Here is a 57,671-nt window from a genome sequence, read left to right on the forward strand (position 1 = left end):
GCAATGACCGCCTGACCCTACCGGCCATTTTTCGCGCGATTTCTGTCATAAACATAGTCAGTAACTCGGATCGATAAGTGGGCAGACCGCCCCCTTGCACCGCCCGCACCGCCCGCGCAGCCCGCAAGCCGCTGGGAAAATGCACATCCGAGCACACGGAGCCGAGCAGACAGCAGAACCGCCTAAACACGCACAACCAAAGCGCGTGTTTAGGCGGTTCGAGCAGGAATCAACGGCCGGTAGCCACAGTCGTTAACACAGCCACTAACCGGCAGCTAGCTACGCGGTAACCTCGACGTTCTTCTCCGAAGCAACAGTGGCGGCAGCCGCATCGCCTTCAAGCGAGCCAGTGACTTCTGCGCTCCCACCGACAGTGCGGTAACCGTGCTGGAAAAGTACTGCAGTCAAAGCGGTGCAGATACCAGATCCGGCAACGTGAACCGGCACCAATGCCTCCGGTACACCGGACCAATACTGAATCATTCCAACTACGCCCTGAGCCAAAATGAACACAACGAGTGCGATGGCAACCTTACGCACAGGTGCAAAGGCTTCCGAGGCCAGCAGACCGAAAATGAGGCCGATAACCAGGCCAAGGTAGAGGTACATAAAACCAGCGTGGATATGTGCCAGGTCAACAATCGGTAGCTGGAGGCGATCCTCCGGGAGCACCGAAGCATCTCCAGCGTGTGGTCCCGCACCGGTGACCATAGTTCCGGTAATCAGCGTCATCGTCAGGGCCAAGCCGGAGGCGGCAGCCAGATAGCGTAGATAGCGCGGGTACATGCGGGTAGCAGTGCCGTCGTCGGGCTCAGAGATCTTGACGAAAAGCATGCCAGCGAGCCAGACCAGAATCATCGAAGGCAGGAAGTGCAGCGCTACGGCGTACCACTTCAGGTCAACCCAAACGGAGATACCGCCGATAACAGCCTGGACGATAACGCCGAGACCGTTGAGGAAGGCCAGCAACTTGATTTCCTGACGGCGACCGACACGCATAACCGAAAGGAAGAGCAGAAGTGTCAGCGCAACCAGCACAAAGGTGAGCAGCCGGTTGCCAAACTCAATAATCTGATGGAGCATTTCTGCTTCCCCCGCGACAGGAACGAAGCTGCCTGGGTGACATTCAGGCCACGAAGCACAACCGAGACCTGAACCAGTAACACGGACGATAGAACCGGTTACCGCAATTGCCGCCTGTGCAATCAAAACCAGCAGGGCATAGAGCTTCTGGCGCCCGATTGGTGTCAGCGGCAAAAACGATAGGGGCAAACTTCGATCTGCAGTATTCACATTAAGAAATTCTACCCATGCTGGCGGAAAATGGTAATAAGCGAAACCCCTGCGTTGGGCTGCGCTTTTCTATGCAGATTCCCCGACAGATTCCTAGTCATTCGGCATATCAAAACGGAACCAGCGGGCCGCGAATGCAGCGCCAAGGACGCCCCACACGAGTAGCACCCCGACAGCTGACCAATGGACGGACATGGCCAATGCCGCGGAGATCACGTCGGTAAGCGCGACGGACGGCAAGAGGTGTAGCAGTACAGAGCTGATGTCATCTAACGATGGCGCAACGGCCACATACGTAGTAGCACCAATGAGGATGAACCAGATCAGGTTGGCCAGACCTAGGATTAGCTCGGCTCCCAACGTACCTCCCATGAGCAAGCCCAATGAGGTAAAGACGAACGTTCCCAGAAGCATCCCCACATAAGCCAGCAGCCAGCCGCCAATCGACAGCTCTGCGCCAAGGGCGAGCCCCACGAGACTAAACAGTACGTACTGCAACGTGACGGTGGTGCAGACCGACACAATCTTGCCTGCGATAATGCCCCAGGGTGGCACGCCTGAGGCGCCGATGCGCTTCAGGGCTCCGTAACGGCGGTCAAAGCCCACGGCAATTGCCTGCCCGGTAAACCCTGCAGACATGACGGAAATCGCCAGCACCATGGGGAAGATACGCTCGAGCGGATCATCGAGCTCCAACACCGGCACCATCACCAGGCCGATGAGCATCGCCAACGGGATAATGATGGTGAGGAGCATTTGCTCACCATGTCGCCAGAAGAGCTTCGTCTCCAACCACGCCTGCGACATGACCAACTTCGCCATGTCCGAACGCTGTGGCGCTGGGGCGAAAGTGCCCTTCGCAAAGCGGGAGGCATCAGACCTCGGTGCGGTAGTCATTAGCTCCTCATCTCCGTTCCAGTGATCTGCAAGAAGACATCTTCAAGCGATTGCGTCGCCCTATTCAACGAGGTGATCAACACCTCTTGCTGCTCGCAACTCTGCGCCAAGACAGTCAAGGCGCGCGGTGAAGCCTCACCAATCAGGGAAAACTCTCCACCGCCAGAACGCTGCAGACGCTGTGGAAGACCGGACTCGCTGAAGTTGCGGTTGACCTCTTCGAAGTCAAGGCTGCCTCGAACGCTGATCTTCATAGCAGTGCTTGACGACGTTCCCTGGAGAGCCGATGCGCCTGCGCTAGTGATCTCCTCGGTGCTACCGGCCACAACTAAATGGCCCCGGTCGATAATCGCAACGTCGTCGGCAAGCGATTCGGCCTCGTCCATGAGGTGCGTTGTCAGGACCACAGTGACCCCATCACGGCGCAGCGACGAGATGAGATCCCAGACGGCTAGACGGGACTGAGCATCGAGGCCTGCTGTCGGCTCGTCGAGGAACACAAGCTCCGGACGTCCGACCAGGGCACATGCGAGCGACAGTCGCTGCTGCTGACCGCCAGAGAGCCTGCGGTAGTTCGTCTTACGATGGCGTTCTAGGCCAACGATTTCAAGGAGCCAATCAGTGTCCAGCGGGTTTGCGGAGTAACTGGCAACGAGGTTCAGCATTTCGCCAACGCGAACACCGGGGTAGGCACCTCCGCCCTGGAGCATGATGCCAATGCGGCTGCGCAGTGCTGTGGTTTGAGTGACCGGGTCGAGATCGAGAATGCGAATTCGCCCTTCATCCGGCTTGATGAAGCCCTCACACATTTCAACGGTTGTGGTCTTACCAGCGCCGTTGGGGCCGAGGAGCGCAAGAACCCTACCTCGATCCAGGGAAAGCGAAAGGTCTGATACAGCCTCAACGTCATCGAATTTCTTCGTTACGTTCTCAAGGCGCAGAGCAGGAGAATTGGCAGCGTTATTCACGGTTAGTCAGTCTAATCTCACAGTTTTAATGAAGGCGAAATACCTTAGATCGCGTCGAGTACGCCAAGATGACGAACATGACTGCGACGAAGAATACCAACGCCAGTAGGTAAATCTGAGCGACGGTGCCCGGAGGCAACCCCAGGCCGCGTGGTAGTACTACAAAACTGAAAATTGCCGAGTACAGAACCACGGCAATGCGAAATTGTACCCGGTTGGCCCAAGCGGACAGGGGCACGATGGCCCATAGCAGGTACCAGGGGTGCACGACGGGGAAGAGGATTACTAGAGCGAACATCGCGAGGCCGTAGCCGCCGAGCGGGTGAATGCGCCCACGGAACGTCGCTAACAGCATGCGCAGGAGCCAGGCAGCCACCAGCACTACGCCAATGCCGCGGGTAAACAGCAAAGCACTGTCGCTGATATCGCCGAGCCCCAGAAGCCTGCCGAAGAAACCAGCGATGATCCCGAGCAGGGTAGTCAACGACATCCAACTGCGCACCGTTGCGGCGCCACCCTGCGCGGTGATCCAACCAAAGCCCAGACCAGTTCCTAAGGAAACAACGACTGCCGTGACGACGGTTATTGCGCCCGTCACTACCGCGGAAAGAGCAACGGCCTTCCAAGTGCTGCCAAACTTTCGGGCCAGCCACATGCCGGCAAAGCCGAGCGCCACGAAACCGGTGACTTTGACCATTCCGGCGAGGCTGATGAGCACGATACCGCCTGCATACAGCGCCCACGATCTACCTCGGCTTTGGTTCTCGTGTCCGAGCGGTCCGGGTTCTGGCAGCTCATCGGGCACCATCGATTGCGCAGGGCCGTGGATAGCGCGCAGACACAGTTCGAGACCAACGAGCAGGAGGGCCAGCAGCAGGGCCTCATTGTGGATACCGCCCACCAGGTGCAGCAATACCAGCGGATTGAGCGTGCCCAGCCAGAGGGTGAACTGAGAGCTAACGCCGCAGCGGCGACCAAGCTGCACCAGCGCCCAGGACACCACGAGAAGCGAAACAATGGCGACAAGTCGATGCAGAAAGACGGAAGCGATCACCCCGTCGCTGGTTATCTTGGCGATACCCCATGCCACTGCGAGGGCCGTGGGACCGTATGGGCTCGGAGAGTGCGACCAAATCAATGGCACCGATCGGGCAAGTGGGTCGTTGGCTCCCAATAGGTCAACAGGCCCTGCGAGGTAGGGATCCATACCCCGCTCCACAATTGCAGCCTGCGCCAAATAGGAATAGATATCCTGCGTAAACAGGGGAGCGGTAAACATCAAGGGCAATACCCATGCCGCGTAGGTGCGTATGAGCATCGGAGTAGTCACTGCGGTGACGCGAGTCCGCGCACCGGCCAGAACGAAAGCGCCGACACCCAACCAGGCTGTGACTAACATGCCAATGCCCACGAAGGTGACGATTGTCGTTGCCACCAACATTCGACCGAGGATTAGCCCAAGTGGTGTACCCCAAAACTCATTTCCAACCACCGGTGTCGCGCCTGCGCCAATCCCGGCGACCATAATAAAGACCGCCCCGAGAGCACCCAGCCAACGCAGCCAGGTGAAGCGTCGGAGTTCGCGGTAATTGATGCGGTGTTGGAGCGGCTGTTCTGAGCCCTGGTGGAGGGTTGCCGACCTAGAACCGGCCAGACCAATTTTCGGAATGGCGTCACGCACCCCGAGAGCGTCGTCGAAGGTGGACGAGCGGCGCGAGGTAGGTCGGTTAGTTTTCACAAGGTCACATAGTAGACGATTCGACACGCCGAAAGGGCGTTCTAATCAGCGACGTTGCATTGATATTTAAATGCGTTGGACATTGTGGACCAATTACGACACAATTATGTTGTCTAATACACCAGCGGCGCAAGTGGGATACTTGCCTCGCTGAGCCACCTAGACACCCATTATTATCCAGCAGTCCAATCGCAGGAGGTGACTCACCAGTCATGGCAGATCGGAAGCCGACAGTCAATGATGGTGATACGCGCAAGCGCATTCTCCAATTGCTTCTGGAACACAACCCGGCGTCCGCGACTTTTATCGCAGACACCCTGGGACTATCCGCTGCAGGCGTCCGCCGGCATATTGACATTCTGGTGGACGAAGGTCTTGCCGAAACCGCTCCGGCACCCAGCACCGGCCCCCGGGGCCGAGGCAGGCCAGCAAAGTCCTATCGCCTGACCGATCGGGGCCGCGCTAGATTCGGGCACGCTTACGACGATCTTGCCAGTGCAGCTCTGACCGCACTGCGCAAGGCCGGTGGTGAGCAGGCAGTTGCCCAGTTTGCCCGTCAGCGCATTGATGACATTCTGCTCGGCGTCACCCCAGTGGGGCAGGACGCAGAGAAGGAAGAGGTCGTAGAGGCCGTCGTCGATGCTTTCCGACGGGCCGGGTACGCGGCAACTATCAACCAGAACACTGGCGGCGTGCAAATTTGCCAGCACCATTGCCCAATTAGCCACGTAGCCTCCGAGTTTCCGGAGCTCTGCGCGGCGGAGCATGAAGCCGTTAGTAAATTATTAGGTCAGCACACCCAACCGTTGGCGACTATCGCTGATGGAAACGGTATCTGCACTACGAATATCCCACTCACTCCCGTAACAAAGACACTTACTGAATCGCCACAAGAAAGGAGCGGAGAATGACCCTCGCCCATGAGAACTCCACCGACGTGGCTGAATCCACGAAGGCTGCCACTCCGCAGACTGACGAAGAGATTATCGAGTCCATTGGTGCCTACCAGTTCGGTTGGCACGACCCGGATACCGCTGGCGCTTCCGCGAAGCGTGGCCTGTCTGAAGCGGTCGTTCGCGATATTTCGGCTAAGAAGAACGAGCCGGAGTGGATGCTTGAACGTCGCTTGAAGGCTTTGGAAATCTTCGACCGCAAGCCGCTGCCCACCTGGGGCGCGGATTTGTCGGGCATCGACTTCGACAACATTAAGTACTTCGTTCGCTCCACCGAGAAGCAGGCCCAGACCTGGGAAGACCTGCCGGAGGATATTAAGAACACCTACGACAAGCTCGGCATTCCGGAGGCTGAGAAGCAGCGCCTGGTCGCAGGTGTCGCCGCTCAGTACGAGTCTGAGGTTGTCTACCACCAGATTCGCGAGGATCTGGAGGCCCAGGGCGTTATCTTCCTGGACACCGACACCGCTCTCAAGGAGCACCCGGAGCTGTTTAAGGAGTACTTCGGCACCGTCATTCCGTCCGGTGACAACAAGTTCTCCGCTCTTAACACCGCAGTCTGGTCCGGCGGCTCCTTCATTTACGTGCCGAAGGGCGTCCACGTGGACATCCCGCTGCAGGCATACTTCCGTATCAACACGGAAAACATGGGACAGTTCGAGCGCACGCTCATTATTGTCGACGAAGATGCCTACGTGCACTACGTCGAGGGCTGTACCGCTCCGATTTACAAGTCCGACTCGCTGCACTCGGCTGTTGTGGAGATCATCGTGAAGAAGGGTGGCCGCTGCCGCTACACCACGATCCAGAACTGGTCGAACAACGTCTACAACCTGGTTACCAAGCGCACCAAGTGCGAAGAGGGCGCAACCATGGAGTGGATTGACGGCAACATCGGTTCCAAGGTCACCATGAAGTACCCGGCAGTGTGGATGACCGGTCCGCATGCCAAGGGCGAGGTGCTGTCCGTGGCTATGGCTGGCGAGGGCCAGTTCCAGGACACCGGCGCCAAGATGGTGCACATGGCTCCGCACACGAGCTCCAACATCGTGTCCAAGTCCGTGGCCCGCAACGGTGGACGCGCTGCCTACCGCGGTCTGGTGCAGGTCAACAAGGGTGCCAAGCACTCGCACTCCAACGTCGAGTGTGACGCACTCCTGGTGGACACGATTTCACGTTCGGACACGTACCCATACGTGGATGTCCGCGAGGACGACGTCACCCTCGGCCACGAGGCAACGGTTTCCAAGGTCTCTGACGATCAGCTTTTCTACCTGATGAGCCGCGGCATCGAGGAAGAAGATGCAATGGCCATGGTCGTGCGCGGCTTTGTCGAGCCCATCGCCAAGGAGCTCCCGATGGAATACGCCCTCGAGCTCAACCGCCTCATTGAACTGCAGATGGAAGGTTCGGTCGGTTAATACCAATGACTACGACGATTAACAACGAAAACCAGGCTGCTCATAGCCGCCGCGTGCTGGCGAACAAGGGCGACGTTTTCACATCCTTCAACGTGGAGGACTTCGCCGTGCCGCATGGCAAGGATGAAGAGTGGAAGTTCACGCCGCTGCGTAAGCTCCGCGGTCTCCACAACGGCACCGCAGCAGAGCCGGTTGCAGCCTCAATTTCGGTCGAGACTGCTGGTCAGGATGGCGTCGCTGTGGACGTCGTCAAGCGTGACGACGAGCGCCTTGGTCGCGCCGGCGCCCCAACGGACCGCGTGGCAGCACAGGCGTACTCCAACTTCGACGATGCGCACATCGTGACCTTCGCGAAGAACTCGGTGTCCAAGGAGCCTGTCGTCATCGACATCGATGGTCCGGGCGAGGACAAGGTGTCCTACGGCCACATTGTCATTGACGTGCAGTCCCATGCCGAGGCCGTCTGCGTCATTAACTACCGAGGCAGTGGCACGTTCGCGGACAACATCGAGTTCGTAATCGGCGACGGCGCCAAGCTGGGCGTCGTGACCATGGTGAACTGGAACGAAGATGCCGTTCATGGTTCGGCGCACCACGTTCATGTCGGCCGGGATGCTACGCTGCGCCACACTGTCGCAACGTTTGGCGGCGAGGTTGTCCGTATCGTTCCGCGCGTTGCTTTCACGGCACCCGGCGGCGACGTCGATCTGCTGGGCGTGTACTTCGCCGATGCCGGTCAGTACTTTGAAAACCGCATGCTGGTCGACCACGCTGTGCCGAACTGCCGCTCCAACGTGATGTACAAGGGCGCGCTGCAGGGCGAGCCGAATGTCGCTCATCGTGAGGCCCGCACCGCGTGGGTGGGAGACGTGCTCATTCGTGCAGAAGCTACGGGCACCGACACCTACGAGCTCAACCGCAACCTGCTGCTCACCGAAGGCGCGCGTGCCGACGCAGTTCCGAACCTGGAAATTGAAACCGGTGAGATTGCCGGTGCTGGGCACGCTGCCACCGTTGGCCGCTTCGACGAGGAACAGCTCTTCTACCTGCTCTCGCGTGGTATTCCGGAGCTGGCAGCTCGCCGTCTGGTGGTTCGCGGCTTCTTCAGCGAGGTCATCAACCTGATTCCGGTCGAGTCCGTTCGCGAAAAGCTTGAAAAGCTCGTTGACGAAGAGCTCAACACCGCTGGCTTCTAACCGCTTATCTTCTTTCTCACCCTTTCCGTCCTGTCACCCCGGAAGTGCCGGGGGACAGGCCACTTACACCGATTAAAGGAAAAGATTTCACTATGAGCACTTTGGAAATCCGTAACCTCCACGCGCAGGTGCTGCCGACCGACGAGTCCGCCGAGCCCAAGGAGATTTTGAAGGGCGTCAACCTGACGATTAATTCCGGCGAAACCCACGCTGTGATGGGGCCGAACGGCTCTGGTAAGTCCACCCTGAGCTACACCATCGCAGGTCACCCGCGTTACGAAGTCACCGAGGGCGAGATTCTCCTCGACGGCGAAAACGTGCTGGAGATGAGCGTCGACGAGCGTGCTCGCGCTGGCCTCTTCCTGGCAATGCAGTACCCGGTCGAGGTCACCGGCGTGTCCATGTCCAACTTCCTGCGCTCTGCAGCGACCGCTGTCCGTGGCGAGGCACCGAAGCTGCGTCACTGGGTCAAGGAGGTCCGTGAGGCAATGGCTGACCTGGAGATCGATTCGTCGTTCTCCGAGCGCTCCGTCAACGAGGGCTTCTCCGGTGGCGAGAAGAAGCGTCACGAGATTCTGCAGCTCGACCTGCTGAAGCCGAAGTTCGCCATCCTGGACGAGACCGACTCCGGCCTGGACGTCGACGCTCTGCGCGTTGTCTCTGACGGCATTAACCGCTACCAGGACGAAAACGACGGCGGCATTCTGATCATTACTCACTACCAGCGCATCCTGAACTACGTGAAGCCGGACTTCGTCCACGTCTTCCACGATGGTCGCTTCATCACCTCCGGTGGCCCGGAGCTTGCCGACGAGCTGGAAGAGCACGGCTACGAGAAGTACATCAATGCCTAACGCCGAACTACTCACCCCATCACTCCGCGAGGACTTTCCGATTCTGTCGCGCACTGTCCGTGACGGAAAGCGGCTGGTCTACCTGGACTCCGGAGCGACCTCGCAGCGCCCCAAGCAAGTCATCGATGCTGAGGTGGAGTTCCTAACCCACCACAATGCACCGGTGCACCGCGGCGCTTACGAGATCGCTGAGGAGGCCACGGACGCCTACGAAGATGCCCGCGAAGCCATCGCTGGCTTCATCGGCGCCGACTATGACGAGCTGGTCTTCACCAAGAACGCCACCGAAGCGTTGAACACAGTGGCATTCGTGCTTGGCGACGACCGCGCAGGTCAGTACCAGGTCGGCGAAGGTGACGAGATTGTCGTCACCGAGCTGGAGCATCACGCGAACTTGGTGCCGTGGCAGGAGCTGGCTCGCCGCACCGGTGCGACACTTCGTTGGTATGGCGTGACTGAGGACGGCCGCATTGACGTGGACTCGCTGGAGCTCAGCGAGAAGACCAAGGTAGTGGCCTTTACCCACCAGTCAAACGTCACCGGTGCAGTCACCGATGTGAAGGAGATGGTGCGCCGTGCACGCGAGGTCGGTGCGCTGGTAGTCCTCGATGCCTGCCAGTCGGTGCCGCATATGCCTGTCGACGTCAAGGATCTCGATGTGGACTTCCTGGCGTTCTCCGGCCACAAGATGCTCGGCCCCAACGGGGTCGGCGCGCTCTACGGTCGCCGGGAACTGCTCGAGGCACTGCCGCCGTTCCTCACTGGTGGTTCGATGATTGAGGTCGTCACCATGGAGAAGACCACCTTCGCGGCGCCTCCGCAGCGCTTCGAGGCGGGTACCATGATGACTTCCCAGGTCGTCGGTCTGGGGGCTGCGGTGAAGTACCTGGATTCCATTGGTATGGATAAGGTGGCTGCTCATGAGCACCACCTGACCGCGCTCGCACTGGAGAAGCTGCAGGAAATTGACGGCGTGACCATCATCGGTCCGACTACTCCAGAACAGCGTGGCTCTGCAGTCTCCTTCAAGGTTGAGGGCATTCACCCGCACGATCTTGGCCAGGTTTTAGACGACCAGGGCGTGTGCATCCGCGTCGGTCACCATTGCGCGTGGCCAATTCACCAAATCCTCAACGCCCAGTCGACCGCCCGGGCATCCTTCTACATCTACAACACGGAAGAGGACGTTCAGGCGCTTGCCGACGCAGTGCGCCATGCACAGAAGTTCTTCGGTGTCACCCCGTAACTTTAAGAAAGGAGAAGGACATGAAGCTCGAGCAGATGTACCAGGAAGTTATCCTGGATCACTACAAGCATCCGCAGCATGCGGGTTTGCGGGAGCCTTTCAATACGGAAGTGCATCACGTCAACCCGTCGTGTGGCGATGAACTCACGCTTCGCGTCACTCTGAACGACGACCTCACCGTCGTCAATGACGTCTCCTATGACGCCGTGGGCTGTTCTATCTCGCAAGCCTCCACCTCAGTTATGGCTGAGGAGATTGTCGGCAAGACTGTCGACGAGGCCATGGCCAAGCTTGCCGAGTTCGAGAAGATGGTCACGTCCCGAGGCAAGATTGAGGGCGATGAGGACCTTATCGGCGATGGGATTGCCTTCGCTGGTGTTTCTAAGTACCCCGCCCGCGTGAAGTGCGCTCTTCTCGGTTGGAAGGCTTTCCAGGCCGCGACCGCTGAGGCTCTGGCCAACGCCGCTGAAGGCAACGGCGTTGGTACCGCGACTGTAACCGTTACCAATGACGAGGAAGGCCATCGCCATGACTGAACCAATCGCTAATGACGCCACCTCGCCCGCACAGCCTGATGCTGTCGACGAGGACACCATGACCACTGGTGCTCCGATTGATGAGGGGGATGCGTACGAGTCCATCACCGTCCCGCCGGCACCGGAGCAGACCGAAGCCGATAACAAGCTGGCCATCCAGGTTGAAGAGGCAATGTACGAGGTTGTTGACCCGGAACTCGGAGTCAACGTCGTGGACCTGGGCCTGGTATATGACATCTGGATTGAAGAAGGCGACATTGCCGCTATCTTCATGACACTCACGTCCCCGGCCTGCCCGCTGACCGATATGCTCACCGACCAGACTGCCTCCGAGGTTATGAAGGTCGAGGGTATCCGCGACTTCCGCCTCAACTGGGTCTGGTCCCCGGCATGGGGCCCACACATGATTACTGAGGACGGCCGCGAGCAGATGCGCGCTCTCGGCTTCTCGGTCTAGATGATCAGTGACAGCGGTGATTAGAGAACCGCTACGTTAAAAGTGCTTGGCGACGAGCTCCTGGCTCGTTCAGCTAGGCACTTTTTCGTTTGTTTTTTTGAGTTGCTGACTGCGTTTATGGCCGGGATCGGTAGGGCGATGCGAGTTACTGACTGCATTTATGTCAAAAATGGCTCAAAAAATGGCCTGAAAGCGTCATAAACTTGCACAGTTTCACATCTGCAGCCCGTATTCACACGAGCATCCCCGCAATTTTTTCAAGCTGTCCGACTCGGAGTTAAAAACGACCCCACCTGGCACTGAAAAGTGCCAAGCGGGGTCGCTATTGTCTTCGACTGCTAATCCAAGTTGTGAGAGTTAGATGCGAGATGCATAGCTACTCGCATCTATTCACAGCTCTTCGCAGCTATTCGCGAGTCATGTCTGCGGTGGCCGGGTCAACGAGCTTGGAGCCCGTGACCTTCTTATGGATAAACCACAGCAGGACGAAGACCGGGATACCCAGGTACGGAGTGAGGATAGCGAAGATATTCTCGCCAGTGCGAATCGGATCAAGTGCCTGTCCGGCCACCACAAAGAAGCACATAATCAGTGCCAGCACAGCACCGGCGGGGAAAAAGTTCGCCTTGTAGGGAAGCGAATCCAACGGGATATTCTGGGCCTTCAGACACTTGCGGAAGCGGTAGTGGCTGAAAGAGATACCAAACCAGGTGATAAAGCCCGCGAGCGCAGACAGCGTCAGCAAGAAGGTGTACGCCACACCATCGCCTACCAATGAGGTAATGAAGCCAGCCATACCGATGACAGCGGTGGCAATCAGAGCGCGCAGCGGAACGCCATGCCCAGAAAGCTTGCCAAAGTAACGCGGAGCGTGTCCCTGACGGGCCAGGGAAAACAGCATACGAGTGGACACATACATACCGGAGTTACCCGCGGACAAGACCGAAGTCAGAATAACGGCGTTCATCAGGCCAGCGGCAATCGCGATACCTGCGCGTTCAAAGACCAGGGTGAACGGTGAAATGGAAATATTGTCCTCGGCGGCATTCAGAAGATTCGGGTCCGTGTACGCAATAAGGAAACCAATAACAGCGATGGCACCGATGTAGAACAGCAGGATACGCCAGAAGATAGTGCGAATCGCGCGGGGAATCGTACGCTCAGGATCTTCAGCCTCACCTGCTGCTACGCCAACCATCTCGGTGCCCTGGAAGGAGTATCCGGCTACAACGAAGACAGCCAACAGTCCCATTCCGCCATTGACGAATGGGGCGTCGCCCGTGGTCCAGTTTTCGAAGCCGGGGGAGGAGCCGCCCAAGATGCCGAAAATCATGCCGACACCAAGAACGAGGAAGACGATGACGGTAATGACCTTGATGGTCGCAAACCAGAACTCACCCTCGCCGAATGCACGTGCGGACAGGGCGTTCAGCCCGAATAGAATCGCGAGGAAGAGCGCGGACCAGATGATTGAAGGCACATCCGGGAACCAATAGCGCATCACCAGCGCAGCAGCGACGAGCTCTGCGGCCACAGTAATCGCCCAGTTAAACCAGTAGTTCCAGCCCATGGCAAAGCCGAAGGATTCTGAGACGTATCGGCGACCGTACTCCTGGAAGGAACCGGGCACCGGCAGGTAAGCGGCCATCTCGCCGAGAGACTGCATAACCAGCCACACCATGATGCCGATAAGAGCGTAAGCGATAAGCGCACCGCCTGGACCGGCCTGCGAAATGGTCGCACCGGAGGCAACAAACAGGCCCGTACCAATGGCACCACCAATGGCAATCATGTTCAGGTGGCGAGCTCTCAGCCTGCGCTGAAGCTTATGGTTTTGTGAGGAAGTCTCCTCAGATTGCGTCGAAGTCATTCATTTATCATAAGCGTTTGTACTCCGGTGAATGCAAAAACCACACCGCTTTAATTGTTGGTATCACCCCACAAATCGGCTGATGTATATGCTCCCGGTCAACGAGTTCTCCATCTCCCAGGTCCCCGCACAAACCCAGCGATGAGCTTTCCGCACGTACGCGGACTCATTTTCAGCAAAGGCACGGCCACTTTCGCCATAGCGCGAAGCGTCGTCAGTGGGGAAGTCCCTATCAAATAGGCAAACACGTCCCTCTCCGGCAACGAAAAGAACGCCCGAAAAAACGCACTCGTCTGTCGTGCATCGAACCCCAACAACGCCGCGAGTCCACGTTCGCGTAACCATCGCTGCAATCGCATGCTTAACGACGTCCCCAGCGTCCGGCTTCCCTTCTTTTCCATATCGGCCAAGAAGCGGTCGACATCTTCGATAACCGAACCCACCGAGTAACCAGTGGCAGGATGCATCCAACCACCAGCAAAGCCGAAGAGAGTGCCCATGGATGGTCCACTGTGCGTCACGTCACCGCGGCGAGAGGGAAGGTTTGCCAGTAGGGGAAAGGACACCACTTCTTCGTCGATGGCCAGATCTTCCGAAAGCCCCAGGGACTTCAACCGTGCACTTTGGCGTCTACGCAACAGCGCTAGAAGTACGGAGTCATCGGCCTCACCGCCGCTGCCGACTGGCGCACCGGCTTCGCCACGATACCCGTCAACCATAGGAGTCGGAGTAGCGAGGATAGTCTCTTCAATGAGGAAGGTCCTGTCATCCAAGAAAATGCGATAGGAGAAACTAGCCGGCTCTGCCTTTGGGGCATTCAGGTCTGCTGGGGTGAAGTCCATGAGGACTGCGCGGCGGTGGGCGCTGGGGACGTCGTCAAGCGAAAAGATGTGCCCGATGGCGAGCTGCCGTACCTGCCCACCTCGCCCGACTGCGGCGTGTGTGCGCCCGGTGGTGACAATTGTGATGTCCGTATCCGTGGTTTCAGAATCTATGAGTGCGCGGCGTTTGATGTGGAAACCGCCAAGTTCTTGCAGGCAGTCCTTGTTAATAACGCCGTAGGTGCGGGTGAGCTGACGTTCGGTGCCGTCGGCAAGAATGACGCTGGGTTGAAATGTGGCGGCGAGGAAGTCGGTGGGCAACCAGTCGGGGAGTTGTTCGCACCAGAGACCAATCGTCGAGGGCAGTGTGCCACCGGCGGGGTCGTAAGCGGTGACATCCCAGCCGCGAGCGGATGCGCGGTGGGCGGCGATTCTTCCGGCGGGCCCGAGGCCGATGACGGAGGCGGTCACGGGAAATGAAGTCATAACTGGTAGGCTACTCGTTCGTGATTGTGACCCATGACCTTGAAGTCCGAGTCGGCGCCCGTACCCTGCTCACTGCACCGGGTGAGCAGCTGCGTGTCCAGCCGGGAGACCGGATTGGACTCGTCGGGCGAAATGGTGCTGGCAAAACGACGACTATGCGTATTCTCTCCGGTGAAACTGAGCCCTATGGCGGTTCAGTAGTGCGCTCTGGCTCGATCGGGTACCTGCCGCAGGACTCGCGCGAGGGCAACATCGACATCTCCGCCCGCGACCGTGTGCTGTCGGCGCGAGGCCTTGACCAAATCCGCCGCAGCATGGATCGCCAGCAGGAGATCATGGAGACCGCGACCACTGACACAAAGCGCGATGCGGCGATTAGGAAGTTTTCGCGGCTCGAGGAGCGCTACCACGACCTCGGCGGCTACGAGGCGAACGCCGAGGCAGCCCGCATTTGCGACGCGCTGGGGTTGCCGGAGCGCGTACTCGACCAGCCACTGAAGACGCTTTCGGGTGGTCAGCGCCGCCGCGTCGAGCTTGCGCAGATCCTCTTCGCCGCGACCGAAGGCTCGGGCAAGTCCGCCACGACGCTGCTTCTCGACGAGCCGACGAACCACCTCGATGCGGATTCGATTACCTGGCTGCGCGAATTCCTCAGTAAGCATGAGGGCGGCTTGATTATGATTTCGCACGATGTCGAGCTGCTCGAGGCCGTGTGTAACAAAGTCTGGTTCCTCGATGCAGTGCGCGCCGAAGCTGATGTGTACAACATGGGCTGGAAGAACTACCTGACGGCACGCGCGACCGATGAGGCTCGACGTCGCCGTGAGTTCGCCAACGCGGAGAAGAAGGCCAGCGCACTGCGCAAGCAGGCCGAGAAGCTAGGCGCGAAGGCGACGAAGGCCCGTGCGGCCAAGCAGATGGTGGCTCGTGCTGAGCGCATGATGGACAGTCTCGACGAGGTCCGTGTCGAGGATAAGGTCGCTCATATTTCCTTCCCAGAACCGGCGCCCTGTGGCAAGACTCCGCTCAACGCCACGGGACTGACCAAGATGTATGGTTCGTTGGAAGTCTTCGCCGGTGTGGATCTTGCGATTGACAAGGGGTCCCGCGTGGTTGTCCTCGGCTTCAATGGCGCTGGTAAGACGACGCTGCTGAAGCTACTCGCCGGTGTGGAGCGCACCGATGGCGAAGGCGGCATTGTCTCCGGCCACGGCCTGCGCATCGGCTATTTCGCCCAGGAGCATGACACGATTGACCCGGACAAGACTGTCTGGGAAAACACGGTCTACGCCTGCCCTGACGTCAACGAGCCGGAACTGCGGAGCCTGCTCGGTGCCTTTATGTTCTCCGGCGACAAGCTGCAGCAGCCAGCGGGAACCCTCTCCGGTGGTGAGAAGACACGTCTGGCGCTGGCGACGCTGGTTAGCTCCCGCGCAAACGTCCTGCTTCTCGACGAGCCCACTAACAACCTCGACCCTCAGTCCCGCGAACAGGTGCTCGACGCACTGCGCACTTACACCGGGGCCGTCGTACTGGTTACCCACGATCCAGGTGCGGTCAAGGCGCTAGAGCCCGAGCGCGTCATCGTGCTTCCCGACGGCACCGAAGACCTCTGGAGCGACGACTACATGGAAATCGTCGAGCTGGCTTAAGACGGATCCATTGGCCCTGGCAGGTAACCGTCCTGCTGAGCGAGCCTATACATCTCCGACTTGTTAAGGCTGTTCTCGGCCCGGCCAGCTGCCGCATACTTGGCTCGAATACGACCCAAGTAGTCCAACACGGTGTTCGGTGTCAGCCCTGTCATCGACGCGACTCGCTTCGTCGACTCACCGGAGGCGTAAAGCTCCAGTACCTCACGCTGGCGTTCTGACAGATCGACAGAGTCGAGCAGGGGATCAGAGTCAACTACCGATGCCCATTCTGTAGTCAGAGCGCCCTTGCCAAGTGCCGCCAGCCGTACTGCAGACACGATTGTCTCCGGGGTTTCCGATTTTTGCACAACCCCCATCACTCCGGTACGCACTGCCTTTCGGACAAGGTATGGGCTTTCAGCTGACGAGAGGATGAGCACGTGATCGGTAACCAATTCCAGCGACAGAACGTTCTGCGCTGGATCTGAATTATCCGCCAGCCGTAGATCCAGCACGACCACATCCAGGCGGTCATCGGTGCCCACATCGGCCAGTAGCTCCGGCACAGTTTGATAACAGCCGACGAGCTCAAAGTCTGGCTCTGCAGAAAGTAGGGTTTCGAGCCCCTGCAGAGTCAAGGCATGATCATCAATCGCAGCAACGCGAAGCAAACGATCCGACTGCACGCTGTAATCTCCGATGTTGTCGGAGTCAATTGCAGCCGAGACGTCGATGGAAGCATTGCTCATTCCCGCAATATTCTCCCTAGTCACGTGACATCACTATCCTCTCACCGGCTTCATCAAACCTTTGCACTCCATTGTCATCAGAAATAGATGCAAATGCACGTCTGCCCGGGGGCAATAGGCGAATTGTTACCGATCCTTCTTCGGCGTTATCGATTGCTTCGAGGAAGTTCGGCATCAACTTGGCCACCGCGGAATCGTCGTCGACAAGCGGAATACGGCGCACATCGGTGCTATCGGAAACGGCCTGCGTGTGATTGCGGTCATCGAGGAGCCGGACATGAACACCTCTTGCGCGGGCGTCCCAAACAGCTTGGTGAAGGGACCCAACATTTAGATGCGGCGAACGTAGGACGTCTCGGAGAAGCTGCTCTGTAAGCCGCGCACGCAACTGCAGTCGCGGGGTCGGTTCTTCCAAAACTGCAGCGGCGCTAAAAATGGGGCCGACCCGGCGCTGCAGCCACTCGTAGTTACTCTGGCTGCTAATTTCGTACTCTTTGGCGGCCCCGGCAGCGTACAGCGCACGATTATAATCCTGAATAGACTGCGGAACGGTGCGCATAAAAAAGCGGACCATGATGGACGTCAAAATTCCCGCGACCAACATCACGGAGCGAACTAACAGGTCAACTCCAGAGATACTGATGTGGGTCGTATCCGAGGGGGCAAAGGGGAAGAACTTGAGAAGCTCCACCATGATCGCGCCACCGAGCACTGAATTCAGCGCAACCCAGGGGCGGCCGCGGATGGCGAGCAATGCAGATGCAAAAGAAATTAAGCTAAAGTGCCAGAAATACGACCATTCCAAATTATTTGGAATGGGCTGGTAGAGCCCCACCACAGCTAATACAACGATCGCGACACCAGTTACAATTGCACGGGCTAACGGCAATTGTGAATGGCGGCCATACATAATCAGCCCGAGAAGGCCGATCGCTAATGCCAGACTGATTTGCCCGGCCGCGGTAAATAATTGTCCATTACTGACTAGAACCATGAACAACACGCCGACGATCGCGCCGTAGAACTGCCAGGAAAAAACAATTGACATTCCCATGAGGTCATACAGCGATGTCGTGTGAGCGGAGGAATCGACTACATCTTCCTCTTCCACAGGAGAGGTATTACCGTGCCATTTGAGAATAACCTGAGTACCTTTCCCAGGCTTTGAATTAACCAGAGCATCTCCACCGCGAAGGGCCTCCATTCGCCCTTTAACGCTCAACCGGATACCTGCACGATGCGGGTCAATTCCCTCGGGGTCGAACCCGGTGCCATCGTCACGAAAATCAATAGACACCTCTCCCGAGGCAACACGAATGTGGCATTTCTTTTCCGCTGCGGCACCTGCGTGACGCTTGGCATTATTTGCCACCTCGGTTGCGGCTAATAGGAACGTGTTAGCAACTTCTCCTGGCAGCCGAACTGGACCGCCTTCTTCGCTGGTATCTAGCGTTACCCCAATGTCGGGGCTCACCGACATCAATTGCGCTCGTACGGACTCCGCAAAAGTTCTACCGCTTACTGTTTGCCGAGGCGAGAAAAACAGCCCGGTCTGCTCGTCTAGCGAGAAGTCAATCTTAGAGCCCTTACCAATTGCAGACAATGCGGCCAATACATAGTCATGGACATAGGCGTTGAAGCTGCTCATCGCCTCGCCGCGGACACGCATGCGCTCCGCTCTCTCATTCACCTTTCGAGAGTTCTCGTAGGTGAAGTCAATAAGTCTTGCGACGGGTTGTGCAGAGCCCGCAATAATCACAAATGGAAAAGTGTTGATGAGATTGAATCCGACATCCGACAACATGTCGAGCCAAAAAGTGTGTCCCAGCAACCACGAATTAATGACCGCAATAAGTCCGGGAACAAATACCATCACGGACAAACTGATGTGGAGTGGCACTGTCAGAGCAAATGCAGCGAGGGCTAAACCTGAAAATGGGCTATACCAGAGCGCATTTCCAACGACGTTATGAGGGAGATCCCAATAGGTTGAAACCAACATCAGGAAAACCAACATGATGTACATCGGCACACGCAGTGCGGTAATAAGGCCTCGCCGCGTATTATTAATCACAGCCCAAATCAGCAACATATCGCTGAGAATGAATATGAGCAGTGATGCAAAAGGGAACCAGTGGCTCAGAAAGTTTTCAAAGGGGACAGAACGAACAGCCGATTCAACCTGCCACAAAAAGCCGGTGACGGCAATAATAATCGCGCCGGATCGCAGCACAGACATTTCAATTGATGGTGACTGTCCGGCAAGTGCCGAATCGGGATTCCACCTCTCCATGCGACAATCACATTCCTTTTGCTTATTGCCACTAGATAAAACTAATTAGTCTCTACATGCGGTATGAAGCCGAGCGAAATTCTGAAGAATACGCCCACTTCGAGCAACATCCAACTGTCGCGCGGCCGACACCGCTTCAAGATCTGTTCCTGGTAAATAGTAGCCCTCATTTGCGTAAATCTGGAGACGCTGGGCAAACGTGTTGGCATCTAATTCCGGGTGAAACTGCGTCGCATATGCATTGCGGCCCAACCGAAACATCTGTACGGGGCAGTCCTTTCCAGTTGCCAACAACGTAGCGTCGCCAGGCAGTTCTTCGATGGCCTCCTTGTGGCCGACGATGGCGTGAAAGTGGGCCGGTAAACCATCAAGAATTGGATCTGATTCGCCATCTGGAGTTGCAGCTACTTCGATTACAGCTGCCTGCTCCCCGTGCTTGCGGGAGACACGGCCATGGCCAGCAGTACCGAGCAGGCCGACGCCATAACAAGCTCCGAAGAAGGGGAAGTCTCGTTCGAGCACTTCTGCCAACAAATCCTCGAACCAGGTTTCGACTTCCTTCTGTAGATAGCTCTTATCGTCATCAGAGGCGTTAAAGGGACCTCCGCCAACGATTACGCCCGAGTAGTTATCTAGATTCAGATTCCCCGGACGAGACTGTTCCAGGCGAATTTGATGCAACTTTGCCGGCGCCAATGCACACCTCCTGGCAAATGAGAGATGTTCAGCGTGAGCTGCGGCATCTTCGCCGCGTGTGGAAAGCAGGAGGAAGGGCTTGGCGGAGGTAGACATTTGCGGGAACAAATTTCGTGAAAAAGGGAGCTAGAGGGGGACGGAGACTACTGCACCACTAGCAGGCTCGGATTGGCTGCATGCGTACATACGTGCATAAATCGGGGGATGATTGACGAGACGGCCTGGAGGTCCACATCAGATACCTTTAGTCGAATCGCATCGACTTCCTCCGGGTCAAAGTAACCGACGTCGGTGTAGAAAGACATTCTGCGGAGCAGTCCGTTAGCATTCATCTCCGGATGAAATTGGGTAACCCAGTTATTCGATCCGATCGAGTACATCTGCACCGGACAGGTTGGACCTGTGGCAAGCAAAGTTGCGTGATTGGGAAGTTCCGCAACGGATTCCTTGTGGCCAGTCAACGCATAAAAAACCGGAGGCAACACCGAAGCTATTGGATCTTGAGTGGCGGCTTCGGTGAGCTCTACCCGGGTAGAACCCGCTACTTCGCCGTGGCGCAGGTTAACCAAACCACCCGAAGTAAAGGCTGTGTAGCTAGCGCCGTAGCAGATAAGCAGTGCGGGGACAGGACTCCTAAGTACGTCGTAAAGCACATCGTGCGAATACTTCTGCAAACCCGAATGCTCAAGGTCGGTGATGTTAAATGGGCTGCCTCCGACAAATACGCCGTCATAGGAGGTCAGGTCGGGCAACATAGCGCCGACAGCGTCAATGGTAAACAGATCCAACTGGCTGGGCTCAAGCCCGGTGGAATCCAGAAAGTCCTGGTACTCGGCTTGCCCCGCACCATCTGCGGGGCGGAGCGCCACCAACAAAAACTTACCCACACTCATAAATAGACAGCTTAGTCCATATTGAGTGAAATCTATGCATCTTCACCGGTCAAACGGGGTAAATGCACGGCAGAAAGCCGAAACCCGCTCCCGTATTAGGGGAGCGGGTGGTACGTAACGCTATCAGGCCTAGCCTGAGCGGCTAGTCCTTGCGCCGTAAGCTGTCTTCAACTAAATCAAGCACGGAATCCAATTCGTCGACAGTGCGACCAGATGCCAGACGAACGATGATGCCATCGAGCATCAGCTCGAGAAAAAGCTGCATCGTGCGAACCGAATAATCCGACCGCAGGGAGCCGGATGAGGATGTCTGGGTCAATCGGTGGGCAACAGCGTCATCCAATTGATCCTGATGGCCCAACCATTGGCCCTTAAACTCCGGATCGCTGCGAAGGCGACGGGCAATCTCAAGGCGAGTTCCCAGCCAGCCATGCTTGTCTGGGTTCGCCACGATGTCACGCATAACTTCCACTAATCCGGAAGCCTCCGCGACTTCCGCCATATTTGCGGCATCTTCTTCGGCCAATGCTAAGAACAGACCTTCTTTGGATCCGAAGTGATGGAAGATAGCACCGCGAGACTTACCGGTAGCGGACTCCAGACGAGAGACCGTTGCGCCGTCGTAGCCGAATTCTGCAAAGCACTGCCGAGCGCCGTCGAGAATTTCGTGCCGCCGTTGAGCTAAATCCTGGTTACTCACTTTTGGCATAAGGAAACTCTTTTCTTGCCGGCGACGCCCAGGGACATGTTTCACTGCATGACGTGGCAGCGCCATTCCTATACTTCCCAAGCCTCATCTTGGTTGGGGTAGAGAAACCCGAGGCCGGCAGGGCGCTAGCCCGTGGGGTATGAATCCGCGGGCTAGCGCTACCTACCGGCCTCTAGAAGCGCTGCTTGTAACAAGCCCTAGCGCGCACGAGTCAAAGGGAAACTAGTTGCCCTTGATCATGTTGCGCAGGACGTACTGCAGAATACCGCCGTGGCGGTAGTAGTCAGCCTCACCAGGGGTATCGATGCGGACCACAGCGTCGAAGTCGAAGGACTCGCCGTTTTCCTTGGTAACCGTAACCTTGACGGTCTTCGGGATGGAGCCGTTGTTCAGCTCCTCCAGACCAGCGATGTCGAAGGTCTCAGTGCCATCGATGCCCAGGGACTTCCAGGACTCACCCTCCGGGAACTGCAGCGGAACAACGCCCATGCCGATGAGGTTCGAGCGGTGGATACGCTCGAAGGACTCAGCGATAACAGCCTTGACGCCCAGCAGCAGGGTGCCCTTAGCTGCCCAGTCACGGGAGGAACCGGTGCCGTATTCCTTACCACCAACGACGACCAGCGGAGTGCCAGCCTCCTTGTAGTTCATGGCAGCGTCGTAGATGAAGGCCTGCGGGCCACCCTCCTGGGTGAAGTCGCGGGTGTAGCCACCGGTAACACCGTCAAGCAGCTGGTTCTGCAGGCGGATGTTAGCGAAGGTGCCGCGCACCATGACCTCGTGGTTACCACGGCGGGAACCCAGGGAGTTGTAGTCCTTGCGCTCAACGCCCATGGAGTCGAGGTACTGAGCAGCCGGGGTGCCCGGCTTAATGGAGGAAGCCGGGGAGATGTGGTCGGTGGTCACCGAGTCACCCAGGGCAGCAAGGACGCGAGCGCCCTTGATGTCGGAAACCGGTGCCGGCTCCATTTCCATCTCGTCGAAGTACGGTGCCTTGCGGATGTAGGAGGACTTGTCGTCCCAAGCGAAGGTCTTGCCCTCCGGGGTCGGCAGGTTCTGCCAGCGCTCGTCACCAGCGAAGACATCCTTGTAGTCCTCGTCGTACAGCTCGGAGGAGATGGAGGCCTCGATGGTTGCTTCGATCTCTTCCGTGGACGGCCAAATGTCGCGCAGGAAGACATCGTTGCCCTCTGCGTCCTGACCCAGGGCGTCGGTTTCGAAGTCGAAGTCCATGGTACCGGCGATAGAGTAGGCGATAACCAGAATCGGGGAGGCCAGGTAATTCATCTTCACGTCAGGGGAGATGCGGCCTTCGAAGTTACGGTTACCGGACAGAACCGCGGTAGCAGCCAGGTCGGCCTCGTTGATGGCGGAGGAAATCTCAGCCGGCAGCGGACCGGAGTTACCGATACAGGTTGCACAACCGAAGCCGGACAGGTAGAAGCCCAGAGCCTCGAGGTCCTTCCACAGGTCAGCGCGCTTGAAGTAGCCGTTAACAACCTGGGAGCCCGGAGCACAAATGGTCTTGACCCACGGCTTTGCCTGCAGGCCCTTCTCGACAGCCTTGCGTGCCAACAGACCAGCGCCAATCATGACCGACGGGTTGGAGGTGTTGGTACAAGAGGTGATGGAAGCGATAGCGACCATACCGTGGTCGAGCGTGTACTCGCCGCCCTTCGGGGAAGTGACGGTAATCGGGGAGCTCGGGCGACCTTCAGCGCCGTTAGCGGCGGACTCGCCGTGGCCCTCGCGGGACTCGTTGTAGTCTGCGGCCAGCTCGGAGGTCGGTGCGGAAGCCTTGACAGCGCCCTTAATCTCGCCGTCGGAGTAGTTGTGCAGGTCCTTGCGGAACTGCTCCTTGGCGGAAGCCAACTCGATGCGGTCCTGCGGGCGCTTCGGGCCAGCGATGGACGGAACGACGGTGGACAGGTCCAGCTCGAGGTACTCGGAGTACTCAGCCTCCGGAGTGTTCTCGTCCAACCACATGCCCTGAGCCTTGGCGTAAGCCTCGACGCGCTCCAGGGTCTCCTTGTCACGGCCAGTCAGGGCCAGGTACTTGACGGTCTCATCGTCGATCGGGAAGATTGCGGCGGTGGAACCGAACTCTGGCGACATGTTACCGATGGTCGCACGGTTGGCCAGCGGCAGCTTGGAGACGCCAGCGCCGTAGAACTCTACGAACTTGCCGACGACGCCGTGCTGGCGCAGCATATCGGTGACGGTGAGCACAACGTCGGTTGCGGTAACACCCGGCTGAATGTCGCCAGTCAGCTTGAAGCCAACGACGCGCGGAATGAGCATGGAGATTGGCTGGCCAAGCATTGCGGCCTCAGCCTCAATACCACCGACACCCCAGCCCAGGATGCCCAGGCCGTTCTGCATGGTCGTGTGAGAGTCAGTACCAACACAGGTGTCCGGGTATGCCAGGCCGTTGTTCTCGAAGACAACGCGAGCCAGGTACTCGATGTTGACCTGGTGGACAATACCGGTTCCCGGAGGAACAACGCGGAAGTTGGAGAATGCGCCAGTACCCCAACGGAGGAACTTGTAGCGCTCATCATTGCGCTGGTACTCAATTTCGACGTTCTTAGCCAGAGCGTCTTCGCTACCGAAGGCCTCGATGATGACCGAGTGGTCGATGACCATCTCTGCCGGGTTCAGCGGGTTAACCTGATCCGGGTCGCCGCCGAGAGTCTTAACAGCCTCACGCATGGTAGCCAGGTCAACAACACAGGCGACGCCGGTGAAGTCCTGCATAATAACGCGAGCAGGGGTGAACTGAATCTCGATCGACGGATCAGCCGAAGGAACCCAGTTGGCGACAGCCTTGATGTGCTCCTCAGTGATGTTGGCGCCATCTTCGTTGCGCAGCAGGTTCTCACCGAGAACCTTCAACGAGTAAGGCAGCTTCTCCATACCCGGCACGGCGTCAAGAGCGAAGTAGTCATAAGACTTGTCTCCGACCTCAAGCTTGCGCAGGGCGTTGAAAGAGTTCTTGCTTTCAGCCACAGTCAGCTCCATTTCTATTCGGGTGAATTGTCGCCTTAACTGAAGAGTCCGGCACTCGAATTTCGGCTCTCCACAAGGCATAGGTGCGATCACGCCGCCCCTTATCAACCAATTAAAGCAATAATCACGACGCGGGGCACACGAGCCCACACACACGTTTTTAAGGAAGCGTTACCGTCCTTGCATCAACAATAACAGTACGAACGTTCTGTATGTAGATTGCTCGCGGCGCGCCGAGTCACGCTACCCCCGTTCACATCCAGAGCAGGCCATTATAGATAGGACAAACGAAGCAGCATCTCCGCCAAATTGGGGCGCGTGGAAACCATTCTCACGCAAAACAGGAGCACGATACGGAAGGCAATTAATGCATACGCCAGCAGATTCACAGGCAGCGAAAGAAACCGTCGAGAAGGTGGTCGCTCAGCTACGCACCGACAACATCGTGACAAATAACCCACAGCTCCGAGAAGCGGTCCAGCCAATTGTCGACGATGCAGCAAATCGGGGGGTGCGCATTTTCAATATCATCTACCTAGATAGCGAGAAGATTTACCCCGTCGCCGAACAAAAGAACACCGACATCTTTTCCTTTGCCCGCCAAGTAGCGGACCAAGTCGGCGGCACCACTGTCGTGCGCACACCGGGCAATGTGGCCACCGCATCTGCCGATTTCCCCCGCGCAGCCATTGAACGCGCCGACCACGCAATGATGGAGACTCCACGAGACTATCCGGCGGGTCTCGATGCCTATTTGCACGAGCTCACTAACTACGTCGTCCCGTGGACTCTTTACAGCCTCATCGCAGGCGTCGTTATCGTCGCACTCTTCGTCGGGCTGACGTTCTACTGGCTACGCACACGCCCAACCGCCTAAGAGTTCGCTTTACGACGGACGCTGGAGTTAACGGCCCCACTGAATACATTCACCGTCCCCGGGTTTTCCACCCCACGGCAAGGGACAGGGTAAATGCCCCAAAAACTGGTAGCAGTGGAGAACTCAGTCACTATCTCAATTGGATAACACTGTTGCAGTCGCCGTAACCGTGTCAACGATTTTCGCCAAGGTCAAGCATGAGCGCTTGACCTTTTCTTATGACCGGTACCCCAGGTAAAGGTCCGCGGCAGTCCGGCACGCCGATAAGTCACCACATAGTGACATAATTCACACAGAAAACCGGGGCTCATCATAACCGCAGGCCACGGCATATAACGAAACGGTTACAAAGTGGGGGACAGTTGGTAATTTTGTTACTTATGTTTTTTTAGAGCTTTTTGACCCGTAAAGTGCTTCGTGATGCCAATAGTGGACTCAAGGGTCCAGTATTGACCAATGAAAACTCGCGGGAGCGCCGCTGTTGCTTTTGGTTTTGGTTTCGGTTCGACGTTTTTCGAAGTTCCACTCAAGACCTGGAGGCAACAACGGGAAGATATCCAACGATGGGGAAGTCGCTGGTGTCGATTCTGAGGCGTGAACGCACCCATAGGAGAAATGTAGGAGTAACGCGGTGCCGAGTAATCGCAAAGTCCGTGCATCATATTGGACTCGTCCAATTGCCGGTATTATCACGGCGGGTCTTCTGGCGACGAACACTCAGGTCGCAGCTGCACAACCACTGAATCCGAGCGACGCCCAGATCCGTCAAGCGCGTGAGGCGGCCTCTAACGCCGAGTCGTACTTGCAGTCCCTGGTCGCCGAGGTAACTTCCAGCGAGCGCCGGGTATCTGACCTCGAGCTACGCATGGGCACTCTGCGCGAGGATGTCAACAAGGCCATGGTGGACCTTGAGAACGCTCGAGATGCCGCTAACCGTGCGCGCGAGGCGGTCGACGAGGCGCGAACCCAACTCGACCGTTCCCGCGCTGAGCTCGCTAGTGCCCAGAAGCAGTTCGACGAGCTAGCACGCACCATCATGCGCCAGGGACGTTCCAGTGGCTCAATTCTCGAGGGTGCGCGAGATGCATCCGAGGCTATTAACCGTCTGTCCGCTTTGCGTCGCGAAGCGAATCGTCAAGAGCAGACCGTTGACTCTCTGGATAAGAATCGAACGGAGGCTGCTAACCAGGAGTCCACGCTTCGCAAGAAGAGTGACGAGGCTCAGCAGGCGGAAGCCACCGCAAACCAGCGAAACACCGATGCTCAGAACGCGTACTCCGAGGCAAACGAGGAGCTTCAAAAGGAGCAAGCTGATTACCAGCAGGCTCAGGTCGATCGCGATGCCGCAAAGGCATCTTTGGATGCAGCCCGAAACGCGGTCAACGAGCTGAACTCCCAGCGCCAGAATTACGAGAACGAGCAGGCCCGCAAGGAAGCGGAAGACGCCGCTGCCAAGAAGGCCGCTGAGGAAGCCGCAGCTAAGACTCGCGCCGAGGCGCAGTCGAACCAGACTGATGAGGATTCCTCTTCTGAGTCCACAGATGAAAGCTCTAGCACCACTGGTTCTACGGGCTCGACTGGTTCCACTAGCTCAACTGACTCGACTGGTTCCACTGGCTCTACCGACTCGACTGGTTCTACGGGCTCCACTGGCTCGACTGGTTCTAGCAGCTCGACCGACTCCACTGGCTCCACCAGTTCCTCTGAGACGACCGAATCTTCGGACTCCTCTGAGTCCACCGAGACCTCGGAATCTTCTAGCACCGACAGCTCGTCGTCAAGCGGCACCCCGGCGCAGACTGTGGCGCCGACGAATCCAGAGACTGGTCAGAGCACCTCGGGTTCTTCCAGCCAGAAGGTCGAGACTGTCATCGCACGCGCGATGGGGCAGCTCGGTGTCCCATACGCATGGGGCGGCGGCAACGCCAACGGCCCGACCAAGGGCATCCGTGACGGCGGAGTAGCTGACTCCCACGGCGACTACAACAAGATTGGTTTCGACTGCTCGGGCCTGACTCTGTACGCCTACGCCGCTGTCGGCATTGACCTGCCTCACTACACCGGCTACCAGTACCAGCGCGGAAAGCACTACCCGGCATCTCAGATGAAGCGTGGTGACCTGCTATTCTGGGGCCCGAATGGTCATGGCCACGTCGCTATCTACCTGGGCGATGGCAAGATGATTGAGGCACCGCAGTCCGGTTCTGTGGTTAAGATTTCGCCAGTCCGTTATAACGGAATGACACCGAACGTTGTCCGCCTCGTCTAGTTTCTAACGACGTGTTCTACAGGTCGGGCGACCGACCTAAAGAAGGGTTTCTCTGTGACCTACCCAACGCCCACTGACCACACGGACCTCGAGCGCGCATACGCGGAGCTGGGGAAGGTTGTGGTTGGCCAGGAGCACCTGATTAAGCAGCTCTTCATCGCGATGCTCGCAGGAGGTCATGTCCTGCTCGAAGGTGTTCCGGGTGTTGCGAAAACTCTGGCAGTGTCTACTTTTGCCACAGTGATGGGTGGGTCCTACTCCCGTATCCAGTTCACTCCGGATTTGGTGCCATCAGATATTGTCGGCACCCGGATTTTCCGCCAGGACACCTCGGAGTTCATTGTCGAGCCCGGCCCGGTCATGTCAAATATCGTGCTCGCTGATGAAATCAACCGCGCACCGGCGAAGGTGCAGTCGGCTCTGCTGGAAGTCATGGCAGAGCACCAGGTGTCCATCGCAGGGGAGTCCACGCCAGTACCGGAGCCGTTTTTGGTTCTGGCCACGCAAAACCCAATCGAAAACCAGGGTGTCTACCCACTGCCGGAGGCCCAGCGGGACCGTTTCCTATTTAAGGTCCTCGTGGGTTACCCCACTCCGGCGGAAGAGCGGGAGATTGTCTACCGCATGGGAGCCACCCCTCCAGTCGCGCAGCAGATTCTCACCCCAGAGAGCGTTCGGGAACTGCAGCGCGCTACCCGCGAAGTCTTTGTCCACCACACACTGATTGACTACATCGTGGCCGTCATCGAACTCACCCGCAATCCGATGCGGGCGGAGTTGAAGGATGTCGACCGCTGGCTTTCCTATGGCGCATCACCGCGTGCAACTCTTGGTGCTGTCGCGGCTGCCCGCGCCCACGCGCTGTTTTCCGGTCGCGACTATGTCGTGCCGGACGATGTGGTCTCCGTGCTTCCCGACGTGCTGCGTCATCGCTTGGTCCTGTCCTATGAGGGCCTGGCCGATGGCGTTACTCCCGAACGGATTATTGACATCGTGTTGTCTCACGTGCGCCTTCCCCAAGGCGCGAGCACTGGCTCCGATGAGGGCACTGCCTCCTAATGTCAGCTCGTGAAGACGATCTTGCACGCGTCCTGGCGTACTTAGAGCTAACTGTTACGCGTAAGCTCAACGGACTTTTGCGCGGCAGCTTTCTCTCCACCGCTACTGGAGATGGCTCTGAGCCGGTTGGCTCCCGCGAATATGTCATCGGCGATGATGTTCGCCAGATGAACTGGGCAGTGACAGCCCGCACTGGAGTGCCGCACGTTCGCACCTCCGAGGCCGAGCGTGAGCTGGAGTGCTGGATCGTCGCCGAACCCGCCGCACGTCTGTCCACGGGATTGGCCGATACCACCAAACGACATCTGCTCACCGCCGCTGCCGGCGCTGTGACGATGCTTAACGACGCCCCGGGGTCCCGAACTGGATTAATCGCCGGTGGCACTCCAGTGCCCGCGGGCCAGGGCCGTGCCCACAGCTTGATGCTGCTCAAGCAGTTGGCTGACGCGACTGCTGAGCATAACCTCGCAGCGGATATTGACACAGTAATGACTCAGGCTCCGCGCGCTGGGCTGTTGGTTGTCATCTCGGATTTCCTTGGATCACTCGATTGGGCGCGCCCGCTGCGCGTTGCCTCGGCCTCGACAGAGATTATGGCGATTCGCCTGGTAGATCCAGCCGATGAAGCCTTACCCGGCGAAGGCCCGGTGGTCATGGCGGATTCAGCTACCGGCGAGACCATTGAACTCAACATCAACGACAAGACCCGCGCCGAGTATGCAGCTCAGGCTCGTGCCCACCACGAGCGTGTAATCAATGAACTGCGCAAATGCCGTGCTCGCGTTATTACCTTGCGTACGGATTCCGATTGGGTACTGGATTTTGCTCGACAAATTGGCCAACATTAGCGTCTGAGTAACCGCTTGTTAGTGCTATCTTTTTTGGGCCACCGACTAACCGGCTATAGCCACTGGTTTATACGCGACTGTTTAGGCGACTGGATGTGAGGAAACTGATACCGCGATGACGTTCCTAAACTCAACTTTTGCGCACCCAGGGTGGCTGCTCGCACTCGCTCTGCCTCTCGTGGCAGCCGTGGCCTATTGGATCAGCACTAAGCAGCGAAAGCAACGTGCCATTGCCTTTGGCAACTTCACCATCGTTGGGTCACTGGGGAATAAGTCGTCGGCACGCCTGCGCCATGTCGTAGCTATCAGTGCGCTGTTGTCACTTGTTCTGGTCATCATTTCATTGGCTGGTCCGATTTCGGAGACCAAAGTCGCCCGCAACCGAGCGACGGTTATGCTGGTGGTCGACGTTTCGCTGTCCATGTCGGCCACAGATGTTGCGCCAGACCGCATCACTGCAGCTAAAGAAGCCGGCCAAGAGTTCGTGGAGAACCTTCCCGACGACCTCAATATCGGCCTGGTGACGTTCTCTGGTCGCGCTCGCACTGCTGTCAGCCCGACTACCAACCATGACACCGTGAATCGAGCGCTCCAGGCTGCTGAGTTAGATCAGGCGACTGCGACCGGTGATGCTATCGCTGCCGCGCTGGATGCCATCAATCAGTTCAGCGATTCGGTTCAGGGCGGGGGAGAAGGCGCCCCGCCAGCGACAATTGTGCTGCTTTCCGACGGCAAACAGACCGTCCCACAAGAACTCGACGATCCCCGCGGCGCGTATACCGCCGCCGCCGAAGCCGCCAAGGCCGGGGTGCCTGTCAACACGATTTCGTTCGGTACCGCGCAAGGCGCAATCACGGTTCAGGGCGAATTGATTCCAGTGCCTAACGACGACGATTCGCTGCGAGAGATCGCCCGTCGAACAAAAGGTGAGTTCTTCAGCGCTGGTTCCCTCGAGCAGCTCCGCGATGCCTATGGCTCACTGGAAGATGACATCGGTTACGAACTCAAGCGGGCCGAGAATCCGAGGCCCTATCTGATTGCAGCCTTCACGATGCTGCTAGTGACCGTGGGCTCACTGCTTGTAACCAATCGTCGAATTCCGCAGTAGGGCGCGGTTAGGGTGCCGTCGTCAAGCGATTGGTATGGAACCCGATTGGCAGGAGACGCCGGGGGCATTGAGCAGTCGTCTTATGGAGTCCTCAGACTGCGCTACTAACATGGTTGCCTATGTCTTCTGATAATTTTGACGCTATTTTGCTGTTGTCTTTCGGCGGTCCCGAAAAGATGGCCGATGTGCGTCCCTTCCTGGAGAATGTCACCCGCGGCCGCGGAATTCCGCCGGAGAGGTTGGACGAAGTCGGTGCTCACTACGCGCACTTTGGCGGTAAGTCCCCGCTCAACGATTTAAACCGCGAAATTGTCTCCAACCTTAAGGCTGAGCTCACTCGCCGTGGCTATGACTTGCCTGTTTATTTCGGCAATCGCAATTGGCATCCGATGGCTGAAGACACCGCGGCAAAGATGGCTGATGACGGTGTTAAGCGAGCGCTCGTTTTCGCCACTAGCGCCTGGGGCGGCTATTCCGGCTGCCGTCAGTATCACGAAGACACTGCTCGGATGCGCGAATCTCTGGGCGACCGTGCTTTTGACATGGAGAAAATCCGGAGCTTCTACGATCATCCGCTCTTTATAGAAGCCTATGCAGCTGCAGTGCGTGAGGCGTTTGCCAAGCTGCCGGATGACCGCCGTGACAAGGCCCGGCTTATTTTCACCGCTCACTCTATTCCGGTCTCTGCGGACAAGGCGTCTGGGCCGGTAGAGCTCGGCGGAAATCTTTACTCCCGCCAGGTCAACGAAGCAGCACGGCTCGTCGCCGAAGCAGTGGGTATCACCGACTTTGACGTCGTCTGGCAGTCCCGCTCTGGCCCGGAGCACGTGCCGTGGTTGGAGCCTGACATCGTCGATCACGTTGAAGCGAAGGTCGCCAACGGCCTCCGATCCGCAGTAGTGTGCCCGATTGGCTTCATCTCGGACCATGTTGAGGTCGCCTGGGATTTGGATGCTGAGCTACAGGATGAAATGGCTCATCACGACATCGTCATCGAGCGGGTCGCAACGCCTGGCCCGACGGCTACTTTCACTGACATGCTCGTGGAGCTCATCGAAGAGCGTATCGCAGATGTCGAACCCCGCCGCCTGGGAAGTGAACCGCTACTCGGCTCGGCCTGCAATGGCGCCCCCTGCGCCGCATCCTGTTGTACCCCGGCAAAGCGCCGCCCACACTGATTCCTTTGGTTTCAATCGGGCCTCGGGGCAGGGCAAATCTCTAGCGGGTCCACTCCTGAATCGCGTATTCCACCGCGCTCATCCGCGCCTGCCGGATCTTTCGCCACAGCGGGATGAGCTGCGCGTCAAACGCGGCGCTGCCGTGCCCGGACTCGCTGCCCTGTGCCACCGCCAGAATCGACGACACCCGATCAGCTCTGGCGAGCACTCCCAGTGCACGGCGCGGCACATCATCCGGCACAAAGGCCATGTCCAGGTGGTCATCGAGCATGCCGACCATCAGCCGGGGATCCACTTTCGGGGCACCACTGCTTGACGACGTCAGCGGTGAACGCGGCATCGCCGCAATCGTGGCAGCCGCAACCCGCGCCGCATCTGCCAGCTGTAAATCCGCCTCGCCAGGGGAGAGATAGGCCGGCTCGGGAATGTGGCCTTCCAGTGTGTACCAATGCCACTGCGGTAGGCCTGGCACCGGCGTTGTCACTGGTATGAGCACATGGTTCCAACCCGGCTCCGCATCCGCAATCACAATGGCCGAGCCTGCTGCGCGTGCAGCTTCAGCGGCGTCGGTTCCCGCAGGCAGTGCAGGTGCATCACCGGGCCCGGAGAGAATGAGGCGGACGAGGGGACGGTGGTCACTGTGCCAATCTCCCGCTTCAGTAACCGCTCGAAGAAGGCGGAGCATGTCGCTTCGATCGAGATCAGCGTCGCAATCGATGACATTCGGAACCGTGGCGTCGGCAAGCACGAACGTCCCCGGAACTGACGTAGGCCCGCCGAGCGAGTCTAGCGCGTCGAGGAGATGATCGTAGTTTTCCAAACCCGACAACCACGCGCCCAGCCAAAGGGCGATGTGCTGAGTTGGACTCCAGACCTGGTCGAGAACACTGCGCTGCATAGTGCAGCTCATCCTAGTGCAGCGTGTCGTTGGTCCCGTAACCGATGCTGTTAATCTCAGTACCCATGAGCTTTCAAGACCCGTACCGCAATCAGGACGTGTTCGCTGGCGCACGTGGCCACCGCCGTCGTATCCCACAGCCGGCACGCGAGGTGACAGCAGAAAATGGTGTTGTCGTCGAGGCGTCCTATGACGGATTCGTCGGTGCGATTATCGGGTTGGAGAAAACTTTCGACGGCTGGTGCGTCCGGCTGGAGGACCGCCACGGCAAGTCTCGGCTGTTTCCCATGCACGAGCGCGGTTTTCTCATCGACGGCAAACCTGTGACTCTGGTGCGTCCGAAAGCACAACCAAAAAAGCCCTCGCAGGATCTGTCGGCATCGGGCTCGCGCAAGGTCCACAACGTCAAGGCCAAGGTTGCTCTACCCAGCCGTATCTGGGTCGAGGGTATTCATGACGCGGCAATTGTCGAGAAGGTGTGGGGCCACGATCTGCGTGTTGAGGGCGTAGTCGTCGAGTATCTGGAGGGCTTGGACAACCTTCCAGAACGCTTGGCCGAATTTGGTCCGGGTCCGAAGCGCCGCGTCGGAGTCCTGGCAGACCACATGGTGGAGGGCAGTAAGGAAAGCCGCATGACTCAGCAGCTCGGCCCGCACGTGATGGTCACAGGCCACCCATTTATCGATGTCTGGCAAGCGGTCAAACCCTCGTCGGTAGGCATCGAGGCATGGCCGGAAGTTCCTTACGGGGAGGACTGGAAGACAGGAATCTGCCGTCGCTTGGGCTGGGGAGACGACCCCAAGGAGGGCTGGCGACACGTCTACGCAGGTGTACGCACCTACCGTGATCTGGAGTCTGATTTGATTGGTGCAGTTGAGCGCCTGGTCGACTTCGTCACTGAGCCACATATGCAGTACTAACCCCGGAATACTGGCTCCACTCGCCCCACATTTGTTCTGCAAAGTAGGTAGGGTGAGGGCGTGATTCCTCTCCTTTGGCTCGGAGCAAGCCTCCTATTGGTTCTCGGTGAACTCGCGGTCGGAGATTTAGCACTGTTAATGCTCGGAGGTGGTGCGCTGGCAGCGTCCGGTGCGAGCCAGCTTGGAGCGCCGCTTTGGCTGTCAGTGGTCATCTTCGCCGTTGTATCCGCCGCACTTGTGCTGACAGTTCGCCCTGTGTTGCGCAAAAAGATGGCAAAACCGGACAAGTCCGCTGAACTGGAGTCGCGTCCGGAACTGCTAGCGGGCCGTCATGCTGAGGTCATCGAGCCAGTTTCCTCGTCAGCGGGTCTGATTAAGGTCAATGGCGAGTTGTGGAGCGCGCGCAGTCTTCTGACTGCGCAGACCTTCGATGCGAAGGAAAGAGTCACGATTGTAGAGATTTCGGGCAATACCGCAGTAGTGGACAAGCTGCTCTGAGCAGCCAACTCACTTAAAGGGCGCTCGGAGCACTCTTAGTTACTGACCATTAAATAACTGACCACACAGTTTCTAGCTACGAGGGAATCCCATGGAAGGCTTTATCATCCTCGTCGTTTTCATTCTCGTGGTTGTTACCTTGGTTCTCAAAGCGATTGTCCTGGTTCCTCAGGGTGAAGCGGCAATCGTAGAGCGACTGGGACGATACACGCAGACACTGAACAGCGGCCTGAACTTCATCATCCCGATCATTGACCGAGTGCGCGAGAAGGTCGATACCCGTGAGCGTATGGTTACCTTCCCGCCACAGGCAGTGATCACCGAAGACAACCTGACTGTGGCTATCGATACCGTCGTGACCTTCCAGGTCAATGAACCGGATCGGGCAATTTACGGTATCGATGACTACATCTTCGGCGTCGAACAGATCACCACCGCAACGCTTCGCGACGTCGTGGGTGGCCTGACACTGGAAGAGACACTGACTTCCCGTGACTACATCAACCGCCGTCTGCGCGGCGAGCTGGACGAGGCCACTGCCAAGTGGGGTCTTCGTATCGCTCGTGTGGAGCTGAAGGCCATTGAGCCGCCACCGTCGATTCAGCAGTCGATGGAAAAGCAGATGAAGGCCGATCGCGAGAAGCGCGCCATGATTCTGACTGCGGAAGGTACCCGCGAAGCCGATATTAAAACTGCTGAGGGCCGTAAGCAGGCACAGATTCTGGCCGCCGAAGGTAACAAGCACGCAGCAATTCTGGCTGCTGAGGCTGAGCGTCAGGCAACCATTCTGCGCGCTGAGGGTACTCGCGCCGCTACCTACCTTGAGGCACAGGGTAATGCTCGCGCTATCCAGAAGGTCAACGCAGCTGTTAAGGCTTCACAGTTGACACCTGAGATTCTTGCCTGGCAGTACCTGGAGAAGCTGCCTGAGCTGGCAAATAAGGACGGCAATACTGTTTGGATGATTCCGTCGCAGTTCGGCGACAGTCTCGAGAGCTTCGCTAGGGCTTTCGGCAAGAAGGATGCCGACGGTGTCTTCCGCTACGAGCCTCCGGCCGTGAGCCGAGAGACCAAGGAAGAGGCTGAGCAGGGCCGCGACGAGAACTGGTTCGACATGTCGACTAACCCGGAGTTGGCTCGTGCAGTTGCCGCGGCGAACGAGGTCGCTAACCGCCCGGTTGATGATCCGGTAGCTGCAGCAGCTGGTAATACCCCTGAGAGGAAGAAGAATCGCCGCGCTGATTCGGCTCAGCCCGCTCAGCCTGAACAGTTGGGTGGTCAGAACGGCCCGGCAGCGGTTGAACCTGCGACACCGGCTGCGCCCGCTGCGCCGTCCACACCGGCTGCGCCGTCAGTTCCTTCCGGCAAACGTGACCTGCCCTCGGCTCCTGGCACCGGTAATGCCAATGCAGGCGGCGGTGCGCACTCCGCCGAACGTCCAGATTTTTCAGGATGGTCACGTGACCCTTACGCCCCAGAAAATGGGCAGTAAGCTTTTATAACTCATCAGCTCGCTGAAGCAGGTGGACGGCCAGGTTCCATCCGGCCAGCTCCGCCTGCCAACCAGCTGCTGCGAGGCGCTGATTGACGGCCTGCTTTGAAACTCCCAATTCTTCCGCGGCCTCTACCTGTGAAAAACCAGCGCGAACCAAACCAGTTGCCTCGCGCCCTTCGGGGGACCTGCGAGAGATAACGTGGTGCAGCAATGTGAATGCTGCACCAATATCCTCCGAGTAGTCCTTACCACGCGGATTGTTAGTCCGAATGCGGGTTTTTACCGTGCCGGCCCTGCCTCCTTTACCGACGACTGAGCTCGACGCCAGATGCGCTTGCTCAATGTCGTCCTGAGGACAAACACCGATACCTATTGCCCAGTCACCTGCGGCCAATAGCGCCAGCACAAGCGTGGTGACTCCCACAGCATTATCAGGAGCTGCGCGAAGCTCTTCGATACCTGCAACCTCAACAGTTCCCACGCCTTCCAGACCGGAAAGTGCCTGCGCAGAGGCCTGAACGTGATCTGCCCTGCGAGTAGATCGACCGCGATACCTGGCAAAGACTGAGTACATACGCTCTAGTCTAGCCCCACCCCTTGACAGTTGGGCTAAGACACGTTCCTTCGCTACGCACACTCACGGGCGCCCAACACCAGCTCGCCGAAAAACGCACGTCTAGATCAAGAGCACCAAGCGGTGTTTTTAACGTTTCGAAGAACCGGTTACGACAGGGAACTTCGCGTCCGCAAGAAGTCCCAGCAAACCAAGCACGAGCAGAATTCCTGTGGCCACCGCAAAGCGCACGTCGAAGCCGACCAACAGCGCGTCGCCAAGCAGAACGACGGCGAGTGTGTTCGGCGCCGAACCTAGGGCAGTGGCGATGATATACGGCACGATGCGTATCGACGACAGCCCACAGGCGTAGTTGAGAAACGAAAATGGCACGCCAGCAATCATGCGCAAGCTGAGCACTGTGAGCCAGCCGCGTTGCTCCAACCGATGGTCGAGACTGAGAAGACGGCGGTTGGTCAGGTGCGTGCGAAACCAATCGCGCCCCAAAAACCGCACAATGCATAGGGAGAGAAGGGCAGAAACCGTCGTCGCAGTAATTGCCAGCAGGAAACCGAGCACTGGCCCGAAGAGGATTCCGGAAGCCAAAGTGAATACGGTGCGGGGGATTGGGAACTGAGTCAGTGCAACGTATGCGAGGAAGTAGAGGAGCGGGAACCAGTCACCGGCATCGATGGACCACTGCCGGATGGTAGCGACCGTGGGAACATCGACGTACAGCGTGACGACGACCCCCACACCTACGGCTAGCACCAGCAGAACCTTTTTGAGTGTAGGGGTAATTCGCACATCGGATACGTTCACCCATTTGAGGTTACCGGGGATTGCGGGGAAGCGTGTGACCTGCGCATTGGAGGCTCTGCGAGGAGGGCTAGTCAGCGGCTAAAGGCGTTTGCCCATTATTTCACTAGGATGGGAATCAAGGTCACTATGCCTTGGCTCGAGCACTTGACGTGCCCGTCAGCACAAAACCGAACGTAAGGGTATTGCACAAATAGCTGAAAAGTTCAGTGCATGGACACTCGGGTGAGTCTTAGCGTCTGACTAGTGGCTCTTATTGACTATTGGAGGAAGCCAACGCCTTTAGATCCCTTTCCGTCGCGGAGAATTCGGAAATTGTCGCAGCCGAATTTCCTCGGTCATGGATTGATAGAGGCGTTGCTTAGAACATGTAAGGGAGAAGGTCTGTCGTGACTGACCGAACGACCCCCGAATCACCTTCCACGCTGCCACCAAACTTCGAGGAATTGCAGAATTCCTGGTATCAGGGCGTGGCCAAGGTATTCGCGCGGGTGCACAAGCAAGACGTTGCAGATGTACCGCTCGATATTTGGAAACGACTGATTCAGACCACCTATGACGGTGTCGATGTTCGCCCGCTCTACACCCGCGCGGACGAGCTCGCGGAAAGCCCAGCTCCGGGCCAGTTCCCATTCGTCCGTGGCGCAAAGGTCACTTCGGACAACACCAACGGTTGGGGTGTTCGGGAGACCTTCGGTCGCCAGTACCCGGGTGAGGATGCCCTTGACCCAAAGGCGGTCAACGAGACTCTGCTGACTGCCTTGGAAAACGGCACCACGGACATCCGCCTGGACTTCACCGGCTCCCTCGAAGCCGCTGATGTGCCGGCTCTGCTCAACAACGTCTACGTCGACCTTGCTCCGATTGCCGTGCATGCCGGTAAGAAGACTGCGCAGGTTGCGGAAGCACTGACGTCCTACATCGAGCAGGCGAACCCGACTAATCCGGATAACATCGCAGTCGAGCTTTCTGCAGCTCCGCTGACCTCCGCTTTTGCCGGTATTGACGATGTTTCTCTCGACGAGGCCACTCAGCTGGCCGTCAAGGCGGCTAAGCAGCCGGGCGACGTCCGCGCCCTGCTTGTCGACGGCGTTGTTTTCTCCAACCTGGGCGCAAACAACATCCAGGAGATTGGCTACAGTCTCGCCGTTGGTGTCGCCTACCTGCGTGCGCTGACCGAAGCCGGATTGAGCGCTGAAGAAGCGCTCGGCCAGATCGCTTTCCGCTTTGCCGCTACCGACGACCAGTTCGACACCATCGCGAAGTTCCGCGCTGCTCGCGTCCTGTGGGCCCGCGTTGCTGAGGTTATCGGTGCCCCCGAGGCTGGCCGCGCTCCGATGCACGCCGTGACAGCCCCGGTCATGTTCAGCCAGCGCGATCCGTGGGTCAACATGCTGCGTGTGACTGTCGCCTCCTTCGCCGCAGGTGTCGGCGGTGCCTCCTCAGTTGAGGTTCTGCCGTTTGATTACGCAGTTGTCGGCGGCATGCCGAACGTCTCCAAGACTTTCAAGGCTCGCATCGCTCGCAACACCAACCTGTTGCTGCTGGAAGAGTCTCACCTTGGTTACGTCGCCGACCCAGCAGGTGGCTCCTACTTCGTCGAAGACCTGACCGAAGAAATGGCCGACAAGGCATGGGAGATTTTTACCGCCACTGAGGCCGGCGGCGGTTTCGCCTCCGCGGAGGCCGATATTCGCGCCGCCCTGGACGCTACCTGGGAAAAGCGCCGCGCCGACATCGCACACCGCCGCACCAAGGTCACCGCTATCAACGAGTTCCCGAACCTGGCTGAAGCCCCACTGGCTCCTGAGGCCCGCCCGGAGGGCGACCCGATTCGCCGTTGGGCCAGCGACTTCGAGGCGCTGCGCAACCGCTCCGATGACTTCCTGGCTGAAAAGGGCAACCGTCCGCTGATTGCCATGCTGCCGCTGGGTCCGCTGGCCAAGCACAACATCCGCACTGGTTTTACCTCCAACCTGCTGGCTTCCGGCGGTATCGCCGTCGCCAACCCCGGCCAGGTTGTGCCGGGCGAGGTCGGTTTCGAAGAGGCAGTGAAGGCCTCACCGATTGTCGTGCTGTGCGCAGCCGACAGCGAGTACGAGACCTCGGGCCAGGACGCTGTCAAGGCCGCCCGCGCCGCCGGCGCTAAGGAGGTCCTGGTGGCCGGCTCCGAGAAGAGCTTCGCCAATGCCGCTGAGGACGCTCGCCCCGACGGATACCTGAACATGACCATCGATGCTGTCGCGGAGCTGTCCCGACTGCTGAACGAACTGGGAGCGTGAAGGAAGTAATGACCACCATCCCAAATTTCGCTGACATCTCCCGCAACACCGACGACGCGGCCGCTGCCACTGACAAGGAAGCTGCCGCGGAAGCAGGTGAAGTGTGGACCATTCCAGAGGGCATCGATGTCAAGCGCGTCTACGATCGCGCTGACCGCGACGCCGCTGCCGCCGAGGGCCACCCGGTAGATTCTTTCCCGGGTATCGCCCCATTCATGCGCGGGCCGTATCCGACCATGTACACCAACCAGCCGTGGACTATTCGCCAGTACGCTGGCTTCTCCACCGCAGCTGAGTCCAATGCCTTCTACCGCCGCAACCTCGCGGCCGGCCAGAAGGGCCTTTCGGTCGCTTTCGACCTGGCTACCCACCGTGGCTACGACTCGGACAACCCGCGTGTGTCCGGCGACGTCGGTATGGCCGGCGTGGCAATTGACTCGATTTACGACATGCGTGAGCTCTTCCAGGGCATTGACCTGGGCGGCGTCTCGGTGTCTATGACCATGAACGGCGCTGTGCTGCCGATTCTGGCCTTCTACATTGTCACCGCTGAAGAGCAGGGCGTTTCGACCGAGCAGCTGCGCGGTACGATCCAGAACGACATTCTCAAGGAGTTCATGGTTCGTAACACGTACATCTACCCGCCGAAGCCTTCGATGCGAATCATCTCCTCGATCTTCGAGTACACCTCGGCAAAGATGCCGAAGTTCAACTCGATTTCGATTTCCGGCTACCACATTCAGGAAGCGGGCGCGACGGCCGACCTTGAGCTCGCTTACACGCTTGCCGACGGCATCGAGTACCTGCGGGCCGGTATTGACGCTGGCCTGGAAGTTGATAAGTTCGCTCCGCGTCTGTCCTTCTTCTGGGGCATCTCGATGAACACCTTCACCGAGATCGCCAAGCTGCGTGCAGGCCGCATCCTCTGGTCCGAGCTGGTTGGCAAGTTTGGCCCGAAGAACCCGAAGTCCCAGTCCCTGCGTACTCACTCGCAGACCTCCGGTTGGTCGCTGACCGCTCAGGATGTCTACAACAACGTCGCGCGTACTGCTGTTGAGGCTATGGCCGCAACACAGGGCCACACCCAGTCGCTGCACACCAACGCACTGGACGAGGCCCTGGCACTGCCGACTGACTTCTCAGCCCGTATTGCTCGTAACACTCAGCTGCTGCTTCAGCAGGAGTCCAACACCACGCGTCCGGTTGATCCGTGGGCTGGTTCCTACTACATCGAGTGGCTGACTAATGAGCTGGTCAAGCGTGCACGCCAGCACATCGACGAGGTCGAAGAGGCCGGCGGTATGGCACAGGCCACCATCGAGGGCATTCCGAAGCTGCGTATTGAAGAGGCTGCAGCTCGTACGCAGGCCCGTATTGACTCGGGTCGTCAGGCTCTCATCGGCGTGAATAAATACCAGGTCGAAGAGGACGAGGCCATCGAGGTTCTCAAGGTTGAGAACTCCCGCGTGCGCCAGGAGCAGATTGACAAGCTGGCTCGCCTGCGCGCCGAGCGCGACGAGGAAGAGGTTCAGAAGGCACTGGCCGCTCTGACCGACGCTTGCCGTAACCCGGGTGAACCGGGGGACCTGGACAAGAACCTTTTGAAGCTCGCTGTCGACTGTGCTCGCGCCATGGCCTCCATCGGTGAAATCTCCGACGCCATGGAAGAGGTCTTTGGCCGCCATCAGGCCGAGATCCGTACTCTCTCCGGCGTCTACAAGGACGAAGTTGGCAAGGAGGGAGCCGTGTCCAACGTCTCCAAGGCCATCGCCATGGCCGATAAGTTCGAAGAGCAGGAAGGTCGCCGTCCCCGTATCTTCCTGGCCAAGATGGGCCAGGATGGTCACGACCGTGGCCAGAAGGTCATCGCGTCCGCCTACGCGGACCTCGGCATGGACGTTGACGTGGGACCGCTGTTCCAAACTCCGGAGGAGGCCGCCAAGTCGGCAGTCGACTCGGATGTCCACGTCGTCGGTGTTTCTTCGCTGGCCGCCGGACACCTGACGCTCGTTCCTGCCCTGCGCGATGAGCTGGCAAAACTGGGTCGTGAGGACATCATGATTGTTGTCGGTGGTGTTATCCCACCGGGCGACTTCCAGGAACTCTACGATGCCGGCGCCGCGGCTATTTACCCGCCGGGCACTGTCATCGCTGATTCGGCAATCGACATGATGACCAAGCTCTCTAACGAGCTGGGCCTCGACCTTGCCGTTGACGAAGAGTCCTAAATAACTACCGCATCCGCGCTGGGCTGACTGTTCAGCTCAGCGCGTTGTCGGAATTGAGAAGTAGCGATGAACGAGTATCTTGAAGAAAACCTGGGCACCCTCGTCACTACCGCTGGCACGGTCGTTGAGGGAAAGACCGCTGTAGCCCCCGAAGTCGTCCGCCGTGCGCGACGACGGATTGATGTCGACGACCTCTTTGAGGGCGTGCGGGCTGGAAACCGCACTAAGTTGGCTCGGGCAATCACGCTGCTGGAGTCGACTGCTCCGGCGCATAAGGTGCTGGCTCAGGAACTACTGGTGAAGTTGCTACCATTTTCCGGCAAGGCCATGCGCGTCGGCCTTACCGGCGTCCCCGGCGTCGGTAAATCAACCACGATTGAAACCCTCGGGCTAAAGCTGATCGAGGAAGGCCACCGCGTTGCAGTGCTGGCCATCGACCCGTCGTCGACGAAGTCCGGTGGCTCGATTCTGGGCGACAAGACCCGTATGTCCCGGCTCTCGGCCGCGGATGAAGCCTTCATCCGTCCGTCGCCCTCTGCGGGCACACTCGGTGGTGTCGCCAAGGCAACGCGTGAGGCCATGGTGGTGCTCGAGGCCGCAGGCTACGACATTGTCATCGTCGAAACTGTCGGCGTCGGCCAGTCCGAGGTCGCGGTGGCCCAGATGGTGGATACGTTTGCGTTTCTGGCACTCGCCGGCGCTGGTGACCAACTCCAGGGCATCAAGAAGGGTGTGCTGGAGATGGCCGACGTGATTTCTATCAACAAGGCGGATGGTAAGAACTTGCGCCCGGCAAAGCGCGCTGCGCGTGATCTGATGACGGCCATGAAGATGGTGCGTTCCTCAGACCAAGTCTGGACGCCACCGGTACTGACTATGTCGGCATTGGAGGACGACGGCATCGACAAGTTCTGGCAGGCCATCGAGAACCATGTCGAGGCTATGCACGAGAATCATCTCTTTGATGAAAACCGCGCTAACCAGCAGATTAAGTGGATGTGGTCCATGGTGCACGAAACGCTCTTGCAGCGACTCAACACCAACGAGGCTGTGCAGACAGAGAGCACCCTGGTGGAAAAACAACTCCGCTCGGGGCAGCTGACACCGACGCTCGCCGCCCAGCGCATCATGGAGGCATTTGACCAGGGAAGGGCATCGAACGCCGGGCTCGCCAACTAGGTTCTGAAGGGCGCGGGGTTTCGTCGTAAAGCGAGCGTATCCGTGTGCGCCTACTGACCGCGGTGATGGGGCGGATCGCTGTAGAGCGTGTGTTCGGCGAAGTGGAGAGCGTTGACCACGAGGTTGGTGAGGTGCTCGTCGGGCTGAGAATAGAAGCTAGACGTGCCTTCCTTGCGGGTCTGCACCATATTGGCCATGCGCAACTTCGCCAGGTGCTGAGAAATCGCGGGGACGGGGCGATCGAGCGCGCTAGCGATGGCGGTGACGGTCATCTCCCCGTCACGAAGGAGCGACAGGATGGAGAGACGCGTCTTGTCGGCCATCAGCTTCAATACGTTAGTGGCAACGTCGAGCTCGGTGCTCGTAGGAGCCTTCTCAGTCATTTGGAGGGGTTAGTCCTTTCGAAGTCGACATGCCAAACACTTACTATGTTCAATGTGTTGAACCTTACTACGTATTGATACCAGTATTCAATTTCAGATGTCACAATAGGCTGTCACGAAAAGGGGAAGAGTGCACCTAAGGGGCAGCGACCAAAAGTACTGAAAATTCCTTCAGTAATATCATCTGCATGGATTGGTTGATGGGCACCTTCCCGTGGCTGGTGGAGGACTTAACGTGGTGGCAAGTACTATTTTTCGCACTCGACTACACGATTAAGTTCATCGCGATTGGGTGGGTGCCGGAAAACCGAAGCCCATCGGCTTCGACGGCGTGGCTGCTACTGATTCTGCTGATTCCATTTATCGGCCTACCTCTGTTCCTCTTCCTGGGCTCGCAGCAAATCACGGGCCGTAGGCACGAGGTACAGGCACTGGCGCAGGAGCTCATTGCGGAACGTACCGAGCATCTGCCCGACGTACCGGATGATGCCGAGATAGAAGATGATGTTGTCAACGTATTCAAGCTCTCGCGTCAGCTCACGGGAATGCCGGCAATTGCCAGCGCAGAAAAGGGACTTTTCACCGAATTCAATGCCTCCATTGACCGCATGATTGAGACCATCGATGCGGCTCAGAAATCTATCCACGTGCAGTCCTACATCTTTGCACTGGATGACAGCACGGAGCCTTTCATACAGGCTCTCGAGCGCGCGCAAGACAGGGGACTAGAGGTCAAGGTACTGGTCGATCCAATTGGTTCGTGGAAGTACCCCGGCTACTACAAGTTGAAAAAGCGCCTGGACCAGTCCCAAATCTCCTGGCACCCAATGCTGCCCGTGAGCTTGCTGAAGCTCACCTGGCGCCGCCTGGATCTGCGTAATCACCGCAAGCTCGTAGTTATTGATGGCGACATTGTATTCATGGGTTCGCAGAATTTGATTGAGCCCGAATATCAGAAGAAAAAGAACCATAAGATCGGCCGCCGATGGGTGGACACCTGGATTGAACTCGAGGGCGATATTGCGCTGGCCTTCGACGCAATTTTCGCGGTTGATTGGACCAGCGAGCTATACAAGACCCCAGACGCCACCAGGGACTATTCACTCCACAACACCGAAGTCAACGACAACTACAACGTTGTCCAGGTGCTGCCGTCGGGTCCGGGCTTCAGCACGGAGCCGAACCTGCGCGTCTTCAATAACATGATCTACCAGGCACACGAGCGGATTATCGCCGTCAGCCCGTACTTCGTCCCCGACGAATCCATGCTCATGGCGCTGACCTCTGCCGCATATGGAGGCATCGACGTCCAGCTCTACGTCAACGAAGAGTCCGATCAGTTCATGGTCGGCCACGCGCAGCAGTCCTACTACCAGGCACTGCTAACCGCTGGCGTGAAGATCTACCGCTATCCGGCGCCTGCGGTCCTGCACTCCAAGTTCATGGTTATCGACGACCGCATGGCCATGTTCGGCTCCTCCAATCTGGATATGCGCTCGTTCGGCCTCAACTACGAGATCACGCTTCTTTCCGCCGCCGGTTCCATCGTGGACAAACTGATCACGCTTGCCGACGAGTACCGCGACAAATCTTTCCTGCTCACCCAGGAGGAATGGAATGACCGGCCCCTTCGCCAGCGCTACCTGGACTCTGTTTTCCGCTTGACCTCGGCGCTGCAATAGGGCAGTCCCATTGGTCCGACAGACAAAGCAAAAATCCCGAGAGCTGCACTAATTGCAGTTTCTCGGGATTTATCTTGTGTCCGGAGGGGGACTTGAACCCCCACGCCCGTTAATAGGGCACTAGCACCTCAAGCTAGCGCGTCTGCCATTCCGCCACCCGGACCGGGTAGGAAGCACTTCCGTGCTGACCTGTGATACTGTATCCCGACTACATAATGAAACACAAATTGGCAGGTCAGAGGGGCATTAGCGCGCCAAACCTAGGTGTAATTACATCAGCGGTGTTAGCCCCGCATCCGCCTTGGATTCGCACTGAGAATCAGGCCCTGCAGATAGGGAGTCTTGTAAAGTCCCTGCAGCGCGCTCATAAAGTAGGCACACTGGTAGTTATGACTACGAATTCCAACGACACCGCAAACGACACTGCAAACAACGCTACAAACAACACTGCAAATGCTCCGGTTTTCCCGGGACCAGATCCGTACGCACCGCTGAAGGATTTGCCAACCTTCGAGCTGTCCTCGCCAGATATCAAGGACGGCGAGAAGATTGCGGATGAATTCCGCGCTCCGTCGAATGTTTCCCCACAACTGGATTGGGCAAATCTGCCGGAAGGAACTAAGTCCATTGCCGTGACCTGCTTCGATCCGGATGCTCCGACCGCTTCGGGCTTCTGGCACTGGGCTGTCTTCAACATTCCAGCGACCGAAAAGGGTCTGCCACAGGGAGCTGGCTCCGAAGACGGCTCTAAGCTGCCAGAAGGCGCTATCCAGCTTGTCGGCGACTCGGGCATGCGTGGTCACTACGGAGCTAACCCACCGGCGCAGCATGCCCCACACCGTTACATGTATGCGGTGCACGCGGTCGACGTGGAGAAGCTTGATGTTCCGGAAGATGCGACGCCGACCGTGCTTGGCTTCAATCTGTACTTCCACTCGATTGCGCGTGCCATCATCACGCCGTGGTGGGAGAACGTCGGGGAGTAGGGATACGACGCCCACACGGGCAACTCAACCGACCGGGCACGCTACTCATACAGAAAACCCCGGGGCCAGCGCCTTCATGGCAGCTGGCCCCGGGGTCACGTGTTTATTGGGTTAGGAAGCCTCAACGGCTTTCAGCAGTTAACCACGCCACGGCAGACCACAGCCGACTGCCTCCGAAATGGAGTAGAATCCCTGAGCTCGAATCTGGCGAGCCAACCCTTGGTGAATGTCACGAATCCAGTCCGGACCGCCATAGATCAACGGTGTGTAGCCCTGCAGCAGGGAAGCGCCGTTGGCAATCCGCTCCCACGCCTGCTCAGCAGTTTCAATGCCGCCGACGCTGATGAGAACTAGTTTGTCTCCGACGCGCTCGTGCAGCAGCTTCAGCACCTCTAGTGACCGAGCTGCCACAGGAGCACCCGAGACTCCACCGGCTCCCATTTCCGCGACCTCATCCGCGGGCGTACGCAGGCCCTCGCGAGAAATGGTGGTGTTGGTAGCCACAATGCCTGCCAGCCCAAGGTCAACAGCCAGGTCAGCAACAGCGATGACATCATCGTCGGAGAGATCAGGAGCAATCTTGACTAGCACCGGCGAGTCGGTCTCCTCAGTCACCGCTGCCAGAATCGGGCGCAGTGACTCCACCGCCTGAAGGTCGCGCAGACCCGGCGTGTTCGGTGAGGAGACATTGACAACAACGTAGTCCGCCAAGCCGCCGAGCTGGCTGGCCGACTCTCGATAGTCATCGACGGCCTCTTCCAGCGGAGTCACCTTGGTCTTACCAATGTTGATACCGATGACGTCGTCACTGCGACGCGCCCGCAAGTTCTCCGCTACAGCAGCGGCGCCGGGGTTGTTGAAACCCATGCGGTTCAAAATGGCGCGGTCTTCCTTCAGACGGAACAGACGCGGGCGATCATTGCCCGGCTGCGGCTTGGCAGTCACGGTTCCCAGTTCCGCGTAGCCAAAACCAATTGGCCCCCAGCAATCCGGAGCAATAGCAGCCTTGTCGAAGCCTGCGGCGAGCCCCAGCGGACGCGGGAAGTCCACGCCGAACACGGTTTGACGCAGCACAGCATCGTCAACAACGAGTAGCTTGCTCACCGCCCGCTGTAGACTCTCCGACTTCTGCAGCCCCTTCAGGGTCTTCGAAATGGCCTCGTGAATCTGCTCCGGCGGGACCTGGAACATTGCCTTTAGCGCGAGTTGATAGGACTTGGCGCGAAGTTTCGAAGGCATCTACTTAGTCTCTCCCTCGGAGTCGTCTGCTCCCTTGGTGTCACCTGCACCGGTCGGTAGTTTATCGGCTGGTTCCCGAACCGACATCTCTTCACGGATCTTCTCTGCATCCTGCTTGAAATCAGCAATTGCCTTATCGACGTCCGCGGAGTCAAAAATCTGAGCCCCGTCACCGGTAGCCGAGAAGACACCAATCTGGCCATCCTCGGTGGCGACAACCGACTGTGGGTCTGCAACCGTGTTGATGTCCGCGACCTTGACTGGGGTACCCGAGCTGATGTCGTAGCCCGTGAGCTTGTTCACCTTCGTCGAAGTCACCCAGACAATTCCGCGCGATTCATCGACCGCTACCGCCCACGGAGCCTCCGGGGCCGGAGCTGCCTGGTGGAGGCGAATGACGTCAGTGGCAGTGTAAATAAGCAGCTGGTTGCCCTTGGTGTCTGCGGCAGCAATGACATGATCACCGGAAGCTACCTTGCCGACGCCGATACCCGCACGCAGCGCAGAGCCAGCGCGGGACTCATCGAGCTTGAGCTCATGCACCGAAGTCTCCGGACGGTTGACCTCTAACAGCTTGACGTCCGCGTCATTGTCCGCTTTGGGAATCTCAACGAGCTGCGACCCGTTATTGGCAGCCTTGAAATCACTGGCCAACTCGCCATCAGCGCCGAACACATCGACGACATTGCTATCCGCATGGGCACCGATGATGCGGCCGCCTTCCAGGCCAACTGCGGCGGAGTAGTTGGTGCCACGGCCGACAACGGCCGTTTCCGTAGCCTGGTCAGTAATGACGTGGATGCCATCTTCACACGGCAGCAGAGCGTTAGGGCCGCCCGGCGCGAGCTCACCACACTTCGCGTCCAGCTTCATTGATCGCTCAATTGGGTTATTCAGCGGACCGGCAAAAATCTTGTCCCCGGCCTTCAGGACAACTCGGTCGCCGACAAGCACGGCATCGGTAACGTCCTCATCAATCTTCTTGGCCTTCCCGATAGCAGTATCGGGAGCAGCGGGTGAAGCGGCCGGCACTGGCGTGGCGTTGCCCATTCCGGCATCGATGTCTCCTTCCACATCGGAGGAGCATCCTGCCAGGACCACTGCGCTAGCGGAAAGCCCCGCTAGAAGGGAGGTTATGACACGTCGACGACTGTTTTCACTCACGCTATAGAAACTACCACCCCGGCCTGATTACTTTGTGGACGCCTCCAGCCGTGGGAAGTTCTCGCATTCGTTGTGCCTTATAAGTCTTTATAAGAATGCGGTTACTGATTACAGCGTGACGTCGTCAAGCGCGTTGCAAATCTGCGGTGGCAGCGTGAGCTGTTCGGCGGTGAGGTTTTCGCGTAGCTGAGCGCGGTCTCGAGCGCCAACGAGGATCGAGGTGACGCCCGGCCGATCGCGTGCCCAGGAAATCGCTGCGACGGCAGCACTGACGCCGAGCCCCTTGGCTGCGGTGGTCAGCGCGCCTGCAACCGTGACGCCGCGTGTGTCGAGATAGTCCTGTACCTCTGCATCGGCGTGTTCGGAAGCAGCGCGGGAGTCCTCGGGAATGATGTGCTGGTATTTGGCGGTCAAAACGCCTTGGGCCAGTGGGGCGCCACCGATAAAGCCGAGCCCCAAATGCTCACAGGCGGGCAGCAGTTCTGCCTCAGGGCTTCGCTGGAGCAGCGAGTACTCATGCTGTGCGAACACCGGAGCGATTCGATCCGCGGCGGCATGCGTCACCGCTGCCTGCCAACCGCTGTATCCACGCACTCCGGCGTAACGTACTTTCCCCGTGCGCACAGCCCATTCCAGGGTATCGGCGACCTCTTCCGGTGGGGTCAGCCCATCCCAGTAGCCGGGCGACCACAGGTCAATGTGTTCGACGCCGAGGCGTCCGAGCGTTTCGTCGAGGTCCTTTTGCAGTGTCTTACGCGAGCAGTCCACGCGCCTGCCGACGGGCCGCTCGGGGTGTATGCCAGATGCGACCGAGAGCACCAATTCGTCGGCAACGCCGCGCTTTGCGATGACCGCACCCAGCATGTCGGCAACAGTGTCGCCGCCGTGGAGTGGGGAAGCGTCGACAAGGTTGCCTCCGGCGTCGAGGAAGTCCGTCAGGATGCGTCCGGCTTCGTCTTGCCTGGTACCCGCACCCCAGGTGGCCGTACCCAGCCCCAAGGCGGAGACGCGTAAACCGCTGTTGCCCAGAATTCGTTGTTGCACGATTTTTACTTTAGGACACCCGTGTGCGGTCGCGGGAAAAGTTCCGCGGGAGAGGTCTCGCTATCGCCGCACCGAAACCTCGCTATAGCCACAACACAAACCGGACGAGTAGCCTATACACCCGTGACTATCATGACGACACTAAGCGCCTCAGCAGATACCGCTGCCGATACCGCCGGCACCGGTATGACCTGGGCGCAGACAATCATCCTGTCCGTAGTGCAAGGTCTGACGGAATTTCTCCCGGTGAGTTCCTCGGGGCACCTTCGGATTGTCTCGGAGCTACTGTGGGGCCAGGACGCCGGCGCATCCTTCACCGCTGTGGTGCAACTTGGTACCGAATTGGCTGTGTTGGTGTTCTTCGCCAAGGACATCTGGCAGATCCTCACTGGCTGGTTTGCCGGTCTGTTCAATAAGGAAGCCCGCGGTTTCAACTACCGCATGGGCTGGATGGTGATTGTCGGTACGCTGCCGATTGCCATCATCGGCGTGCTGGGGAAGGACCTTATCCGCGATAACCTGCGCAATCTCTGGATTACAGCCGCTGTGTTGGTGCTTTTCTCCTTTGTCTTTATCGCCGCAGAGAAGTTCGGCCGTCGTGAGCGCAATTATGAAGAGCTGACCATGCGAGATGCCATCGTCATGGGTTTCGCACAGTGTCTGGCGCTCATTCCGGGTGTGTCGCGCTCGGGCGGTACGGTGTCTGCCGGCTTGTTCTTGCACTTGGACCGAGAGGTTGCAACGCGCTTTTCCTTCCTGCTGGCTATCCCCGCTGTTTTCGCTGCTGGAATTTTTTCGCTTCCAGACGCGTTTGACCCTGCGGCGGGACAGGCCGCTAGTGGTGCGCAATTGGCCATCGGTACGCTGATTGCCTTCGTCGTCGGTTATGCATCTATCGCATGGCTGCTGAAGTTTGTGTCGAACCACTCCTTCGCTTGGTTCGCCGCGTACCGCATCCCGGTCGGTTTGATTGTTATGGTGTTGCTCGGCTTCGGCACGATCAACGCTGTTTAGTGAGGTAGTGAGTATTTAATGCATTCGTGGCCCCAACCACAGGTTCCCAGTCTCGGCGATGCGCGCTTCGATGTGTTCAACCGCGCCAGCAATACAGGTAAGGCGCATTCGCTTGACGACGAAAGCTCAACATCGGTACCCCTACGCCTCTACGACACCGCGGATCAGAAGGTCTCCCAGGTGGAAGCGGGACCGGAGGCGACCATGTACGTGTGTGGCATCACACCCTATGACGCCACGCACCTGGGGCACGCAGCAACCTACCTCACCTTTGATCTGATTTACCGTCAGCTGCTGGACAATGGACACTCGGTGCATTACGTGCAGAACATCACCGATGTCGATGACCCGTTGTTCGAACGTGCGGAGCGCGATGGGGTGGACTGGCGCGAGCTGGGCACCTCGCAGATTGATTTGTTTCGCTCGGATATGGAAAACCTGTCGGTGATTCCACCGCGCGACTATATCGGCGCCATTGAGTCCGTGGGCGAGGTCGTGGAAATGGTCGAGAAGCTGCTGGAGAATGGCTCGGCCTACCAGCTCACCGATGACGAGTACCCGGATGTGTACTTCCGCAAGAGTGCCACTGAGAACTTTGGTTACGAGTCCAATTACTCGGCAGAGCAGATGGCGGAGTTCTTTGCGGAGCGCGGTGGCGACCCGGATCGCCCGGGCAAGGAGGACCCACTGGACGCGCTGGTGTGGCGTGCCGCTCGCCCCGGGGAACCAAGCTGGGAGGCTCCTTTTGGTGCGGGCCGGCCGGGTTGGCACATTGAGTGCTCGGCGATTGCCACCAACCGCCTGGGTAAGAGCTTCGACATTCAGGGCGGTGGCTCGGATCTCGCGTTCCCGCACCACGAGTTCTCGGCGGCTCACGCTGAAGCCGCTACTGGCTGTGCACGTATGGCGCGCCATTATGTTCACGCTGGCATGATTGCGCTCGATGGCGTGAAGATGTCCAAGTCGCTGGGCAACCTGGTGTTTGTCTCCAAGCTGGTGGCTGCCGGCGTCGACCCGAGTGCTATTCGTATTGGCGTGTTCGCCAGCCATTACCGCTCTGATCGCGATTGGTCGGACGAGGTGCTGGAGGCCGCCAAGGCACGTCACGAGGCCTGGCGTGCGGCTTGCGCAGCTACAAAGACTGCCACCGATGAGAAGGCTGTGAGCGCAGCAGCGGCACTGGTTGCCGATGTGCGCGCAAGCCTGGCCAATGACCTGGATACGCCGGCTGCTCTGGCCGCTATCGATGCCTGGGCTGCGGAGTGGTCCTCGGATACCAGCAACAAGGCAGATGCTGGCACAGTAACCGGCGCAGCGGGTGCCGGAGAATTCGTTGCCGCCGCGCTGGACGCACTGCTTGGCGTTAAAATTTGAGCATGAGCAACTCAGATCTGTCTGCTGTCGAAGTAACGCAAGAGAACATCGATAAGCTAGTTGCCGATTTGCGCATGTTTGCCACCGGCAGCTACCTGCAGCCCGAGGAACGCGAGTTCTGGGAGCCACTTTTTGACGAATCGGTAGCCGACCAGGTCGGGGAAGCCCTCCGTGAGGCCGCCGCTGGTATCGATCAGGCGGCGGAACTGGCCGTCGATAAGCGAGAAGAAGCCGCAACGCAGGCGGTAGAGAACTGCCTACAGCGCGTGGCTGCGATTGAGCATGAGCACGGTGGCTCGATTTTTGATGAGGAGCTCGACGAGATTCTCGCGATTATCAATTCCGCAACGAAGACTGTCGGTTTGGACCTGCCTGCGGTGAAGGCGGAAAGCTACTTTGAGATGGAATAACCAGCCCGATTAACGGCGCGGTTATGAAAGTAGACTAAGGTGTCTATTCATGACTGATCGCCACTCTTCCGAGTTCCTCACCGCACTGCACAGCCGTGTACTCATTGGCGATGGCGCCATGGGTACCCAGCTGCAGTCTTTTGACCTCGACGTTGACGCGGACTTCCTCGGCTACGAGGGCTGTAATGAGATTCTCAATGACACTCGTCCCGACATCATCGAGACGATTCACCGGCGTTATTTCGAGGCCGGCGCCGACCTGGTGGAAACCAATACCTTCGGCTGCAACTTCCCGAACCTCGCGGATTACGACATTGAAGACCGTATCCAGGAGCTAGCGCACAAGGGCACCGCAATCGCCCGCAAGGTCGCTGACGAAATGGGGCCGGGGCGCGAGGGTATGCGACGCTTTGTCCTCGGTTCGCTGGGCCCGGGCACGAAGCTGCCATCGTTGGGGCACGCTCCGTACGCTCAGCTTCGCGACGCATACACGGAGGCCGGACTCGGCATGATTTCCGGTGGCGCGGATGCGTTTTTGATTGAGACCTGTCAGGACTTGCTGCAGGTCAAGGCAGCAGTCAATGGCGTCAAGGCCGCCATGCGACAGGCTGACAAAAAGATTCCGATCGTCGTCCACGTGACCGTCGAGACCACAGGCACCATGCTGATGGGCTCGGAGATTGGTGCAGCCCTGGCAGCGCTGCAGCCGCTGGGGATCGACATGATTGGTCTGAACTGTGCAACGGGTCCGGACGAGATGAGCGAGCACCTGCGCTACCTGTCCAACTTCGCCTCCATCCCGGTATCGGTGATGCCGAATGCGGGCCTGCCAGTGCTGGGTAAGAACGGTGCGACCTACCCGCTGACCGCACCAGAGCTAGCCACAGCGCTGCGCGGCTTTGTTGAAGAGTTTGGCCTGGCGATGGTCGGTGGCTGCTGTGGTACCACACCGGAGCATGTTTCCGCTGTGCGCGATGCTATTACCGGTGCAGGCGCCTACGCCGAGCAGGGCCCTGCTGTTCAGGCAGCACGCCCATCGACGGATCCGAATGCAAAGCCAATCGATGAGGTCGCTTCTCTGTACTCGGCAACCCCGCTGACGCAGACAACCGGCATCACCATGATTGGTGAGCGCACCAACGCCAACGGTTCCAAGGCTTTCCGCGAGGCCATGCTGGCCGGCGACTGGGAGAAGTGCCTAAACACCGCCCGCGGTCAGGTCACCGATGGCGCACACATGATCGACCTGTGTGTGGACTACGTGGGGCGCGACGGTCGCGATGACATGGCAACCCTGGCATCGCAGATCGCCACCTCGGTGACGTTGCCGGTCATGCTGGACTCCACGGAACCGGAAGTTTTGAAGACTGGCCTGGAGCACCTCGGTGGTCGCTGCGCGGTCAACTCTGTGAACTTTGAAGACGGCGATGGCCCGGACTCGCGCTACCAGCGCATTATGCGCCAGGTTGTTGAGCACGGTGCTGCCGTGGTCGCTTTGACTATCGACGAAGAAGGTCAGGCGCGTACAAAGGACAAGAAGATTGAGATTGCCGAGCGTCTCATCGCCGACATCACCGGCACGTGGGGACTGCGCGAGCAGGACATTATTGTCGACTGTCTGACTTTCCCGATTTCCACTGGCCAGGAGGAAACTCGCCGCGACGGCATCGAAACCATCGAAGCCATCCGCGAACTTAAGCGTCGCCACCCGAACGTGCACACCACGCTCGGTCTGTCCAACATTTCCTTCGGTCTGAACCCGGCGGCTCGCCAGGTACTCAACTCGGTGTTCCTCAACGAGTGCATCGAGGCCGGTCTGGACTCCGCCATTGCCCACAGCTCCAAGATCTTGCCGATGAACAAGATCGACGACAAGCAGCGCGAAGTCGCTCTCGATATGGTGTACGACCGCCGTCGTGAAGCGGGGCACCCCGACGGGGAGTATGACCCACTGCAGGTATTCATGGAGCTCTTCGAAGGAGTCTCCGCCGCTGACGCGAAGGACGCCCGGGCCGAAAAGCTCGCCGCCATGCCGCTGTTCGACCGCCTGGCGCAGCGCATCATCGACGGTGAGCGCACGGGTATCGAGGCTGACCTCGATGAGGGCATGAAGGAAAAGGAACCGCTGGCGATTGTCAACGAGGACCTGCTGCGTGGCATGCAGACCGTTGGTGACCTGTTCGGTTCTGGCCAGATGCAGCTGCCATTCGTGCTGCAGTCGGCCGAGACGATGAAGGCCGCGGTGGGCTACCTCGAGGGCTTTATGGATGCCGAGGATGCCACGGGCTCCAAGGGCTCGATTGTGCTGGCCACGGTGAAGGGCGATGTCCACGACATCGGCAAGAACCTGGTGGAGATTATTCTCTCCAACAACGGCTACACCGTGCATAACCTGGGCATTAAGCAGCCAATCGCTACGATTCTGTCCGCCGCCAAGGAACTGGATGTCGACGCCATCGGCATGTCCGGCCTGCTGGTGAAGTCCACTGTGGTGATGAAGGACAACCTGCTGGAGATCAACTCCGCCGGCGATGCCACCCGCTTCCCAGTACTGCTCGGCGGCGCCGCGCTGACGCGTAGCTACGTGGAAGACGACCTGTCCGAGCTCTACCACGGCGATGTCTACTACGGCAGGGATGCCTTCGAAGGACTGCGCATCATGGACGAGCTGATGGCAGCTAAGAAGGGCCTCGGCCCAGACGAGAATTCGCCAGAGGCCATTGCTGCCCGCGAGAAGAAGGAAGCTCGCCGCGCCCGCCGTGAGCGCTCCAAGCGCATCGCCGCGCAGCGCGCCGCCAAGGCTGCTGCTGAAGCCCCCGAGGTGCCGGAGCGTTCCGATGTCGCCGCTGATGTCCCCGTTGCGACACCGCCGTTCTGGGGAACCCGCATTGTCAAGGGCCTGCCCCTCGACGACTACCTGACCACCCTCGACGAACGCGCTCTGTTCATGGGGCAGTGGGGACTGCGCGGCACCCGCGGCGACGAGGGGCCGAGTTACGAGGAACTGGTCGAATCCGATGGTCGTCCACGCCTGCGCGCATGGCTGCAGCGCCTGCGCGCCGAGAACATCCTCCAGCATGCGGCTGTCGTCTATGGCTACTTCCCAGCAGTTTCTGAGGGCGATACCGTACACGTACTGCCGCTACCTGCGGAAGGGGAGCAGCCCGACCCCGCGGCAGAGCCAGTGGTGTCCTGGACCTTCCCGCGCCAGCAGCGTGGTCGCTTCCTATGCATTGCTGACTTCATTCGCTCGCGCGAAGATGCCATCGCCGCAGGACAGACCGACGTCATGCCGTTCCAGCTGGTGACCATGGGACAGCCCATCGCTGACTTCGCCAACGATATTTACGCCAAGAACGAATACCGCGACTACCTGGAGGTTCACGGTATCGGCGTGCAGCTCACCGAGGCGCTGGCCGAGTACTGGCACCAGCGCATTCGCTCCGAGCTCGCGTTCTCCGACGGCACAAGTGTTGGCGCGGAAGACTCCGACGATACCCAGGACTTCTTTGACCTGAAGTACCGTGGCGCTCGTTACTCCTTCGGCTATGGTTCCTGCCCGGATCTGACCTTCCGTCAGGGCATGATTGACCTGCTGCAGCCGGAGCGCATCGGCGTGGAGCTCTCTGAGGAGCTCCAGCTGCACCCAGAGCAGTCCACCGATGCGTTCGTGCTCTACCACCCGGAAGCGAAGTACTTTAACGTGTAGCTTCGCGCTATCCCTGCGGTCGCACCAGCAAGGTCTGCATGCTGCGGCCGATGGGGCCGTGCACATCGTAGAGCTCGCCCGCGGTCATGCCGATTCCGTCCGGCCCAATGGAACCGCGGGCGGCGATGCCCACCCAGCCGCCGTCTTCCGACTGCAACTCCGATTCCGCCGACTTCTCCGAGGCGCCGAGCTGGGGGAGTCGGTGCAGGTGAACCACTAAGTCGGTATTCATAAACGCCCACTGGTGCGGGCTCAGCGTGGCCCCGATACCGTTGGCGGTATCAGCTACCTGCATGACTCGCTCCACCGCAGTCGGCTCCTCCCCGAGCACGATTGGGTACTGCGCGCGAACCCAGTGAATTTGCGTCTCGGCCAGCTCTTCCGTCGCGCCGGCGCGGGCTTCAATTGATTCGATGTAGCCGCCACTCCAATCGTCGGTAAGCGGAATGTACTCGGCGCTGCATTCCTCGGGCCCGGGCACCTGCTTGTCGAATGCACGCTCAATATCCCGCGTATCCGCAGTGGCCATCATCCATGCGGACGCGGTGGCAACTGGTCGCCAGGCACCCTTGACGTCGGCAAGCAATTCGGCTTCGACCTTGGCGATCTGCCGCCCCGGGCGCGAGACCCATGAGCGCGCGCGGAGCTCCGTGTACGGTACAGCCGACAACAGATCCACGGCGATGCGAGTAATACGCATCCCCTCGCTTTCCAGACGGCGGCGCTCCAACATGCGCGTCAGCAGCGCCGACGGCGGCGCACCGTGCTGAAACGGCCCCCACGCCCCATAAGTGAAGCTGGTGGGCATGAAGCGCTCGTAGCTGAGCTCGCCTTCGGTGACCGTCCCTAGCGGAATGAAATATGCCTCGGGTTGGTCGATAGCCTGGGCGAGCGAATCTTCAGTGGTTGTCATAGCGAGTCGATGCCTTTCATTCACGCGGGACACGTTCATGCGGTGGTTTCATGCAGCACCGCAACATACTTTCCTTCCTGAAACTCTAAACCTTCATCCGACGGTTTTGCTGACATAATCGCTAAATGCTTGATTGCCTGGCATAGTCGCATGGTGTGAAAGCAATTTTGTGGGACATGGACGGCAGCCTCATCAACACGGAACCTCTGTGGGAGATTGCCACGTACGACCTCTCGGAATTCGTAGGCCGCCGCCTGACTCCGGAGTTGCGCATGCAGTGCGTCGGCAACACGCTCTGGGACACGCTGTCGATTTGTGCTGATCATGCGGGACGCACGCTTGACGACGAGCTGTTTGCCTCGGGCTCCCAATTCGTCGAAGGTCGCTTCACTGAATTGGTTCTAGAACATGGGGTGGAGTGGCGCCCGGGTGTGCCGGCGATTTTGGACCAGGCCCGGGCTGCTGACATTCCGGTGGTGTTGGTGACCAATACCCGTCGGCACGTGGCGCAACCCTGCATTGATGTCATGGGGGAGCAGCACTTCGCCGCAACAGTGTGTAGCGATGAGGTGGCCAACGGCAAACCGGCACCGGATCCGTACTTGCGTGGCGCAGAGCTAGCCGGATTTGCGCCAGAGGACTGCCTGGCTATCGAAGATTCCTCAACGGGGGTGCGCTCTGCACTCGCTGCGGGATGCACGGTGGTGTGGAATCCAATGCCGGATGTGAGCGTTTCGCAGGCTGATGTGGGGACGTTAGTACCCCCGGCGCGCTTCATTTCGGGCAATTTGGATACCTCGAATTTGGGCTTTTTGCGGGCTGC

Annotated in this window: 47 protein-coding genes and 1 tRNA gene (1 of these 48 running past the window's edge); 27 read left to right on the top strand and 21 right to left on the bottom strand. The window is 58.7% G+C overall.

Annotated features, from left to right (window positions below; genetic code table 11):
• Positions 1-279: 279 nt before the first annotated feature.
• The 4 genes from HMPREF2857_RS07710 to mptB all read right to left on the bottom strand — a co-directional run bounded on the left by HMPREF2857_RS07710 (position 280) and on the right by mptB (position 4,923).
• Complete coding sequence (locus tag HMPREF2857_RS07710) at positions 280-1,293, bottom strand: COX15/CtaA family protein (protein ID WP_016422745.1); 1,014 nt, start codon at positions 1,291-1,293, stop codon at positions 280-282.
• 93 nt (positions 1,294-1,386) lie between these two features.
• Entirely contained in the window at positions 1,387-2,190 is an 804-nt protein-coding gene (locus tag HMPREF2857_RS07715) for an ABC transporter permease (RefSeq protein ID WP_048734187.1), read from the bottom strand.
• A complete protein-coding gene (locus tag HMPREF2857_RS07720) occupies positions 2,190-3,158 on the bottom strand; it encodes an ABC transporter ATP-binding protein (protein ID WP_070643458.1) in 969 nt (322 codons plus the stop codon). The genes HMPREF2857_RS07715 and HMPREF2857_RS07720 overlap by 1 nt, the downstream gene beginning before the upstream one ends.
• 25 nt (positions 3,159-3,183) lie before the next feature.
• Positions 3,184-4,923: a polyprenol phosphomannose-dependent alpha 1,6 mannosyltransferase MptB gene (mptB, locus tag HMPREF2857_RS07725; protein ID WP_070429458.1), complete on the bottom strand. Its 1,740-nt coding sequence runs from the start codon at positions 4,921-4,923 to the stop codon at positions 3,184-3,186.
• Between the two features lie 185 nt (positions 4,924-5,108).
• On the opposite strand from mptB, the gene HMPREF2857_RS07730 reads away from it, so the two are divergent.
• From HMPREF2857_RS07730 to HMPREF2857_RS07760, 7 genes are all read left to right on the top strand, one after another.
• Positions 5,109-5,807 (top strand): helix-turn-helix transcriptional regulator, encoded by a 699-nt coding sequence (locus tag HMPREF2857_RS07730; RefSeq protein WP_048734176.1) that lies wholly within the window; start codon positions 5,109-5,111, stop codon positions 5,805-5,807.
• The gene (gene sufB / locus HMPREF2857_RS07735; protein WP_016422750.1) at positions 5,804-7,270 is read left to right on the top strand and encodes a Fe-S cluster assembly protein SufB; all 1,467 of its coding nucleotides are present in this window, start codon (positions 5,804-5,806) and stop codon (positions 7,268-7,270) included. Before HMPREF2857_RS07730 ends, sufB begins: the two co-directional genes overlap by 4 nt.
• A 5-nt stretch (positions 7,271-7,275) precedes the next feature.
• Positions 7,276-8,466: a Fe-S cluster assembly protein SufD gene (gene sufD / locus HMPREF2857_RS07740; protein ID WP_070643460.1), complete on the top strand. Its 1,191-nt coding sequence runs from the start codon at positions 7,276-7,278 to the stop codon at positions 8,464-8,466.
• A 92-nt stretch (positions 8,467-8,558) separates the two neighbouring features.
• Positions 8,559-9,320 (top strand): Fe-S cluster assembly ATPase SufC, encoded by a 762-nt coding sequence (gene sufC / locus HMPREF2857_RS07745; protein ID WP_016422752.1) that lies wholly within the window; start codon positions 8,559-8,561, stop codon positions 9,318-9,320.
• The gene (locus HMPREF2857_RS07750) at positions 9,313-10,566 is read left to right on the top strand and encodes a cysteine desulfurase (RefSeq protein WP_049190724.1); all 1,254 of its coding nucleotides are present in this window, start codon (positions 9,313-9,315) and stop codon (positions 10,564-10,566) included. Before sufC ends, HMPREF2857_RS07750 begins: the two co-directional genes overlap by 8 nt.
• A gap of 20 nt (positions 10,567-10,586) precedes the next feature.
• Positions 10,587-11,102 (top strand): Fe-S cluster assembly sulfur transfer protein SufU, encoded by a 516-nt coding sequence (gene sufU, locus HMPREF2857_RS07755; RefSeq protein ID WP_069359562.1) that lies wholly within the window; start codon positions 10,587-10,589, stop codon positions 11,100-11,102.
• Complete coding sequence (locus tag HMPREF2857_RS07760) at positions 11,095-11,559, top strand: metal-sulfur cluster assembly factor (RefSeq protein ID WP_016422755.1); 465 nt, start codon at positions 11,095-11,097, stop codon at positions 11,557-11,559. The genes sufU and HMPREF2857_RS07760 overlap by 8 nt, the downstream gene beginning before the upstream one ends.
• A gap of 406 nt (positions 11,560-11,965) precedes the next feature.
• Here the strand turns inward: HMPREF2857_RS07760 and HMPREF2857_RS07765 are convergent, their stop codons facing one another.
• Both HMPREF2857_RS07765 and HMPREF2857_RS07770 read right to left on the bottom strand, forming a co-directional pair.
• Positions 11,966-13,429 (bottom strand): amino acid permease, encoded by a 1,464-nt coding sequence (locus HMPREF2857_RS07765; RefSeq protein ID WP_049190722.1) that lies wholly within the window; start codon positions 13,427-13,429, stop codon positions 11,966-11,968.
• 98 nt (positions 13,430-13,527) lie between these two features.
• Positions 13,528-14,736 (bottom strand): lycopene cyclase family protein, encoded by a 1,209-nt coding sequence (locus HMPREF2857_RS07770; protein ID WP_070643465.1) that lies wholly within the window; start codon positions 14,734-14,736, stop codon positions 13,528-13,530.
• A gap of 20 nt (positions 14,737-14,756) precedes the next feature.
• Here HMPREF2857_RS07770 and HMPREF2857_RS07775 point away from each other — a divergent pair, with 20 nt between their 5' ends.
• On the top strand, positions 14,757-16,388 hold the full coding sequence (locus HMPREF2857_RS07775) for an ABC-F family ATP-binding cassette domain-containing protein (protein WP_070643468.1): 1,632 nt from the start codon (positions 14,757-14,759) through the stop codon (positions 16,386-16,388).
• Here HMPREF2857_RS07775 and HMPREF2857_RS07780 read toward each other — a convergent pair.
• From HMPREF2857_RS07780 to acnA, 6 genes are all read right to left on the bottom strand, one after another.
• A complete protein-coding gene (locus tag HMPREF2857_RS07780; RefSeq protein ID WP_224433497.1) occupies positions 16,385-17,143 on the bottom strand; it encodes a response regulator transcription factor in 759 nt (252 codons plus the stop codon). The genes HMPREF2857_RS07775 and HMPREF2857_RS07780 overlap by 4 nt on opposite strands.
• Complete coding sequence (locus tag HMPREF2857_RS07785; protein WP_070438426.1) at positions 17,136-19,412, bottom strand: sensor histidine kinase; 2,277 nt, start codon at positions 19,410-19,412, stop codon at positions 17,136-17,138. Before HMPREF2857_RS07785 ends, HMPREF2857_RS07780 begins: the two co-directional genes overlap by 8 nt.
• Positions 19,413-19,457: 45 nt before the next feature.
• Complete coding sequence (locus HMPREF2857_RS07790; protein WP_083229260.1) at positions 19,458-20,204, bottom strand: glutamine amidotransferase; 747 nt, start codon at positions 20,202-20,204, stop codon at positions 19,458-19,460.
• A gap of 47 nt (positions 20,205-20,251) precedes the next feature.
• Positions 20,252-21,001: a glutamine amidotransferase-related protein gene (locus tag HMPREF2857_RS07795; RefSeq protein ID WP_070429718.1), complete on the bottom strand. Its 750-nt coding sequence runs from the start codon at positions 20,999-21,001 to the stop codon at positions 20,252-20,254.
• A gap of 142 nt (positions 21,002-21,143) precedes the next feature.
• Complete coding sequence (locus HMPREF2857_RS07800) at positions 21,144-21,710, bottom strand: TetR/AcrR family transcriptional regulator (RefSeq protein WP_016422763.1); 567 nt, start codon at positions 21,708-21,710, stop codon at positions 21,144-21,146.
• Positions 21,711-21,932: 222 nt separating this feature from the next.
• Positions 21,933-24,719: an aconitate hydratase AcnA gene (acnA, locus tag HMPREF2857_RS07805; RefSeq protein WP_080971469.1), complete on the bottom strand. Its 2,787-nt coding sequence runs from the start codon at positions 24,717-24,719 to the stop codon at positions 21,933-21,935.
• 367 nt (positions 24,720-25,086) lie between these two features.
• Here acnA and HMPREF2857_RS07810 point away from each other — a divergent pair, with 367 nt between their 5' ends.
• The 6 genes from HMPREF2857_RS07810 to HMPREF2857_RS07835 all read left to right on the top strand — a co-directional run bounded on the left by HMPREF2857_RS07810 (position 25,087) and on the right by HMPREF2857_RS07835 (position 32,058).
• Entirely contained in the window at positions 25,087-25,596 is a 510-nt protein-coding gene (locus HMPREF2857_RS07810; RefSeq protein WP_070643471.1) for an Rv1476 family membrane protein, read from the top strand.
• A gap of 631 nt (positions 25,597-26,227) precedes the next feature.
• Entirely contained in the window at positions 26,228-27,865 is a 1,638-nt protein-coding gene (locus HMPREF2857_RS07815) for a DIP1281 family NlpC/P60 protein (protein ID WP_070643474.1), read from the top strand.
• 54 nt (positions 27,866-27,919) lie between these two features.
• Entirely contained in the window at positions 27,920-28,924 is a 1,005-nt protein-coding gene (locus HMPREF2857_RS07820; RefSeq protein WP_016422767.1) for an AAA family ATPase, read from the top strand.
• On the top strand, positions 28,924-29,772 hold the full coding sequence (locus tag HMPREF2857_RS07825; RefSeq protein ID WP_016422768.1) for a DUF58 domain-containing protein: 849 nt from the start codon (positions 28,924-28,926) through the stop codon (positions 29,770-29,772). Before HMPREF2857_RS07820 ends, HMPREF2857_RS07825 begins: the two co-directional genes overlap by 1 nt.
• Before the next feature lie 115 nt (positions 29,773-29,887).
• A complete protein-coding gene (locus tag HMPREF2857_RS07830; RefSeq protein ID WP_016422769.1) occupies positions 29,888-30,880 on the top strand; it encodes a VWA domain-containing protein in 993 nt (330 codons plus the stop codon).
• 119 nt (positions 30,881-30,999) lie between these two features.
• Positions 31,000-32,058, top strand: a complete 1,059-nt coding sequence (locus HMPREF2857_RS07835; protein WP_070643477.1) for a ferrochelatase — start codon at positions 31,000-31,002, stop codon at positions 32,056-32,058.
• 40 nt (positions 32,059-32,098) lie between these two features.
• Here HMPREF2857_RS07835 and HMPREF2857_RS07840 read toward each other — a convergent pair whose 3' ends face one another.
• A complete protein-coding gene (locus HMPREF2857_RS07840) occupies positions 32,099-32,956 on the bottom strand; it encodes a hypothetical protein (protein ID WP_016422771.1) in 858 nt (285 codons plus the stop codon).
• Positions 32,957-33,021: 65 nt separating this feature from the next.
• On the opposite strand from HMPREF2857_RS07840, the gene HMPREF2857_RS07845 reads away from it, so the two are divergent.
• The 3 genes from HMPREF2857_RS07845 (at position 33,022) to HMPREF2857_RS07855 (ending at position 35,866) form a co-directional block, all read left to right on the top strand.
• The gene (locus tag HMPREF2857_RS07845; RefSeq protein ID WP_070643480.1) at positions 33,022-33,876 is read left to right on the top strand and encodes a DUF3097 domain-containing protein; all 855 of its coding nucleotides are present in this window, start codon (positions 33,022-33,024) and stop codon (positions 33,874-33,876) included.
• 60 nt (positions 33,877-33,936) lie between these two features.
• The gene (locus tag HMPREF2857_RS07850; RefSeq protein ID WP_042388696.1) at positions 33,937-34,374 is read left to right on the top strand and encodes an NfeD family protein; all 438 of its coding nucleotides are present in this window, start codon (positions 33,937-33,939) and stop codon (positions 34,372-34,374) included.
• Between the two features lie 91 nt (positions 34,375-34,465).
• A complete protein-coding gene (locus HMPREF2857_RS07855; protein ID WP_070643482.1) occupies positions 34,466-35,866 on the top strand; it encodes an SPFH domain-containing protein in 1,401 nt (466 codons plus the stop codon).
• A gap of 4 nt (positions 35,867-35,870) precedes the next feature.
• On the opposite strand, the gene HMPREF2857_RS07860 is transcribed toward HMPREF2857_RS07855, so the two are convergent.
• Both HMPREF2857_RS07860 and HMPREF2857_RS07865 read right to left on the bottom strand, forming a co-directional pair.
• Entirely contained in the window at positions 35,871-36,443 is a 573-nt protein-coding gene (locus tag HMPREF2857_RS07860; RefSeq protein WP_070643485.1) for a DNA-binding protein, read from the bottom strand.
• Positions 36,444-36,572: 129 nt separating this feature from the next.
• Positions 36,573-37,244 carry a TVP38/TMEM64 family protein gene (locus tag HMPREF2857_RS07865; protein WP_052317814.1) on the bottom strand — a complete coding sequence of 224 codons (672 nt, stop codon included), beginning with the start codon at positions 37,242-37,244 and terminating at the stop codon, positions 36,573-36,575.
• A 386-nt stretch (positions 37,245-37,630) separates the two neighbouring features.
• On the opposite strand from HMPREF2857_RS07865, the gene HMPREF2857_RS07870 reads away from it, so the two are divergent.
• The 3 genes from HMPREF2857_RS07870 to meaB all read left to right on the top strand — a co-directional run bounded on the left by HMPREF2857_RS07870 (position 37,631) and on the right by meaB (position 42,930).
• The gene (locus HMPREF2857_RS07870; protein ID WP_070643487.1) at positions 37,631-39,523 is read left to right on the top strand and encodes a methylmalonyl-CoA mutase family protein; all 1,893 of its coding nucleotides are present in this window, start codon (positions 37,631-37,633) and stop codon (positions 39,521-39,523) included.
• Between the two features lie 8 nt (positions 39,524-39,531).
• On the top strand, positions 39,532-41,751 hold the full coding sequence (gene scpA / locus HMPREF2857_RS07875; protein WP_016422778.1) for a methylmalonyl-CoA mutase: 2,220 nt from the start codon (positions 39,532-39,534) through the stop codon (positions 41,749-41,751).
• A gap of 66 nt (positions 41,752-41,817) precedes the next feature.
• Positions 41,818-42,930 carry a methylmalonyl Co-A mutase-associated GTPase MeaB gene (gene meaB, locus HMPREF2857_RS07880; protein ID WP_070549530.1) on the top strand — a complete coding sequence of 371 codons (1,113 nt, stop codon included), beginning with the start codon at positions 41,818-41,820 and terminating at the stop codon, positions 42,928-42,930.
• A gap of 50 nt (positions 42,931-42,980) precedes the next feature.
• Here meaB and HMPREF2857_RS07885 read toward each other — a convergent pair whose 3' ends face one another.
• The gene (locus HMPREF2857_RS07885; protein WP_070643490.1) at positions 42,981-43,313 is read right to left on the bottom strand and encodes an ArsR/SmtB family transcription factor; all 333 of its coding nucleotides are present in this window, start codon (positions 43,311-43,313) and stop codon (positions 42,981-42,983) included.
• 188 nt (positions 43,314-43,501) lie between these two features.
• Here HMPREF2857_RS07885 and cls point away from each other — a divergent pair, with 188 nt between their 5' ends.
• Positions 43,502-44,995, top strand: a complete 1,494-nt coding sequence (gene cls / locus HMPREF2857_RS07890) for a cardiolipin synthase (protein WP_042388706.1) — start codon at positions 43,502-43,504, stop codon at positions 44,993-44,995.
• 77 nt (positions 44,996-45,072) lie between these two features.
• Here the strand turns inward: cls and HMPREF2857_RS07895 are convergent.
• Positions 45,073-45,158 (bottom strand) — tRNA-Leu (locus tag HMPREF2857_RS07895).
• Positions 45,159-45,384: 226 nt separating this feature from the next.
• Between HMPREF2857_RS07895 and HMPREF2857_RS07900 the strand changes: the two genes are divergently transcribed.
• A complete protein-coding gene (locus tag HMPREF2857_RS07900) occupies positions 45,385-45,981 on the top strand; it encodes a YbhB/YbcL family Raf kinase inhibitor-like protein (RefSeq protein ID WP_070643494.1) in 597 nt (198 codons plus the stop codon).
• A gap of 138 nt (positions 45,982-46,119) precedes the next feature.
• Here the strand turns inward: HMPREF2857_RS07900 and HMPREF2857_RS07905 are convergent, their stop codons facing one another.
• The 3 genes from HMPREF2857_RS07905 to HMPREF2857_RS07915 form a co-directional block, all read right to left on the bottom strand.
• Positions 46,120-47,220 carry a quinone-dependent dihydroorotate dehydrogenase gene (locus tag HMPREF2857_RS07905; protein WP_016422783.1) on the bottom strand — a complete coding sequence of 367 codons (1,101 nt, stop codon included), beginning with the start codon at positions 47,218-47,220 and terminating at the stop codon, positions 46,120-46,122.
• Positions 47,221-48,384, bottom strand: a complete 1,164-nt coding sequence (locus tag HMPREF2857_RS07910; protein WP_210384783.1) for a hypothetical protein — start codon at positions 48,382-48,384, stop codon at positions 47,221-47,223.
• A gap of 108 nt (positions 48,385-48,492) precedes the next feature.
• On the bottom strand, positions 48,493-49,428 hold the full coding sequence (locus HMPREF2857_RS07915) for an aldo/keto reductase (protein WP_070643496.1): 936 nt from the start codon (positions 49,426-49,428) through the stop codon (positions 48,493-48,495).
• Positions 49,429-49,560: 132 nt separating this feature from the next.
• Here HMPREF2857_RS07915 and HMPREF2857_RS07920 point away from each other — a divergent pair, with 132 nt between their 5' ends.
• The 4 genes from HMPREF2857_RS07920 to metH are packed head-to-tail and all read left to right on the top strand — an operon-like array spanning position 49,561 to position 55,935.
• On the top strand, positions 49,561-50,442 hold the full coding sequence (locus HMPREF2857_RS07920; RefSeq protein WP_040361409.1) for an undecaprenyl-diphosphate phosphatase: 882 nt from the start codon (positions 49,561-49,563) through the stop codon (positions 50,440-50,442).
• Positions 50,443-50,460: 18 nt separating this feature from the next.
• On the top strand, positions 50,461-51,816 hold the full coding sequence (mshC, locus tag HMPREF2857_RS07925; RefSeq protein ID WP_069359547.1) for a cysteine--1-D-myo-inosityl 2-amino-2-deoxy-alpha-D-glucopyranoside ligase: 1,356 nt from the start codon (positions 50,461-50,463) through the stop codon (positions 51,814-51,816).
• Between the two features lie 2 nt (positions 51,817-51,818).
• Positions 51,819-52,226, top strand: a complete 408-nt coding sequence (locus HMPREF2857_RS07930; RefSeq protein WP_070643499.1) for a hypothetical protein — start codon at positions 51,819-51,821, stop codon at positions 52,224-52,226.
• 49 nt (positions 52,227-52,275) lie between these two features.
• The gene (metH, locus tag HMPREF2857_RS07935; protein WP_070607768.1) at positions 52,276-55,935 is read left to right on the top strand and encodes a methionine synthase; all 3,660 of its coding nucleotides are present in this window, start codon (positions 52,276-52,278) and stop codon (positions 55,933-55,935) included.
• A 7-nt stretch (positions 55,936-55,942) separates the two neighbouring features.
• Here the strand turns inward: metH and HMPREF2857_RS07940 are convergent, their stop codons facing one another.
• Positions 55,943-56,848, bottom strand: coding sequence for a thioesterase family protein (locus HMPREF2857_RS07940; protein ID WP_016422790.1), 906 nt, complete (start codon positions 56,846-56,848; stop codon positions 55,943-55,945).
• Between the two features lie 155 nt (positions 56,849-57,003).
• Between HMPREF2857_RS07940 and HMPREF2857_RS07945 the strand changes: the two genes are divergently transcribed.
• A protein-coding gene (locus tag HMPREF2857_RS07945) for an HAD family hydrolase (protein ID WP_083276364.1) crosses the window boundary here: on the top strand, positions 57,004-57,671 show its 5' portion. Its footprint extends 16 nt past the window's final position; 668 of the gene's 684 nt are visible here — the first part of the coding sequence; it begins with the start codon at positions 57,004-57,006; the stop codon falls past the right edge of the window.

Origin of the sequence: Corynebacterium sp. HMSC076C10, from assembly GCF_001812455.1 — a bacterium.
Classification (GTDB): Bacteria; Actinomycetota; Actinomycetes; order Mycobacteriales; family Mycobacteriaceae; genus Corynebacterium; species Corynebacterium jeikeium_D.

Bases quoted from the DNA above. Each gene is read 5' to 3' on its own strand.
- sufB (WP_016422750.1), top strand. From the start codon at position 5,804: ATGACCCTCGCCCATGAGAACTCCACCGACGTGGCTGAATCCACGAAG.
- HMPREF2857_RS07905 (WP_016422783.1), bottom strand. From the start codon at position 47,220: ATGCCTTCGAAACTTCGCGCCAAGTCCTATCAACTCGCGCTAAAGGCA.
- HMPREF2857_RS07860 (WP_070643485.1), bottom strand. From the start codon at position 36,443: ATGTACTCAGTCTTTGCCAGGTATCGCGGTCGATCTACTCGCAGGGCA.
- HMPREF2857_RS07830 (WP_016422769.1), top strand. From the start codon at position 29,888: ATGACGTTCCTAAACTCAACTTTTGCGCACCCAGGGTGGCTGCTCGCA.
- HMPREF2857_RS07855 (WP_070643482.1), top strand. From the start codon at position 34,466: ATGGAAGGCTTTATCATCCTCGTCGTTTTCATTCTCGTGGTTGTTACC.
- HMPREF2857_RS07765 (WP_049190722.1), bottom strand. From the start codon at position 13,429: ATGACTTCGACGCAATCTGAGGAGACTTCCTCACAAAACCATAAGCTT.
- HMPREF2857_RS07795 (WP_070429718.1), bottom strand. From the start codon at position 21,001: ATGAGTGTGGGTAAGTTTTTGTTGGTGGCGCTCCGCCCCGCAGATGGT.
- sufD (WP_070643460.1), top strand. From the start codon at position 7,276: ATGACTACGACGATTAACAACGAAAACCAGGCTGCTCATAGCCGCCGC.
- HMPREF2857_RS07730 (WP_048734176.1), top strand. From the start codon at position 5,109: ATGGCAGATCGGAAGCCGACAGTCAATGATGGTGATACGCGCAAGCGC.
- HMPREF2857_RS07810 (WP_070643471.1), top strand. From the start codon at position 25,087: ATGCATACGCCAGCAGATTCACAGGCAGCGAAAGAAACCGTCGAGAAG.
- metH (WP_070607768.1), top strand. From the start codon at position 52,276: ATGACTGATCGCCACTCTTCCGAGTTCCTCACCGCACTGCACAGCCGT.
- HMPREF2857_RS07900 (WP_070643494.1), top strand. From the start codon at position 45,385: ATGACTACGAATTCCAACGACACCGCAAACGACACTGCAAACAACGCT.
- HMPREF2857_RS07785 (WP_070438426.1), bottom strand. From the start codon at position 19,412: ATGGAGAGGTGGAATCCCGATTCGGCACTTGCCGGACAGTCACCATCA.
- HMPREF2857_RS07760 (WP_016422755.1), top strand. From the start codon at position 11,095: ATGACTGAACCAATCGCTAATGACGCCACCTCGCCCGCACAGCCTGAT.
- HMPREF2857_RS07930 (WP_070643499.1), top strand. From the start codon at position 51,819: ATGAGCAACTCAGATCTGTCTGCTGTCGAAGTAACGCAAGAGAACATC.
- sufC (WP_016422752.1), top strand. From the start codon at position 8,559: ATGAGCACTTTGGAAATCCGTAACCTCCACGCGCAGGTGCTGCCGACC.
- HMPREF2857_RS07835 (WP_070643477.1), top strand. From the start codon at position 31,000: ATGTCTTCTGATAATTTTGACGCTATTTTGCTGTTGTCTTTCGGCGGT.
- HMPREF2857_RS07920 (WP_040361409.1), top strand. From the start codon at position 49,561: ATGACGACACTAAGCGCCTCAGCAGATACCGCTGCCGATACCGCCGGC.
- HMPREF2857_RS07770 (WP_070643465.1), bottom strand. From the start codon at position 14,736: ATGACTTCATTTCCCGTGACCGCCTCCGTCATCGGCCTCGGGCCCGCC.
- meaB (WP_070549530.1), top strand. From the start codon at position 41,818: ATGAACGAGTATCTTGAAGAAAACCTGGGCACCCTCGTCACTACCGCT.
- HMPREF2857_RS07715 (WP_048734187.1), bottom strand. From the start codon at position 2,190: ATGACTACCGCACCGAGGTCTGATGCCTCCCGCTTTGCGAAGGGCACT.
- sufU (WP_069359562.1), top strand. From the start codon at position 10,587: ATGAAGCTCGAGCAGATGTACCAGGAAGTTATCCTGGATCACTACAAG.
- HMPREF2857_RS07940 (WP_016422790.1), bottom strand. From the start codon at position 56,848: ATGACAACCACTGAAGATTCGCTCGCCCAGGCTATCGACCAACCCGAG.
- HMPREF2857_RS07885 (WP_070643490.1), bottom strand. From the start codon at position 43,313: ATGACTGAGAAGGCTCCTACGAGCACCGAGCTCGACGTTGCCACTAAC.
- HMPREF2857_RS07790 (WP_083229260.1), bottom strand. From the start codon at position 20,204: ATGTCTACCTCCGCCAAGCCCTTCCTCCTGCTTTCCACACGCGGCGAA.
- HMPREF2857_RS07800 (WP_016422763.1), bottom strand. From the start codon at position 21,710: ATGCCAAAAGTGAGTAACCAGGATTTAGCTCAACGGCGGCACGAAATT.
- HMPREF2857_RS07840 (WP_016422771.1), bottom strand. From the start codon at position 32,956: ATGCAGCGCAGTGTTCTCGACCAGGTCTGGAGTCCAACTCAGCACATC.
- cls (WP_042388706.1), top strand. From the start codon at position 43,502: ATGGATTGGTTGATGGGCACCTTCCCGTGGCTGGTGGAGGACTTAACG.
- HMPREF2857_RS07845 (WP_070643480.1), top strand. From the start codon at position 33,022: ATGAGCTTTCAAGACCCGTACCGCAATCAGGACGTGTTCGCTGGCGCA.
- scpA (WP_016422778.1), top strand. From the start codon at position 39,532: ATGACCACCATCCCAAATTTCGCTGACATCTCCCGCAACACCGACGAC.
- mshC (WP_069359547.1), top strand. From the start codon at position 50,461: ATGCATTCGTGGCCCCAACCACAGGTTCCCAGTCTCGGCGATGCGCGC.
- HMPREF2857_RS07750 (WP_049190724.1), top strand. From the start codon at position 9,313: ATGCCTAACGCCGAACTACTCACCCCATCACTCCGCGAGGACTTTCCG.
- HMPREF2857_RS07825 (WP_016422768.1), top strand. From the start codon at position 28,924: ATGTCAGCTCGTGAAGACGATCTTGCACGCGTCCTGGCGTACTTAGAG.